This is a genomic window from Pseudomonas sp. PA-1-6B, assembly GCF_021609545.1.
Classification (GTDB): Bacteria; Pseudomonadota; Gammaproteobacteria; order Pseudomonadales; family Pseudomonadaceae; genus Aquipseudomonas; species Aquipseudomonas fluorescens_BV.
The window spans coordinates 1-55,135 of record NZ_WJZM01000039.1 but is presented as its reverse complement, the minus strand read 5'-3'; the positions used below and the strand labels follow the sequence as shown (position 1 = coordinate 55,135).

The window sequence follows — 55,135 nt, the reverse complement described above, 5'->3', positions numbered from 1 at the left end:
AGTATAAAATCAAAGCAACGCTCAGCCCTTCGACTATATTGACTTTCAAACTCAAACTAAATACACGCAATGCAAGCAACATCGTACCACTCACAAGAGCAATAGCTTTCAACGGCAGCGTTAATGCCAGCACAAACATATAGATGGCTGCCTGTTTGTAAACACCTCCCACAAGCAAAAACCATACAAGGGAAATCACTATCAACAACAACGCAACCGACGAGGATATCTTCAACATACTTCTGAAGAACGCATGATGCCTTTCACGCAACATCTCTTTATCGTTGACTACTTCCACCAAATCTGGGATAGCCCTTTGCGCGATGATTGTCAATGGAAGCAAACCAAGACTAAGACTCAACAAAGCTATACCAAAAAAACCGATCTCATCAATTTTAACATGATAAGCAGTCAACATAAGTACGGGCAAACTATCGACCATCAAACGCACAAATAGACTTGCATTGACAGTCACCCCGGACTTCGCGGTCATCATCAACTCACGCCTGTTTACCAAGCGAAAATCCAGCGCGCTAAAAATATACGACCGCAGCTTCCACCACACAGCAACAAGACAGAGCAACTCTCCAATATAACGAGCCGTCATCCAGCCTTCGATACCAAAAAACTTGGTCAACACAACATGCAGAACAATGCTGACACCCGTAACCAACATCAGTGCGAAGTAAATCTCACGTATCACCTTCGCACCCTGCGCAAACCCCGTAGTTACACGGAGCAAGTTAGTTAACAGCACTAAGCCACAGGTGGTAAACACGTAGGAGCTCATTACAGAGTTCCACACGAACTTATTTGCAACATATATACAGGCAATGACACCGATTGATGCTATAACTACTAGCAGAAAAACCTGTCGAAGCACTTCATTTTTATCAGTAGTGCCATTACTTGCCGCGGTATCACGAATGGCGATACTCTGCATACCCAAGCTACCTGCAAGGATAACAAGAGCAATAATTGTTTCCAGCGAGCGCACCATGCCAACAACTGATGGGTCAACCCAAGGCGTGATTAAAAACTGACTTATTATTACCCCACCTTGAATGCAGGCGGTGATAACAACAAGCTGTAATAGCTTCGAGTTTTCAAACATGCCGATCAGACGACTCAACACGCGGTACCACCATCGACTTTTATGTGTACTCTCACTGGAACTCTCCTTATTTCGCCAGCGACAAGGAATCCAGAACACTTTTCAGCGCCGAACGACGAGCTGCGATGGAATAGTTCGAGGAAATCCATTGGTGTCTGGCTTTGGCGTCTTCAGCACAAACCGGCGTTGCGACAACAGCCTCCATGGCGGATGCAATTTCCTCTGGGCTGTCTGGCTGGACCCAGTAAGCGAAGTCACCCGCAACTTCTGGCACCGCCCCCCGTGGAGAAGTTATAACTCGCGACCCACACGCCAGTGCTTCACCGATTGCATGCCCGAAACCTTCGTAAAGCGTTGGCTGAACATAGGCCAGGCAATTTCGATAATGGTGCAGTTTCTCTTCATCAGAAATCATTCCGACAAACTCTACCTTCTCTTCTATGCCCAAGCGCTGTGTCAGGGCCTTTAGCTCCTGCAGATAATCACCATGCTTACCAGCAACAACCAGTCGAAGATGGCTGGCACTAGCCGAAACCCGCGCGAACGCCTCTATCGTCGGAATGAGCCCTTTGCGAATGGCATTGGTACGGCTCGTCCAAGTTACCGTGAAAAAATAATCCGACTCAACAGTTGGAGCCTCGCCAGGAGAATAGTAATCGGTGTCAATCGCTAGTGTTGCATACACTGGATTTCTGACACGCAGGTTAGCGGTAACCTCTTCACACTCTGATCTTGAGATAAACAGGTTTCGATCAGCTAACAACAAAGAGGTACGCAGTACCGCCTTCTGCCACAAAGGCCGATCTAGGTAACATAGACCCGGAATTTCCTTCCGGCAGGTAGAATAATCAAAAGCTCCAGTCACTATCACCGGCCGACGGCGTAGCTTCCCGGCGAGCAATGGAAGCGGCGAGTGCCCCCACCACCAACAAAAATAAAGATCCGCCTTCCAGTCTAATGTGCCTGGCGTCCCGGACAAAACAACTTCATGCCCAAGCTCCTTGAGAATTCGGATATCCACCCGATAAAACTCAACTTTATCAAACATCTCGCGCCAATTAGCATGAGCAGACATATTAGCAAAAAAACATATGCGCACTAGAGCACCGACCCGTTACCAGCCACGATATTAAACAAATGCCTTCTGCTGATACATTGATAGCAATGTATCGTGCAAGCTAGGCACATCAATTTTACCTACCGTATCAAAGAGTTTGGCTGGACTGCCGTAAAGTTCTTTAACTTCATCCTCTCTGACAAAGGCAGGATCAACTACAACCGCTGGCCGATAACCTGCGATCTGCTCCATCTCATCAATCACGCTTAACAAGGAAATGCTACGACCCGAGCATATATTTATAAATTCGCTGCGCTGATTAGTCGTCAACAATCTTGTATATGCCTCAACCACGAAACCCACATCAGATAGATCACGAGAAACATCCAGGTTACCTAATCTGAGCTCTTTTTCCCCTCGAGCAAACGCGCCCACGATCTTGGAGAAAACGAACGACTCCGATTGGCCGGGGCCAGTGTAGTTGAAAGGCCGCACTACCAGTATCGGCATACGAGAAAACCACTTGCGAACAAGCGCCTCCATCGTTAGTTTGCTCAACGCATAGTGATTAACAGGCTGCGGCTCACTGCTTTCAGAAACAGGCGACGAAATTGCATTTCCGTAAATATTTGCACTGCTCGCAATTATAATTTTTTCTACAACTATCTCCGCCTCCTTAATCGCATTAAGAAGGCTTTCCGTACCCAATACATTGACGCGATAGTATGATAAGGCATCGCTGCCAGTAACATGGGCCAACGCGGCTAAATGAATAATATGAGTAGGTTGAACCTGCTTTATCCAATCACTTAGTCGCTTCGTATCATTAAGATCCGCGTCTAGGTGATCAAACTCACAGGCGAGCCGCACTCCTCCCAGGCCAGCAACGCGCCAGCCGGCCTTGGTGAGATTTTCCGCCAAGTGCTTTCCAGTGAAACCCGAGAGCCCCGTAATCAGCACCGTCCGCTCTTTACTTTGAAGTGCCATTGCGAACCCTTCTTAGATCAGCGTCAACCATCAACTGGCACAGTTGCTCTAGGGTGGTTTCTGGTTTCCAACCCAATCGCTCTTTTGCAAATGACGCATCGCCAATCAACAATTCTACTTCTGCAGGTCGATAGAAGCGCGGGTTGACTTTTACCCTAGTGATACCGGTTCGACGGTCCACACCAAACTCGTTCTCAGCGCTTCCAGACCACTCGATATCAACACCCACAGCTTTAAAACTCATCGAAACAAAATCACGAACGGTTTCAGTGCGATTTGTAGCGAGTACAAAAGTTTCCGGCGTGTCGACTTGCAACATTCGATGCATGCCATCTACATACTCTTTAGCGAACCCCCAATCCCGCTTGGCGTCCATATTTCCAAGTTCCAGGACTTGCTGCTTGCCAATTTCGATACTGGCAACAGCATCAGTAATCTTGCGAGTAACAAACTCTTTCCCCCGCAGAGGAGACTCGTGATTGAATAGAATGCCGCTGGTAGCAAAGATATCGTACGACTCACGATAGTTAATCGTTGTCCAATGCGCAAACAGCTTCGCAACACCGTAAGGACTACGCGGATAGAAGGGTGTACTCTCAGATTGAGGAACCGCCTGGACCAATCCAAACATCTCAGATGTCGAAGCTTGATAGAAACGAATCTTGGGATTTACTATACGGATTGCTTCGAGCAAATTGAGCGCACCGACACCAGTAATCTGTGCCGTTGTGATTGGCTGATCGAACGAAACACCTACAAAACTTTGAGCCGCGAGATTATAAACCTCGTCCGGTACGCAATTCTGAATTAAACGAATAGCCCCGGACAGATCAGTCAAATCAAATTCTACGAGGTGGAGATCGTCATGCTCAAGAACTCCCAGCTCCTCTAACCGCCAGAAACTTACAGAACTTGTCCGGCGATAAGCGCCATAGACTTTATAACCCTTGGACAACAGTAGTTCGACAAGGTACGCCCCGTCTTGACCTGTAACCCCCGTAACCAGCGCGTGCTTCTGCATCGATACAACTCCTAAAAATTTAAACCCTAAACACGTCCATAAGTATCGTCAAATCGAACGATATCATCTTCGCCCAAATACGTTCCTGACTGCACTTCTATGATCTCAAGAGGAATAGTGCCGGGATTGGAAAGGCGATGAACATGGCCAATAGGGATATAAGTACTCTGATTTTCATTCAACTGAAAAACACGATCTTCACAGGTCACCTCTGCGGTGCCAGACACAACAATCCAATGCTCCGCCCGATGGTAATGCTTCTGCAAACTTAGCGTTGCTTTCGGCTTCACCAATATACGCTTCACCTGAAAGCGCGAGCCGGAATCTATGCTGTCGTACCAGCCCCAGGGTCGATGAACGCGGCGATGGAGCTTTGACTCTGGCCTGACCTTGGCATTCAACGCTTCGACAATGGCCTTCACGCCCTGACTGCGGTCTTTATCCGCGACTAACACAGCATCAGGCGTTTCGACGATAACGATATTTTCAAGCCCCACGGCCGTTACTAAACGGTGAGAGGCGTAAACCAATGTATTAGAACTGGAATCTAATATTACATCCCCATGGGTAGCGTTCTGTTTTTCGTCCTTCTCACTCGAACGCCAAACAGCATCCCATGCCCCAAGGTCGGACCAACCGGCGTCCATCGTCAGCATTTTCAACGTCAAGCCGGCTGACGGCGTTTTCGCACAATGCTCGATCACAGCATAGTCAATCGACTCTGGCGGTATCAGGGAAAACGCGTCCAGTTGTGGTCGTATAAACCCGTTATCCTGGGCCCGGCCCTTCCAGGCGGCCTCAGTGGCATCGAAGATGTCTCTTCTGAACGCGCTCAGTGCTTTCAACCAGATTGACGCACGCAGCACGAAAATACCGCTATTCCAGAAATAGCTTCCATCTTCCAAGTATTTTTCTGCAGTTGACCGCCCAGGCTTTTCAACAAACGAATCCACCCTCTTGACGGCAGAGGGGTCTGCAGAATGGATATAACCATAACCCGTTTCAGGGCGATCAGGCTTGATGCCCAAGATTACAATGCTGCCGTCTTTTGCAACGTCTACAGCTTTACTGACCGTATCAGTAAAGGCTTGAATATCAAGAATCATTTGGTCGGCCGGGACCACAACCAGGACGGGGTCAACCTCCATCCCAACTTCATCGCGTGCATAGAGCGCCGCCAACGTAAGCGCAGGGGCTGTATTGCGTCCTACCGGCTCAAGAATGACAACAGCTTTAGAAACATTCATTTCCCGGATCTGATCTAGGCAAAGGAAGCGGTGCTCATCATTCGCAACGATGCAAGGCTGCAGTACCTCGACACCTTGCCCACCTACCTTCAAAACTCGATCAACAGCCTGCTGAAACAAAGTTTCCCGACCTGAAATAGCCAGAAACTGCTTTGGGTAGAGAGTTCGACTAAGAGGCCAAAGTCGGGTTCCCGCCCCCCCTGACATAATAACGGGTAGTATCTTCATACCAGCCAAATTCCGCGTGTATCAACAATCTGGCGGCCTTGAAGAGCCGATGCCGGAATAGATTTAAATGGTTTGTGATCTACTAGTAACAATAGAACATCAGCACGAGAAATTGCTTCTTCTGCTGTGCAGAGTTCAGCATTTTTGAGCGAGCCAGGTAAAGAAAGAATATTAGGCTCCACGACTAAAATTTCCCCCGCGTGACGACTTGAAATATTGCGAGTAATTTCCAGAGCCGGGCTTTCGCGCAGGTCATCAATATCGGGCTTGAATGCAAGACCGAAGCAAGCAATGACGACGTCTTTCTCAGACTTCTCTGAATGAGTCGAAAGATGATCAGCCACCGCAGCATCGACCTTGTTCATAACCCACTGAGGTTTCGAATCATTAACCTCCCGCGCAGTCTTGATCAACCTGGCCTGGCCTTCTGCCTGACTTACAATGAACCAAGGATCAACAGCGATACAGTGCCCACCGACACCAGGCCCCGGCTGCAAGATATTGACACGAGGATGTCGATTGGCAAGCTTTATAAGCTCCCATACATCAACATCAAACTTATCGCATATCATAGACAATTCATTGGCAAACGCGATATTAACGTCGCGAAAGCTATTCTCAGTCAACTTGCACATCTCTGCAGTTCGAGCGTTTGTTATGATACATTCGCCCTCCACGAACAACTTATATAATCGTGCTGCGGCATCAGAGCACTTGGGAGTCATTCCACCAATGACACGATCATTTTGTACCAACTCACGTAACACATGACCAGGAAGCACCCGCTCCGGACAGTGCGCGATACGAATATCGGATGCTTCACCATGAGTTTGAGGAAACGTCAAATCGGGACGAGCTTCCGCCAACCATAAAGCCATCTTTTCAGTTGCACCGACAGGCGAAGTGGACTCGAGAATGACCAAATCCCCGCTTTTAAGAACAGGTGCAATAGACTTACTTGCGGACTCAATATAGGAAAGATCCGGAGCGTGATCATCCTTGAAAGGAGTAGGCACAGCTATTAAAAAAGCATCGGCCGGCTCAGGGCTAGTACTAGCGCGGAGATAACCTTCAGTCACGGCGGCATGTACAACTATATCTAAGTCAGGTTCAACAATATGAATTTTTCCGTCATTAATAGTATCGACAGCCTTCTGATTAACATCCACACCAACAACTTTCACCTTACGCGCAGCAAAAACGGCGGCGGTTGGCAGACCAATATAACCCAAACCAATGACAGAAACTGTGGAAAAACCCATATTTAAACCTTAATATCAAAATTGGCAAGAGCCGTGATAATACGCGCGCAAGCGTTACCATCACCATAAGGATTATGAGCAAAACTCATTTCCTGATAGGCGTTTTTATTCAAGAGAAGTTCACGCAGATGATGAGTTATTTCCTCTCTATTGGTCCCAACCAACCTGACTGTGCCCGCTTCAACTGCCTCGGGGCGCTCAGTCGTATCGCGCATGACCAAGACAGGCTTACCCAAGGATGGCGCTTCCTCTTGCACGCCACCAGAATCCGTCAAAATCAAGTACGAACGATTCATAAGATAGACGAACGGAAGGTAATCTAACGGCTCTATAAGGTGAACATTATCGATACCGGCCAATAAACGATTGACAGGCTCACGAACGTTTGGATTCAGATGAACAGGATATACGATTTCAACATCATCAAATTCATGCGCAATCGAAGCAAGCGAACTGCATATTCTTTCAAACCCATCACCAAAACTTTCACGGCGATGGCCAGTAACAAGAATAATGCGGCGCTGGTCGCGCAAAAATGAAAATTGCTCTGAGAATTTCTGTTTAAGCTGATCATCAGATTCCAGCTTCTGCACGACCTCAAGTAGTGCATCAATAACGGTATTGCCTGTCACGTACACGGAACTAGATGCTATCCCTTCACGGAGGAGATTCTGCTGCGATCTTTCGGTCGGAGCAAAATGGAGACATGCCAAGGCTCCCGTCAGCTTTCGGTTGGCTTCTTCTGGCCAAGGAGAATAAAGATTACCTGTCCGCAGACCGGCCTCAATATGACCCACAGGAATCTGCTTATAGTAAGCCGCCAAAGTAGTTGCAAATGTGGTTGCAGTATCACCATGCACCAGTACAATATCAGGCTTATAATTATGAAATACTTCCTTCATCCCTTGAAGAATGCAAGTAGTCACATCAGTAAGATCCTGACCACTCTTCATAATAGCGAGATCAAAATCAGGTTCGAGTTTAAACAACTCTAACACTTGATCCAGCATTTCACGGTGCTGCCCCGTGACGCAGATCTTAGCGTCAAAACGCTCATCTGCGCGCAACGCCAGAGCTAAGGGAGCCATTTTTATAGCTTCCGGTCGCGTACCGAAAACACTCAAAATCTTTAAAGTCATTACCGATGATTCCATATCATAATTTAGTCAGAGAATAAGCTCGAAACTGGCGATCTGAGCATGTTCCTGCCAAACCTACCGGTTATACTGTTCAGGCCATGGCCGCTTCTGCTCGGCAGCATAACATTAACAAGCGTACTGACGACATAACGTCTCTCTTCGAGCAAGCCCATTTCGCACGCCCTCGCAATTCCAGTCATCGGAAACTGGCCGCCGCCTTACCCTCAAAGCTCAAACAAACCCGCGCTCAACCAGTTATATCGATCGCCGCAAGTGCTTTCTGTGAGCAACCAAGCCTCTGACCTACACCATAACGACCTTGGTTACCCCCATGAGATCATTCGCCCATTGGCGATAGTGCCCTCCAGCCAGGCCCAAACCTACGTAGAGAACACACACATTACCCCGAGCCCCAGCCAACGCCTCCCAGTCCGACGTGGTCAGCTAGCCAGCGTTCCCTAACACATAAAAAAGTGAGGCCAAACGCCTCACGAATAGCGGATCATTTCGCCAGCAAACTATTACCGCTCCGTGAACGCCGACCGGATAAATCCCCTTCTGTACGAGGGTCAGAACTAGCAATAGAGATAGAATCAACCTTTCCGTTATGCGCGAAAATTTTGCCTCCCTGTATTGCCTGCCTGGCGAGCGCAATACATATCGCAAGCACCCCGCCCAGGAGCAAGCCAAGCAGAAGCACCAGCGGCCGATTCGGGCTCGCTGGCGCCAACGGCTCAAGTGCCTGCTGATCGACACTCACCAACTTCAGCTTGGTCATGTCAATATTTAGACTGCTTAGTCGAGACATCTCAGCTCGCAGCGGCTGAACCCCAGCAAGAAAAATTTCTTCATTTTTCCGAGCTTTCAGCACCTCAACTTCTCGATTGGATGCCAATAGCTGAATTTCTTTGGCAATCTGAGCGATACGCGGCTCAGTAAATTCATCCGACACCCGACTTCTCAACTGAGCGAGCTCTGCCTTTAGCGCATCCACCCCCATAAAATATAGAGGCGTTTGCTGGTTATTGATCTCTGTTCGCATTACGCTACCAGCTACAGCACTCCCCGACTCACCCAATGAAGAGGGTGTAGTAGGTTTTTGGATGCCTAAGGATTTGGCTATACCAATTGCCTCATTCAACTGAGCGATTCGATCATTACGAAGCGTTTTCAACTGGGCACGAAGCGCCCTTAACTCATCCTGAAGCTGCGCAAGCCTCAATGAGTCGGCCTCCTGCAACGAGGCTATTTTGGCAGTTTTTTCAATATCATAACCCGAGCGAGCGGCTTCAAGCTTACCCTTCAACTCGCTAAGACGGTTATTGACAATTACCTTCAAGTCGGCAGCAACTTTTTCACGCTCACTGGCGATGGCATAATCGACAAAACCATTAAGAATAGCGACCCCATCAACGCCTTCAGGATAGGTCATTTCAAGTTTTACATAAGCGCTCAGCAAATTCTTCTTTTCAGGCTCTGGAAGAATCAATCGAATAGAGTTTCGGTTGAAATCTTCAAAACTTTGCTCAAGCGTTTGACCCGGACGCACAAATTTTTCGAACAACTTGGGGTTGGCCCTAAAGAAAGCCAATCGAGCATCGTAAGAATCCAGCGCTGCGCCGACCCGGAGTAGAGCATCGGAGGGTGGCAACTGATAAATCTCAGAGCGATTGAGCGCATCCAACTCATTGATGGCAGCCGGCCGCAGCACAGAACTGACCTTATATTCAGGAGTCGCGAGGAAAGCATAAGAAGCTGCTATTAGCACACAGCTTAAGGTTACCAGAGCCAGCAGCTTTTTTTGCTGCCAAACAGATTGAAACATCGCGACAAGGTCGATCCCGTCGGATATAGGTGCTGGGGGAATACGGAGGCTACTACTCACAACAAAAACCTGCCTTCAAAGAGAAACTGCGGGCTCGTTATGCAGACAAAATTGCGTTTTTTATTCTAATTGGGTGACCGTCAAAACCCAGCGTCTCTGCCAAATTTTGAGCGCACAAAATGCCTGTTATCGAGAACAGATTCCATTCTGCCATCTCTTTGGCATATTACAAGTCTTGACATGTCTGTAGGGCGATTCTGAATTTCCCAAGAGAACTGTCGCAACCAACGGGGCTAGGTCGCTACGCAGCTCAAAGCGCTCGACATGATAAGGTTTCTGACAAACGGTCGCCAACACCGCTGATCCGCATCACAACTGCCAACCAAGACTTAAACCTTAAGCCACCGCCTTACCCCTACGCCTACGCACAACCACCCCCAACATCGGCCCAATCAACATCCCCACAATCAAAGCCACCACCACAAACACCGCCACCGGCATCTGCGCAGTACTCCACCCCAGGAACGACAGTGCCACGCCCTGCTGGTTCTCCAGCACAAACGCCAGAACCACCAAAGCCGCAAGCACCGCAATCAACACCGCAACAACGCGCTTAACCCCACGCATACCCTTCTCCTTCCCCAAAAACACTCAGACGCCTTCTTCCTCTTCTTCGTTCACCCGATCGCGCAATTCCTTGCCCGGTTTGAAGTGGGGAACGAATTTGCCATCTAGGCTGACGGATTGGCCGGTTTTTGGGTTGCGGCCTACGCGCGGTGCGCGGTAGTGCAGGGAGAAGCTGCCGAAGCCGCGGATTTCGATGCGATCTCCGGTGGCGAGGCATTGGGACATTTGCTCAAGCATGGTCTTGATAGCCAGCTCCACATCCTTGGATGAGAGCAGCCCTTGATGGGTGACAATTCGTTCGATCAACTCCGACTTCGTCATATTTTTCCCTTCTTTTTCAAGCAGCTAGGAAAAGCGCTCCGAAGGTTTTAGCATGAGTTGATGAATTTGAACAGCCCATGTGTCAACTTATGTGGGGCTGAATAAACACGCTCAGCGAGCGGTCAACCCCTTACTTACAGATTACCAACATGGTCCGCGTCACCGCGCCAGCAGGGTTCCAGCCGAACAGGTAGTCGCCCTCTTCGTCCTCCGCATCACTGGAGCGGGTAATGACCTTGTAGCCCTGCATCTTGCACTCACGGGCGGCGCGTTTTTCGCACTTTTCCCACTTGTTGCCCAGGCCAGAGCAGTCGATCTCGATGCCGCTGACGCCGCGCTTGGCGTGGGTCTTGGCGCTGGTAGAGGAGCAGCCTGCAAGCGCCAGCAAAGCGAGTACTACGATAATTCTGTTCATTCAAACCCTTATTGAGTCAGCAACGCGAAATAGCCGTTTTTAAAACTATAGTCAGTTCTGACATTGGGCTGAACACCTTCGTTCGGTGCAGTTGCTTCATCAAATTTCAGGCACAAAAAAGGGCGACCGAGGTCGCCCTTTTTCTACAGCTTTACAGAACTTAGTTCTGCTTAGCCATTGCCTGGCGCAGCAGTGCCGCCATGGTGGTGTCAGCAGCAGCTTCCGGAGCAGCTTCTTTCAGGCTCTGGATAGCTTCTTTCTCTTCCACTTCGTCTTTCGACTTGATGGAGAGCTGAATCACGCGGCTCTTGCGGTCAACGCTGATGATCTTGGCTTCTACTTCCTGGCCTTCTTTCAGAACGTTGCGCGCGTCTTCAACGCGGTCACGGCTGATTTCGGAGGCTTTCAGAGTCGCTTCGATATCGTCGGCCAGAACGATGATGGCGCCTTTGGCGTCAACTTCTTTCACAGTGCCTTTAACGATGGCGCCTTTGTCGTTCTCTTGAACGTACTCGGAGAACGGATCGCTTTCCAGTTGCTTGATACCCAGGGAGATGCGCTCGCGCTCTGGGTCAACCGACAGGATAACGGTGTCCAGCTCGTCGCCCTTCTTGAAACGACGAACAGCTTCTTCGCCAACTTCGTTCCAGGAGATGTCGGACAGGTGAACCAGGCCGTCGATGCCGCCGTCCAGACCAATGAAGATACCGAAATCGGTGATCGACTTGATGGTGCCGGAGATTTTATCGCCCTTGTTGAACTGGCCAGAGAAATCTTCCCATGGGTTAGATTTGCACTGCTTGATGCCCAGGGAGATACGACGACGCTCTTCGTCGATGTCCAGAACCATAACTTCCACTTCGTCGCCGACTTGTACGACTTTCGAAGGGTGGATGTTCTTGTTGGTCCAGTCCATTTCGGAAACGTGTACCAGGCCTTCCACGCCTTCTTCCAGCTCTGCGAAGCAGCCGTAGTCGGTCAGGTTGGTAACACGCGCGGTTACGCGAGTGCTTTCTGGGTAACGAGCCTTGATAGCAACCCATGGATCTTCGCCCAGCTGCTTCAAGCCCAGGGAAACGCGGTTACGCTCACGATCGTACTTCAGAACCTTGACATCGATCTCGTCGCCAACGTTGACGATTTCGGAAGGATGCTTGATACGCTTCCAAGCCATGTCGGTAATGTGCAGCAGGCCATCGACGCCACCCAGATCGACGAATGCGCCGTAATCGGTGAGGTTCTTGACGATACCTTTGACTTGTTGGCCTTCCTGCAGGGATTCCAGCAGAGCTTCACGCTCGGCGGAGTTCTCTGCTTCCAGCACGCTGCGACGGGAAACGACAACGTTGTTGCGCTTCTGGTCGAGCTTGATGACTTTGAATTCGAGTTCTTTGCCTTCCAGGTGCGTGGTGTCGCGCACTGGACGAACGTCGACCAAAGAACCTGGCAGGAACGCACGGATGCCGTTAACGTCGACAGTGAAGCCGCCTTTAACCTTACCGTTGATAACGCCCTTGACCACTTCTTCAGCTGCGAAGGCTGCTTCGAGAACAATCCAGCATTCAGCGCGCTTGGCTTTTTCACGGGACAGCTTGGTTTCACCGAAACCGTCTTCAACCGAGTCCAGAGCAACGTGAACTTCGTCACCGACATTGATAGTCAGGTCACCAGCATCGTTGTAGAACTGTTCCAGCGGGATCAGAGCTTCAGACTTCAGACCAGCGTGAACGGTTACCCAGCGAGCTTGGTAATCGATATCAACGATAACACCGGTGATGATGGAGCCTGCCTGAAGGTTCAGGGTTTTTAGGCTTTCTTCAAAGAGTTCCGCAAAGCTTTCGCTCATTTTAATTCCTGTTGATAAGGGCGAAGAATACGCCCATCTCCACACCCCAGACGGTGTGGGTCAGTTTCAGTTAAAAGAAGCCACCGCAGGACTATGACTGGTCCCCTGCGGCCTTCTTGATCACCCGGCGATATCGCGAATGGCGATTTCACTCATGATGCGTTCCAGCACCTGCTCGATGGACAGCTCCGTGGAATCCAGCTGTATGGCGTCAGCCGCCGGTTTGAGCGGGGCTACCGCACGCTGGGTATCACGCTCATCGCGTGCACGGATCTCATCTAGCAGACTCGACAGACTAACACCATCGACTTTGCCCTTCAACTGCAAGTAACGGCGGCGTGCCCGCTCTTCGGCGCTGGCGGTCAGGAAAATCTTCAGCGGCGCCTCGGGAAACACCACCGTGCCCATGTCGCGGCCATCGGCCACCAGGCCCGGCGCCTCCTGGAATGCGCGCTGGCGCTGCAGCAGCGCCTCGCGCACGGCGGGCAGCGCGGCCACTTGGGAGGCACCCGCACCGATACTCTCGGTGCGAATCACATCGCTGACTTCATCACCTTCCAGAATGATGCGCTGCAACTGCCCCTCGGTCGCCGCGATGAACTGCACATCCAGATGGGCGGCAAGCTTCGTCAGCAATTCTTCGTTGGTCAGGTCAACACCATGGTTGTGCGCAGCAAACGCCAGCAGGCGGTACAGCGCGCCAGAATCCAGCAGGCACCAACCCAGGCGCTTGGCCAGAATGCCAGCGATTGTGCCTTTGCCCGAGCCGCTTGGCCCGTCGATGGTAATCACCGGTGCTTTGATATTCACAATTGAGCCTCTTGGGCAACACGGATGCCGACTTGGGCACACAGTGTCAGAAAGTTCGGAAAAGACGTAGCAACATTGGCGCAGTCAAGAATACGAATAGGCGCCTTCGCCCGCAGGGAAGCCACACTGAACGCCATGGCAATCCGATGATCGCCATGGGCATGCACTTCACCGCCACCCATCGGGCCGCCGTCAATGATAAGCCCATCAGGCGTGGGTTCACACTTCACGCCCAGGGCCAACAGACCGTCGGCCATCACCTGGATACGATCGGACTCCTTGAGCCGCAGCTCCTCGGCACCGCGCAAAACGGTGCGACCTTGAGCGCAGGCTGCGGCAATAAACAGCACAGGGAACTCATCAATCGCCAACGGCACCAGGGCCTCTGGAATTTCGATGCCCTTGAGCGCGGCGGCACGCACACGTAGATCCGCAACCGGCTCGCCGCCCACCTCGCGCTGATTTTCAAGGGTGATATCAGCCCCCATCAGCCGCAGGATATCGATTACCCCGGTGCGGGTCGGGTTGATACCGACATGCTCCAGCAACAGCTCGGAGCCCTCGGCAATCGAGGCCGCCACCAGGAAGAACGCCGAAGACGAAATATCCCCCGGCACTTCAATACGCGTAGCGGTCAACCCATGCCCCGACGCCAGCGACACCGTCGCGCCCTGCACCGCCACCGGGTAACCAAAGCCGCGCAGCATGCGCTCGGTGTGGTCGCGGGTCGGTGCGGGCTCGGTCACCGAGGTTTTACCCTCAGCGTACAACCCCGCCAACAACAGGCAGGATTTCACCTGGGCACTGGCCATGGGCAGTACATAGTTCAAGCCTTTGAGCGATTGCCCGCCACGAATGCTCAGTGGCGGACGCCCGTCCGGCCCGGTTTCGATGATTGCGCCCATTTCCCGCAGCGGCTTGGCTACGCGGTTCATCGGGCGCTGGGACAGCGAGGCATCGCCGGTCAGCACGCTGTCAAAGCTCTGCGCCGCCAATACACCGGCCAACAGGCGCATCGATGTGCCGGAATTGCCCACATAGATCGGCCCCGGCGCAGCCTTCAGGCCCTGCAGGCCGACACCGTGAATAGTCACTCGTCCATGGTGTGGCCCCTCGATCACCACGCCCATGTCACGAAAAGCCTGCAAGGTCGCCAGGGCGTCTTCACCCTCAAGGAAGCCTTCCACCTCGGTCACACCCTCGGCCAACGACCCCAACATGATCGAACGATGAGAGATCGACTTGTCACCCGGCACGCGGATGCGCCCGCTCAAGCGGCCACCCGGGCTGGCGATGAAGGTCAGGTCATCGGTGTTCACTGCGGCTTCCATGTAGGCCCGGCGCGCGAGGATCTTGCTGAAATGTTCGCGCGCCACCCGCGCACGGGTGAACACGCCCAGCAGTTGATGGCCGTCTCCCGCATCCACGGCCTCGCGCAAGGCGTCGAGATCAGTGCGGAAGGTGTCCAGGGTACGCAACACCGCTTCGCGATTGGCGAGAAAGATGTCGTGCCACATCACCGGATCGCTGCCGGCAATCCGCGTGAAATCGCGAAAACCACCCGCCGCGTAACGGAAAATCTCGAGGTTCTCGTTGCGCTTGGCCAGCGAATCCACCAAGCCAAATGCCAACAGATGCGGCAAGTGACTGGTCGCTGCCAACACTTCGTCGTGACGCTCGACCTGCATATGCTCCACATCCGCGCCCAGCTCGCGCCAGAGACGATCCACCACTGCCAACGCCGCTGGGTCGGTTTGCGCAAGCGGCGTCAGGATGACCTTATGCCGACGGAACAACTGCGCATTGGATGCCTCCACCCCGCTCTGCTCGGAGCCAGCAATGGGATGGCCCGGCACAAAGCGCGGCGGCATGCCACCAAACGCCAATCGTGCCGCACGCACCACGTTGCCTTTGGCGCTGCCCACATCGGTAAGGATCGCTTGCCCGAGGTCCATACCAGCCAGTACCGCCAGCAATTTCTCCATGGCCAGGATCGGCACAGCGAGCTGGATCACATCCGCGCCCTGGCACGCAACGGCCAGGTCCGCTTCACAGCGGTCCACCACGCCCAACTCCACCGCCAACTTGCGCGACTGCGGGTCGAGGTCCACGCCCACCACTTCGCCACACAGCCCGCTTTCACGCAGGCCCTTGGCGAAGGAGCCACCGATCAACCCCAGGCCGACCACCACCAGGCGACCGATCATAGGCACAGCAGGTTGCAATGCAGTGACATCAACCACGGGCCAGAACCTTGGCCAGCGCCTCAAGGAAGCGGCTGTTCTCAGCCGGCAGACCGATGGTGATACGCAGATGGTTCGGCATGCCGTAGTTCGCCACGGGGCGCACGATCACGCCCTCGCGCAGCAAGCCCTGGAACACCGGCGCAGCCACCTGGCCGAGGTCGACGCAGATGAAGTTGCCCTTGGACGGAATCCAGCCCAGGCCCAGCTCACGAAAGCCTTCCTGCAATTGCAGCATGCCGCTTTCGTTGAGACGACGGCCTTCTTCCAGGTATTCGGCATCCTTCACCGCCGCACAGGCCGCCGCCAGGGCCAGGCTGTTAACGTTGAACGGCTGGCGCACGCGGTTCAGCACATCGGCTACCACGGGCGTGGACAAGCCATAACCGACCCGCAACGACGCCAGGCCATAAGCCTTGGAGAACGTACGCGACACCAGCAGGTTCGGGTAGGCCGCGAGGAAATCCAGGCCATCGGGCAGGTCGCTGCCTTCGGCGTACTCGATGTAGGCTTCGTCCAGCACGACCAGCACATGCCCCGGCACGTCCTGCAGGAATTCGTTCAGTGCCTGCTCGTCAAACCAGGTGCCGGTCGGGTTGTTCGGGTTGGCGATAAACACCACGCGAGTCTGGGCATCGATGGCTGCCAGCATCGCCGGCAGGTCATGGCCCCAGTCCTTGGCAGGAATCACCCGAGCATCCGCCCCCACCGCCTGGGTCACGATCGGGTAGACCGCAAACGCGTGCTCGCTGAACACCGCATTCAAGCCTGGCGCCAGGTAAGCACGGCCGACCAGTTCAAGGATGTCGTTGGAGCCATTGCCCAGGGTCACCTGGTTCAGCTCGACCCGGCACTTGTCCGCCAGCAAAGACTTGAGCGCAAAACCGTTGCCATCGGGATAACGGGTCAGTTCGGCCAGCTCTTCACGGATCGCCGCCAACACTTTGGGGCTCGGGCCCAGCGGGTTTTCGTTACTCGCCAGCTTGACGATTTTAGACGGGTCCAGATTCAACTCGCGGGCCAGTTCGTCCACAGGCTTGCCTGGAACGTAAGGCGAGAGTTGTTGCACGCCCGGCTGCGCCAGGGCGAGGAAGTTGCCACTCATGTCAAAGCCTCACAAAACCGCTTTCGGGTAAGAGCCCAGCACCTTGAGTGCCACGGCTTCCTGACTGATCTTCTCCAGCACGCCCTTGACCAGCGGGTCGCGGTGATGGCCGATGAAGTCAATAAAGAACACGTAGGTCCACTTACCGCTACGCGAAGGACGGGTCTCAATGCGCGTCAGGTCAATCCCGTTATCGTGGAACGGCACCAGCAGCTCATGCAGCGCGCCGGGTTTGTTGCTCATGGAAACGATGATCGAGGTCTTGTCGTCGCCGGTGGGCGGCACTTCCTGGCTGCCGATCATCAAAAAGCGCGTGGAGTTATCCGGGCGATCTTCGATCTTTTCGGCCAGGCGCGTCAGGCCGTACAGGCCGGCAGCCATATCGCCGGCAATCGCCGCCGAGTTCCACTCACCCTTGACCCGCTTTGCCGCCTCGGCGTTGCTGGACACCGCCACGCGCTCGACATTCGGGTAATGGGCGTCCAGCCACTTGCGGCACTGGGCCAGGGACTGGGCGTGGGAATAGATACGGCTGATGCTGTCGGTCTTGGTGTTTTCACCCACCAGCAGGTGGTGATGGATACGCAACTCCACCTCACCACAGATCACCATGTCGTGTTCGAGGAAGCTGTCCAGCGTGTGGTTGACCGCGCCTTCGGTGGAGTTTTCCACCGGCACCACGCCAAAATTCACCGCACCGGCCGCGACTTCACGGAAGACTTCGTCGATAGCCGCCATCGGCTTGCTGATCACCGCATGGCCGAAGTGCTTCATGGCTGCCGCCTGGGTGAAGGTGCCTTCAGGGCCGAGGTAAGCCACTTTCAGCGGCTGCTCCAGCGCCAGGCACGAAGACATGATTTCACGGAACAACCGCGCCATCTCTTCGTTGCCCAACGGGCCCTTGTTGCGTTCCATCACACGCTTGAGCACCTGGGCTTCACGCTCGGGCCGGTAGAACACCGGCACTTCGCCTTCCGCCAGGGACGCCATTTTCACCCGGGCCACTTCCTGGGCACAGCGCGCACGCTCACTGATCAGTTCCAGGACCTTCTCGTCCAGGCTGTCAATGCGTACGCGCAGGGCCTTGAGTTCTTGCTCAGACATTAGCCGTGTTCCTTCTCGAACTCTGCCATGTAGGCAACCAGCGCATTGATGGCGTGGATGTCGACGGCGTTATAAATGGAGGCGCGCATGCCACCCACCGAGCGGTGGCCCTTGAGGTTCAGCAGGCCGCGCGCGTCGGCGCCGGCCAGGAACGGCTTGTCCAGACGATCATCAGCCAGGCGGAACGGCACGTTCATCCACGAGCGGTCGCTGAGGTTGATCGGGTTGCTGTACAGGCCGCTGGCGTCGATGAAGTCGTACAGGACGCGCTTCTTCTCTTCGTTGAGCTTGCCCATCGCAGCCACACCGCCCTGCTCCTTGAGCCACTCGAAGACCAGGCCGGAGAGGTACCAGGCAAACGCCGGCGGGGTGTTGTACATCGAGCCGTTATCGGCCGCGACCTTGTAGTTGAGCATGGTCGGGCACAGCGAGCGGGCGCGACCCAGCAGGTCTTCGCGGATGATATTGACTAGGATGCCGCTCGGGCCGATGTTCTTCTGCGCGCCGGCGTAGATCATGCCGTAGCGGGACACGTCGATCGGGCGCGAGAGGATGTCCGAGGACATGTCGCACACCAGTGGCACGTCACCTACTTGTGGCACCCAATCAAATTCCAGGCCACCGATGGTTTCGTTGGCGACGTAGTGAACGTAGGCCGCGTCCTTGGTCAGCTTCCACTCGTTCTGACCGGGAATGGCGAAGTAGTCGTAGGGCTTGGCGGTGCCTGCCACGTTGACATGGCCGTAGCGCGAGGCCTCTTCAATGGCCTTCTGCCCCCAGATACCGGTGTCGATATAGTCGGCAGTGCCGCCTTCGGGCAGCAGGTTCAGCGGTAACTGGGCGAACTGCTGGCTCGCACCACCTTGCAGGAACAGCACCTTGTAATTGGATGGGATGTCCAGCAAGTCGCGCAGGTCCTGCTCGGCCTTGTTGGCGATGGACACGAACTCATCGCTGCGATGGCTCATTTCCATCACGGAGAGGCCTTTTCCATGCCAGTCGAGGAGTTCACCCTGCGCACGCTGCAGGACTGCTTCAGGAAGCGCCGCGGGACCGGCACAGAAGTTATAGGCTCTCTTGCTCACATCCAATCTCACTCTGATCTGGTGGGGCTGCAATCATGTCAGCAACGCCCTCGTTCTGGAGCGGACATCTGTGGGAGCTGGCTTGCCTGCGATAGCAGCGCCGCGGTATCACTGAATGACCGAGGCGCCTGTATCGCAGGCAAGCCAGCTCCCACATGGACCGCGTCCAGGCAAAGGGCGCTGTATTTCATACGGGACAAACAACAAGGGGGCGAATCTTCATCCGCCCCCTGTGTGTCCGCTTATTCCTGCGGTTCTTCTTCGTCTGCGGCAGCGTCGAGGGTTGGCTCGTCAACGTTGTCATCGCCAGCTGCGATCACCTCGCCTTCAAATTCCTCACCTTCGAGCTCTTCACCTTCGACTTCCGAAGGCTCCTGCACACGCTCCAGGCCGACCAGTTTTTCGTCCTTGGCCAGCTTGATCAGGGTCACGCCCTGGGTGTTACGGCCCAGGCTCGACACTTCCGCCACACGGGTACGCACCAGGGTGCCTTGGTCGGAAATCAGCATGATCTCCTCGCCATCGAGCACCTGCACCGCGCCGACCAGACGGCCGTTGCGGTCGTTGCTGACCATGGCGATCACGCCCTGGCCGCCGCGCTTGTACTCCGGGAACTCGCTGATGGCGGTGCGCTTGCCATAACCACGCTCGGAAGCGGTGAGGATCTGGCTGCCTTCTTCCGGGATCAACATCGAAATCAGCTTCTGCCCTTCTGGCAGGCGCATGCCGCGTACACCGCGGGCGGTACGGCCCATGGCACGTACGTCGGATTCCTTGAAGCGTGTGACCTTGCCGCCATCGGAGAACAGCATGACTTCGCGTTCGCCGTCAGTGATGGCTGCGGAAATCAGCACGTCGCCTTCATCCAGCTCCAGGGCGATCAGGCCCACGCTGCGTTGACGGCTGAAGGATTCCAGCGGGGTCTTCTTCACGGTGCCTTTGGCGGTAGCCATGAAGATGAAGTGGCCTTCGGTGTATTCCTCGACCGGCAGCATGGTGGTGATGTATTCATCACTGTCCAGCGGCAGCAGGTTGACCAACGGACGGCCACGGGCAGCGCGGGAGGCTTCCGGGATTTCGTAAGTCTTGAGCCAGTACACCTTGCCCTTGCTGGAGAACAGCAGCAGCGTGGTGTGGCTGTTGGCGACCAGCAGGTGAGCGATGTAGTCCTCATCCTTCACGCCGGTAGCCGATTTACCCTTACCACCACGACGCTGGGCCTGGTAGGCCGCCAGCGGCTGGGTCTTGGCATAGCCGCCGTGGGAGATGGTCACCACGCGCTCTTCTTCCGGGATCATGTCACCCAGGGTCAGGTCCAGGCGCGCATCAAGGATTTCGGTGCGGCGCACGTCGCCGTATTCGGCGCGGATCACTTCCAGTTCTTCGCGGATCACTTCCATCAGGCGCACGGCGCTGCTGAGGATGCGGATCAACTCGCCGATCTGGTTGAGGATCTCCTGGTACTCGGCCAGCAGCTTCTCGTGCTCCAGGCCAGTCAGGCGGTGCAGGCGCAGTTCCAGGATGGCCTGGGCCTGCTCTGGCGACAGGAAGTACTTGCCTTCACGCAGACCGTATTGCGGGTCCAGGGTCTCGGGGCGGCACGAGTCGGCGCCAGCGCGCTCAACCATCGCGACCACGGCGCTGGATTCCCAAGGCGTGCTGATGAGCGCTTCCTTGGCTTCCGACGGGGTTGGCGAGGCCTTGATGAGGGCGATCACCGGGTCGATGTTCGACAACGCAACCGCCTGGCCTTCCAGGATATGGCCGCGCTCGCGGGCCTTGCGCAGTTCGAACACGGTGCGGCGGGTGACCACTTCGCGACGGTGACGCACGAAGGCTTCCAGCAGGTCCTTGAGGTTAAGGATGCGTGGGCGGCCATCGATCAGTGCAACCACGTTGATACCAAACACGCTTTGCAGCTGGGTTTGGGCGTAGAGGTTGTTGAGGATCACCTCTGGCACTTCACCACGGCGCAGCTCGATTACTACGCGCATACCGTCTTTGTCGGACTCGTCGCGCAGCTCGGTGATGCCTTCCAGCTTCTTCTCTTTAACCAGCTCGGCGATCTTCTCGATCAGGCGTGCCTTGTTCAGCTGGTAAGGGAGTTCGGTGATGACGATCTGCTGGCGGCCACCGACCTTGTCGATGTCTTCGATGATCGAGCGGGCACGCATGTAAATGCGCCCGCGGCCAGTGCGGTAGGCTTCGATGATGCCGGCGCGACCGTTGATGATCGCGGCGGTCGGGAAGTCCGGGCCCGGGATGTATTGCATCAGCTCATCGACGGTCAGCTCAGGGTTGTCGATAAGGGCCAGGCAACCGTCGATGACTTCACCGAGGTTGTGCGGCGGGATGTTGGTGGCCATGCCCACGGCGATACCGCTGGAACCGTTGACCAGCAGGTTGGGAATCTTGGTGGGCATGACAGCCGGGATCATTTCGGTGCCGTCGTAGTTCGGCACCCAGTCCACGGTTTCTTTATGCAGGTCGGCCAGCAGCTCGTGCGCCAGCTTGGTCATGCGCACTTCGGTGTATCGCATGGCTGCGGCGTTGTCGCCGTCCACCGAACCGAAGTTGCCCTGGCCGTCTACCAGCAGGTAGCGCAGGGAAAACGGCTGCGCCATCCGAACGATGGTGTCGTACACCGCAGTGTCGCCGTGAGGGTGATACTTACCGATCACGTCACCGACAACACGGGCAGATTTCTTGTACGGCTTGTTCCAGTCGTTACCCAGCTCGCTCATCGCGAACAGCACACGCCGGTGCACGGGCTTCAAGCCATCGCGCGCATCAGGCAGTGCCCGACCGACAATTACGCTCATCGCGTAGTCGAGGTAGGACTGTTTCAGCTCGTCTTCGATATTGACCGGGAGGATTTCTTTGGCCAGTTCGCCCATGAGAAGCCTGATTCCTTTTTCGGGTGAAACCTCGTCACATCCATTCGGGACGAACGAAGCTCGCCGCTGCCGGCACGGTGCCTGACAACGACTTACGACAAATCAACGAGTTATGACACGGATCTGCACGTTATAGGCAACCCCTCGGGGCAGCCCTGGAAACCGCCGGATGTTATCACAATCGCCGCCACGCACCTATCCCCCTGATGCGCATGGAGGCTAGTAATTTGACGGATGACAGGCTTGAAGGGGACGAGAGGGGCTCAGAGGCGCGGTGGTGGTATTTTTTGAGGATGGATCCAGCAGTTTTATTGACCTTAACGGCCAATCGCAGGCAAGCCAGCTCCCACCTTTGATTTGTGAATACAGTTAAAGGTGGGAGCTGGCTTGCCTGCGATGGCGCCCCCACAGGCACCCACACACTCAATGCAGCCGCTTACGACACATCAACTTGGCCAGTTTTGCGGTGTCTGGCCGCTCGACAATGCCTTTTTCGGTGACGATCACGTCAATCAGGTCCGCAGGCGTCACATCAAACACAGGGTTAAACGCCGCAATATCCAACCGCTGCCCATCAACCTCAAGCAACTCGCCACTATCGCGCTGCTCCAGCGCAACATCATCGCCAGTAGCCATCATCAAATCCAGGGTCGAACTCGACGCCACCACCATAAAACGCACGCCATGGTGCATGGCACAGACGGCCAGTTGATAAGTGCCGATCTTGCTGATCACATCGCCATTGGCGGCAATACAGTCAGCACCCACCACCACCCAGGTCACGCCTTTGGTCTTGAGGATATGCGCCCCGGCGGAGTCGGCATTCACCGCCACCGGGATGCCCTGGCCCGCCAACTCCCACGCCGTCAGACGCGAGCCTTGCAGCCATGGACGGGTTTCATTGACATAGACCTGCTCGACCAACCCCTCCAGATACGCCGCGTGAATCACCCCGAGGGCTGTGCCAACGCCACCGCAAGCCAGCGCGCCGGCATTGCCATGGGTAAGGATCGCCTGGGCATTGCCCTGGTGCTTGCGAATCCGCTCCATACCCAGCTGGGCCATGACCACATTGGCTTCCCGATCACTCTCATGGATCGCGACGGCTTCGGCTTCCAGCACCACCAGCGGGTCGGCGTGCTGCTTGAGGCGGTCCAGACGGTCGCGCATGCGCTGCAAGGCCCAGAACAAATTCGATGCGGTCGGCCGGGTGTGGGCCAGCAAGGCGTAGTCTTCTTCCCACGCGGCCTGCCAGTCACCGCCCTCGGCGATGCGCTCGCGGGCGGCGAGCACCAAGCCATAGGCGGCGCAGATGCCGATGGCCGGTGCGCCCCGCACCACCATGGTGCGAATGGCGTCGGCCACCGCTTCAACGGTACCGCAGGCCACCCAGCGCTCCCGGGACGGCAAAACACGCTGGTCGAGCAGGTGCAGCGCGCCATCACGCCATTCGATGGCCTTCACTTTCTCTGCAGCCAACAGTCGGTCGCGCATCCCTTACCCCGCACTCATGAACAAAAGCCGCCGATTATAGCGATCCGCCAGCCGGGACGCTCGGGTATACTTCGCCCTTCTTTTATAGCTGCCTGGGAAGAAGCCTGCGATGACCTCCACTGCCGCCCCGCTCGACTTGTTGCTGCTGCCGACCTGGCTGGTACCCGTCGAGCCCGCTGGCGTGGTGCTCAAGGAGCACGGCCTGGGCATCCGCGATGGCTGCATTGCCTTCATCGGGCCACGGGACGCGGCGTTGAAGCTCGCGGCGCAAGAGGTGCGTGAACTGCCCGGCATGCTGCTCAGCCCCGGCCTGGTCAATGCACACGGCCATGCAGCCATGACCCTGTTCCGCGGCCTGGCCGACGATTTGCCGCTGATGACCTGGCTGGAAAAGCACATCTGGCCCGCCGAAGCCAAGTGGGTCGATGAAGCGTTCGTGCGCGACGGTACCAACCTGGCCATTGCCGAGCAGATCAAGGGCGGCATCACCTACTTCTCGGACATGTATTTCTACCCAAAGGTCGCCAGTGACTGCGTGCACAACAGCGGTATGCGTGCGCAGATCGCGCTGCCGATCCTCGACTTTCCGATTCCCGGCGCCAGCAGTGCCGACGAGGCGATTCGCCAGGGTATCGAGCTGTTCGGCGACCTCAAGCACCACCCGCGCATCAAAATCACCTTCGGCCCCCACGCGCCCTACACCGTGTGCGATGCCAACCTGGAAAAGATCCGGGTGATCGCCGAAGAGCTGGACGCCGCGATCCATATGCACGTTCACGAAACCGCCTTTGAAGTGCAGCAAGCCGTCGAGCAGACCGGCGAGCGGCCATTGGCGCGCCTGGCTCGCCTTGGCCTGCTGGGCCCGCGCTTTCAGGCCGTGCACATGACCCAAATCAGCGAAGACGACCTGGCTTTACTGGTAGAAAGCAACACCAGCGTCATTCACTGCCCGGAATCGAACCTGAAACTGGCCAGCGGCTTTTGCCCGGTGGAGCGCTTGTGGCAGGCTGGCGTCAACGTGGCCATCGGCACCGACGGCGCTGCCAGCAACAATGACCTGGATTTGCTCGGCGAAACCCGCACGGCGGCGATGCTGGCCAAGGCCGTGGCCGGCTCGGCTACTGCGCTGGATGCCCACCGCGCCCTGCGCATGGCCACACTCAACGGCGCCAGGGCGATGGGCCTGGACAGCCAGATTGGCTCCCTGGAAGTCGGCAAGGCGGCAGACATCGTCGCTTTTGATCTTTCCGGGCTGGCGCAACAACCGATCTACGATCCGGTCTCACAGCTTATATATGCCACCGGGCGTGATTGCGTGAAACACCTTTGGGTTGCCGGCAAGCCATTGCTCGACGACCGGCAATTGACCCGCATGGATGAACAACAGTTGACCGCCACGGCCATTGCCTGGGGCCAACGCATCAGCGGGCACAGCGAATAACGACGCGGCTGAAGCCTCGGGTTCAGCCACGACACACCGACTTATCAGATTCAGAGGATTCACCATGAGCAACGTCGATCACGCCGAAATCGCCAAGTTTGAAGCCCTGGCTCACCGCTGGTGGGACCGCGAGAGCGAATTCAAACCCCTGCACGATATCAACCCACTGCGGGTCAACTGGATTGACGAGCGCGTCAACCTGGCCGGCAAGAAGGTGCTGGACGTCGGTTGCGGCGGCGGCATCCTCAGCGAAGCCATGGCCCAGCGCGGCGCCACCGTCATGGGCATCGACATGGGTGAAGCGCCGCTGGCCGTAGCGCAGTTGCACCAGCTCGAATCCGGCGTGAGCGTGGAGTACCGCCAGATCACCGCCGAAGCCCTGGCCGAAGAAATGCCCGAGCAGTTCGACGTGGTCACCTGCCTGGAAATGCTCGAACACGTGCCAGACCCGTCCTCGGTGATCCGTGCGTGTTTCCGTATGGTCAAGCCCGGCGGCCAGGTGTTCTTCTCCACCATCAACCGCAACCCCAAGGCTTACCTGTTCGCGATCATCGGCGCCGAATACATCATGAAGCTGCTGCCGCGCGGCACCCATGATTTCAAGAAATTCATCCGCCCTTCCGAGCTGGGTGCATGGAGCCGCCAGGCCGGGCTGACCGTCAAGGACATCATCGGCCTGACCTACAACCCGCTGACCAAGCACTACAAGCTGGCCAACGACGTTGACGTCAACTACATGATCCAGACCCTGCGCGAGGAGTAAGCCTGTGAAGTTGCGAGCGGTTCTCTTCGACATGGACGGTACCCTGCTGGATACCGCGCCGGACTTTATCGCCATCTGCCAGGCCATGCGCGCCGACCGCGGCCTGGAACCGATCAACCCGCAGCACATCCGCGATGAAATCTCCGGCGGTGCCCGGGCGATGGTTGCCGTGACCTTCTCGATGGATCCTGAATCCCCAGGCTTTGAAGAGCTGCGCCAGGAATTCCTGGAGCGCTACCTCAAGGACTGCGCGGTGCACAGCAAACTGTTCGACGGCATGGCCGAACTGCTGGAAGACATCGAGAAAGCCAAGCTGATCTGGGGCGTGGTCACCAACAAGCCGGTGCGCTTTGCCGAACCGATCATGCAGCGCCTGGGCCTGGCCGAACGCTCGGCCGTGCTGATCTGCCCGGACCATGTGAAAAACAGCAAGCCGGACCCGGAGCCGATGGTACTGGCGTGCAAGATGCTCGACCTGGACCCGGCCAGCGTGCTGTTCGTGGGCGATGACCTGCGCGACATCGAATCCGGCCGCGACGCCGGTACGCGCACGGCGGCGGTAACTTATGGCTATATCCACCCGGATGACAACCCACGCCACTGGGGCGCGGATGTGGTGGTGGATCACCCGTTGGAATTGCGCAAGGTGCTGGATAACGCGCTGTGCAGTTGCTGATTGTTCGAAGATCTCAACAACACTGAGATCAATGTGGGAGCTGGCTTGCCTGCGATAGCGGTCTGCCAGCCAGCACATCTGCCGACAGGTACACCGCCATCGCAGGCAAGCCAGCTCCCACAGGAAATGGATTCCACTTTGAGTGGTGTATCACCTTGAATTTTGTCGAGGCTATTTATGTTTGATTATTCTGCCCCTCCAGAACTGCTCAAAGGCCGGATCATCCTGGTAACCGGCGCCGGTCGCGGGATTGGCGCGGCAGCGGCGAAGACCTATGCCGCCCATGGCGCCACCGTGCTGTTGCTGGGCAAGACCGAAGCCAACCTGGCCCAGGTGTATGACGAGATCGAAGCCGCCGGCCACCCGCAGCCCGTCGTGATCCCGTTCAACCTGGAGACCGCCCTGCCCCATCAATACGATGAGCTGGCAGCGATGATCGAAAAGGCATTCGGCCACCTCGACGGCCTGTTGCACAACGCCTCGATCATCGGCCCACGCACGCCCATCGAGCAGTTGTCCGGCGAGAATTTCATGCGGGTGATGCACGTCAACGTCAACGCGATGTTCATGCTGACCAGCACTTTACTGCCGTTGCTCAAGCTGTCCCAGGATGCGTCGGTGGTGTTCACCTCCAGCAGCGTCGGGCGCAAGGGCCGTGCTTATTGGGGTGCCTATGGCGTGTCCAAGTTCGCCACCGAGGGGCTGATGCAAACCCTGGCCGATGAGCTGGAAGATGTGGCCGCAGTGCGCGCCAACAGCATCAACCCGGGCGGCACCCGCACCAGCATGCGCGCCCAGGCGTACCCAGGGGAAAACCCGATGGAAAGGCCAGCACCGGAAGAGATCATGCCGGTGTACCTGTACCTGATGGGGCCGGACAGTGCGGGCATCAATGGCCAGGCCTTCGATGCGCAATAAACCCTGACACACCGCAAAACAAAGGTGGGAGCTGGCTTGCCTGCGATGCAGACACCTCGGTGATTCAGTTACACCGCAGTGATGCTATCGCAGGCAAGCCAGCTCCCACATTGCTTTGTGGTGTACTCAAATACTCAGTTTTTGACCACTTCCTCCAAGGTGAAACGTCCCAACGGGTTCTGCAGGAAGTTGCTTACGTTCTTGCGTGAGATGTTGATGTACGGGCTGTAGTACAGGTCAATCCAGTTCACATCCTGTTTGGCCAGCTTCTGCAACTCCACATACATTTGCTCACGCTTGGCCGGGTCCGCCTCGATCCGCGCGGCCGCCACCAATGCCTTGACCTGGTCGTTCTTGTAGCGGGTCATGTAGTTCTGGTTGGTGTCGTGGCCCAGCACGAAGGTGGTTTTCTGGTCGGGGTCGAGGATGTCGTTGGTCCAGTACATCACCGAAATATCGTATTCACCGTCCACCAGCATCTGCCAGCTTTGGGTGGGGTCGACTTTCTGCAGGTTGGCGGTCACGCCGACCTTGGCTAGCTGGTCCTTGATGATCACCGCGATCTGCTCGTCGGCCTCGTTGCCGGCGTTGACCACGTAGTTGAGCTTCAAGTCCTGGGCACCCGCAGCGGCCAGCAGCTTCTTGGCTTCGGCCGGGTCGTACGGGCGTTGCAGGTTGTTGGCGTAGTGGTACAGCGAGCCCTTTGGAATGTAGGAATAAGCCACGGTGCCTTGACCGTAAGTGACGGCTTTGACCAACGATTGCTTGTCGATGGCCATGTCCAGGGCCTGGCGCACTTGCGGCTTGGCCAACAACCCGTGCTCGTGGTTGATCAACAGGTGATCTTCACGGGTGGACGGGTCGGCGTGGATCACCACGTTCTGGTCTTTTTTCAGCTCTTGCACACGGGAGAACGGCACGAAGATCGCCGTGTCCAGTTCGTTGTTCTGCACCATGCGCATGCGCGTGTTGTCATCGGTCACCGACACCCATTCCACGCCGTCCAGGCTCACGCTGCCGGCCTGCCAGAAATTCGGGTTTTTCTTCAGGATCACGCGGTCGCCCTTGCGCCACTCGTCCACGGTAAACGCGCCGGAAGTCACCGGGTTTTCCGAGTAGGCGTCTTCGCCCATCTTGGTCATGGCTTTTTCCGACAGGATCGACACCGTTGGTGACGCCAGTTGCGAGAGGAAGGCCACCGCCGGGGTTTTCAGGGTGACCACCAAGGTCTTGGCATCGCTGGCCGTGGCGGTGTTGATCAGGCTGAACGGGTCGCTCCACAACGAGGCCTTGTTGTCGCGGATGCGCAGCAGGCTGAACGCGGCGTCGGCGGCAGTGATCGGCGAGCCGTCAGAGAACTTCGCCTCGCGCAGCTTGAAGGTGTAGGTCAGGCCATCCTTGGAAATGTCCCAGCTTTCGGCCAGGCCCGGTTCCATCTTGGTGCCCAGGTTATCCACGCGCACCAGGGTGTCGTAGACGTTGGCAAATACCCAGGTGTCGCGGTTTTGCGCGCTTTTGATCGGGTCGAAAGTGGTGCTGTCTTCACGGCAGCCGATGGTGAGCACACCGGCGGCCTGGGCCAGGCCGGCGGTCAGCGACCAGGCCGTGAGGGTAGCGGCGGCGAGCAATTTCAAGTGGCGCGAGTGCATATCACAACTCCTTGTTAATGAATGGCAGAGGGTCAAAGCAAAGGGTCTTCAAGCACGCAACTGTACCGATGCTCGTGCAGGAAATGGGTGGGAGGCAATACCGAGGAACACATGGCTCGCGCATACCGGCAACGCGGGTGAAAGGCACAGCCTGTCGGCAGATTCAGCGGGCTCGGCGGCTCGCCGGGCAATGGCTGCGCAGGCAATGGTCGGTGCGGATCGATCTCCGGGATGGCCTGGATCAGCGCCGCCGTATACGGGTGACGCGGCGTGGTAAACACCGCTTCCACCGGACCTTCCTCGACGATCTTGCCCAGGTACATCACGGCCACGCGGTCGCATAGGCGCCTTACGATGGCCAGGTCATGGGCGATAAACAGGATCGCCAGATTCATACGCTGTTGCAGTTCCAGCAGCAGGTTGATGATCTGGCCCTGGATCGACACATCCAGCGCGGCCACGCATTCATCGGCAATGATCAGGCGCGGCTCCACCGCCAGCGCCCGGGCGATACCCACGCGCTGGCACTGGCCGCCACTGAGGGAGCCGGGCTTGCGTGAAGCCAGCTCAGGACGCAAGCCGACCAGTTCGAGCAACTCATTCACACGATCAGGAATCTGCTGCGCCGCCACTTTACGTTGCACACGCAGTACCTCGGCGATGATTTCGCCAATGCTGTGCCGTGGATTGAGCGCGGCGTAGGGGTCCTGGAAAATCATCGCGGTTTCATGCCGCAGTCGGGCGATGTCGATGGCACTGCCATGGGCCATGTCGATACCGTCGAACAACACCTGCCCGGCGCTGATCGGGTTGAGGTGCAGAATGGCCCGGCCCAGGGTGCTCTTGCCACTGCCGGACTCGCCCACCAAACCCAGGGTTTCACCGGCGGCGAGGTTCAGCGACACCCCGTTCACCGCCCTCACCCACTGGCGGTTGAGGCCAAACAGGCCGCTGCCGGACGCCGTAAAGCGCACTTCCAGATCCTTGACCTGTAACAAGCTCATGGACGCGCTCCCAACGGGTAGTGACAGGCCACGCGTGCGCCCTGGGGCAGCAACACGGTGCACAGGGCGCCGGCCTGTGGGCAGCGTGGGTGGAAGCGGCAGCCGTCGGGCAATGCATCGAGCAACGGCGGCTGGCCAGCAATGGTGCGCAACAACGCATGCCCGCTGCTGTGGGCCGGCTGGCAGTCGATCAGGCCTGCGGTATACGGATGTTGCGGTTGGGCCAGCAGTTCGTATTTGCTGCCGTGCTCGCACAGGCGCCCGGCATACATCACGGCGATGGCATCGCAGGTTTGCGCCACCACGCCCAGGTCATGGGTGATCATGATGATCGACAGGCCACGCTGGTCGCGCAGGTCGAGCAACAGCCGCAGGATTTGCGCCTGCACCGTCACATCCAGGGCCGTGGTCGGTTCGTCGGCGATCAATACCTTCGGATTGCAGCCCAGAGCTACGGCGATCATTGCGCGCTGACGCATGCCGCCGGAAAACTCATGGGGGTAGTTGTCGACCCGCGCCTGTGGGTCGGGAATCCCGACCTGACGCAATACCTCGATCGCCTGCAAGCGCGCGTCTTTTTTCGACGCGCCTTGGTGCAGGCGGATGCCCTCGGCGATCTGCTCACCGATGCGCATCAACGGGTCCAGGTGGCTGCTAGGGTTCTGGAAGACCATGCCCAACTGCCCGCCGCGCACGGCGCGCATACCGGCATCATCCAGTGCCAACAGGTCCTGGCCGGCCAACTGCACAGCGCCGCCCTGTACGCGCAGATTGGGCGATGGCAACAGACGCATCAGGCCGCGACAGGCCATGGTCTTGCCGGAACCGCTCTCGCCCACCAGGCCAAGGATTTCACCTTCGGCCAGGTCGAAGGACACCCGATCCACCAAGGTGACCTCACGCCCAACGTTGTTGGCGATCACACTGAGGTCACGCACCTGCAACAGGCTCATGAGCGCTCTCCCAATACCTGCGCAACACCATCGGCCAACAGGCTGAAGCCCATGGCCAAGGTCACGATGGCCAGGCCCGGAAAGGTGCAGATCCACCAGGCGGTGGTGATAAAGGCTTGCCCCTCGGCCACCATCGTCCCCCATTCGGCGGTCGGTGGTTGTACCCCCAGGCCCAGGTAACTGACGGCGGCGCCGTTGAGCAGCACCAGCACCGCGTCAGACATGGAAAACACAATGGAGCCAAACAGCGCATTAGGCAGCAAATGCCGGAACAGAATGCGCCCATGGCCAAAGCCCAGGCTCTTGGCGGCCAGGGCGAACTCGCTTTCCTTGAGCACCAGGATCTGCGAGCGAATCAGGCGCGCGTACGACACCCAGCCCACCAGCGCCATGGCGATGTAAAAACTCTGCAAGCCCGGCCCGAGGATGGCCATGATCGCCAACATCAGCACCAGGAACGGGAACGCCAGCACCACGTCGATCACACGCATGCAGACACTGTCGAAACGCCCGCCGATATAACCCGAGACCGCACCGATAAAGGTGCCAATGATGAACGGGAAGATCACCCCGATAACCGCCAACTGCAGGTCGATGCGCGCACCCCAGATCACCCTCGACAGGATGTCCCTGCCGTAATTGTCCGTACCCAACGGATGGGCAAGGCTGGGGGCCAGCAAACTCATGCCGGTGTCCTGCGCGATGGGGTCGTAGGGCGCGACCCACGGCGCAAACAGCGCCAGGGCCAACCACGCGAACAGGATCAACAACCCCCATGCGGCGGTCAGTCGGCCATTGCGAAAACCAAAGCGCAGGCGCAAGCGCCATGGGGCGATCAGGGGGCGGCTGCTCATTGCATCTTTACCCGTGGGTCGAGGGCCACGGTTACCAGGTCGGCCAGGAAGTTGACCACCACCGTGGCACAGGCCAGCACCATCGCCACGCCCTGCACCACCATGTAGTCACGGGTGAAAATGCCGCGCACCAGCAATTGGCCGATACCTGGAATCGCGAACAGGCTTTCGATGACCACCGTGCCGCTGATCAGCCAACCGATGTTGACCGCCAGCAGGTTGACCGCCGGCACCAGGGCGTTGGGCAGTACATGCTGGCGAAACACCGCGCCTTCCGCCAGCCCACGTGCACGTGCGGCGGTGACGTGGTCCGCCTGCAACTCCATCAACATGCTCGCCCGCAGGTTGCGCACCAGCACCGCCGACAGCGCCAGAGCGATGGTCAGGCATGGCAAAAGCATGTGGTGCGCCTTATCCAGCCAGGTGCGCCCGTAACCGGATACCGGGAACAAGCCCCATTTCACGCTGAGCAGCAGGATCAGCATCAACCCCAGCCAGAACGCCGGCATGCCCAGGCCGACCGTGGTGAACACGCGGATCAGCTTGTCCGCCCAACGGCCTTGCTGGCGCGCCGCAATCGTTGCCAGTGGCACCGCTATCAACAAAGCGAGTACCACGCTGCCCAGCACCAGCACCAGCGTCGGCTCGATCCGGGTGACGATCAGTTTCAGGGCGTCGACCTTGTACAGCAGCGATTGGCCGAGGTCGCCCTTGAGCAGGTTTTTCAGGAAGTAAAAGTATTGCAGCCACAAGGGCTGGTCGAGGCCGAACTGGGCGCGGATCTTCAGCAGCGCATCCGGCGTGCTGCGCGAACCCAACAAGGCACGCGCCGGGTCGCCGGGAATCGAGCGCACCAATACGAAGGTGATCAGGCTGATGCCCAGCAGCACCGGCAGCAATTGCAGGGGCCGGGACAACACAAAACGGTAGCGCGCCAGGTTCATGCGTCAGCCTCGGTGGCGAGCGAGAAAGTCCAGCAGCACCGGGAAGTACGCCTGCGGCTCCTCGTAAAAAGGCATATGACTGCTGTTGGGGAACACATGCAACTCGGCGTGGGGGGCCGCAAGTTTCATGCGCATCGCACAGGCGGGGGTGAGTTCATCATGCTGGCCGGTGGTGATCAGGATCGGCATCTTGAACTCGGCCATTTCCTTGAGGCGGTTCCAGTCCTTGAGGTTACCGATATAGAGGAACTCGTTGGGACCTTGCATGGTTTCGTAAGGCCCCATGTTCCAGTCACCCAGGGACCGCTTGACCGGCTCTGGCCATTCGTCGAGCCGGCACACGTGGCGGTAGTTGAGCAAGGTGATGGCGGCCTGGTACTGCGGGTGGTCGAGGGTGCCCATGGCTTCGTGGCGTTGCATCATGGCCACGGTTTCGCTGCCCAGGGCGCCGCGCAGACGCTCCAGTTCCTGGGACAGGTGGGGAATGTCGCCGACGGTGTTTTCCAGGATCAGGCTTTTGAGCGCACCGGGATAATGCACGGCATATTCGATCCCCAGCCAACCGCCCCAGGAATGCCCGAGCAGATGCACGCGGCCCAGGCCCAGCGCCTGGCGCACGGTCTCGACTTCTTCGACATAACGGCGGATTTCCCACAGTGAGGCATCGGTCGGTCTGGCTGATGCGCCCGTGCCAAGCTGGTCGAATGCAACCACTCGCAGGTTATGTGCTTTGAGCCAGCCATGGGCGTCGCGCAGATAGTCACACGGCAGGCCCGGCCCGCCGTTGAGACACAGCAGCACCTCATCGCCTTCGCCAAAGCTGTAGACCACGAGGTTATGGCCGTCGACTTGCACGTTGTACTGCTGGTCGGGGGCAATTTCACGCCACATGCATACATTCCTTGTGTTGTATCGGCCTGGCGGGTAGCGGCCGTTTATCAGGTCAACACTACCGAGGATGCCGTGCGTCCATAACCTAGTATTTCTTATAGGTTTGGCCTGGCAGTCCTTCGCCGGGGCGTGGCATTCTACTTGCAGCAAGTCGAGATTCAAATGAATTCGGGAGCAGAACGGATGCTGGCCAAGCTGACCGCCTTCAATAATCGCCTCATACCGGGCAGGAGCCTGGATGAACAGATGGACAATACGTTTATCCTTGCCCAACAACTGGGCTTCGATGCCCTGGTGTATGACTACACCCCGGTGCCCATCGACCTCAACGGCGCACTGATCACGCCCTCGCTGTTGCAACTGCGCAACACACCGGCCGATTGGCACGCCTTATGGTGCAGCGAAGGGTTTTACCAGATCGACCCGGTGCAACACCTGGCGCTGAGCACAGTGTCGCCGTTTGTCTGGTCCTATGAGGCCAAGACTGAGACGGCCCTGCAAAAGATCATCGACCCCTGCCACGCCCCCGTTTCTTCTTATCTGCATGAGCGTCAGCTGACCTGCGGCGTCAGCGTGCCGATTCATCTGCCCCGGGGCGGCTTCGCCTCGCTGACCGGGTTGCGCACCGGCAAGGCGCGCACAGTATTGAAGGACGCCCAACATACGCTGGCCGATTTCAGCCTGATTACCCATGCCCTCCAGGAAGCGGCGTACCCGCTGTTCAGCAAGGAGGTGCGGGCTTATCCGCACATACGCCTGACCAAGCGCGAGCGCGAATGCCTGAAATGGGCGGCTGAAGGCCTGACCGCCGCCGAAATCGCCACGCAATTGAGCCGCTCCCTGGCGGTGGTCACCCTGCACCTGGCCTCGGCCATGCACAAACTGGGCGCCAAGAACCGTGTTCAGGCCGTGGTTCGCGCCACCCATTACCGCTTGCTGGAAGGTTGAGCTTTCGGCAAAAACCTATCTGTTTTGCTAGTTACCTAAACTTTTTGTTCAGACTATCGTAACCCTGATCCTTTTTTTCAGAGCAGGGTACGAAATGGAATTCATCGAAAAAGTTCGCGAAGGCTACGCGCCCTTTGGCGCCTATCAGACCTGGTATCGCGTCACGGGCGACCTGACCACAGGCCGCACGCCCTTGGTGATCATCCATGGCGGCCCGGGCTGCACCCACGATTACGTCGACGCCTTCAAGGACGTCGCCGCCAGCGGCCACGCGGTCATCCACTACGACCAATTGGGCAACGGCCGCTCCACGCACTTGCCGGAGAAAGACCCGTCGTTCTGGACCATCGGCCTGTTCCTCGACGAGTTGAACAACCTGCTGGACCACCTGCAAATCAGTGAGAACTACGCGATCCTCGGTCAGTCCTGGGGCGGCATGCTCGGCAGCGAACACGCGATCTTGCAACCCAAGGGCCTGCGCGCGTTTATCCCTGCCAACTCTCCCACCTGCATGCGCACCTGGGTCAGCGAAGCCAACCGCCTGCGCAAGCTGTTGCCTGAAGGCGTGCATGAAACCCTGCTCAAGCACGAGCAGGCCGGCACCTACCAAGACCCGCAATACCTGGCGGCCTCACGGATTTTCTATGACCAGCATGTGTGCCGGGTCAACCCGTGGCCCGAAGAAGTGGCGCGCACCTTCGCCCAGGTGGATGCCGACCCGACGGTGTACCACGCCATGAGCGGCCCGACCGAATTTCACGTGATTGGCAGCTTGAAGGACTGGAATGTGATCGGCCGCCTGTCAGCCATCAAGGTGCCCACCCTGGTGATTTCCGGTCGACATGACGAAGCCACACCGTTGGTGGTCAAGCCGTTCCTGGATGAGATAGCGGATGTGCGCTGGGCACTGTTTGAAGACTCCAGCCACATGCCCCATGTGGAAGAACGCCAGGCGTGCATGGGGACGGTGGTGAAGTTTCTGGATGAGGCGTGTTCGTTGCCGCACAAAGCCCTCAAGGCCGGCTGAATCCCTGTGGGAGCTGGCTTGCCTGCGATAGCGCCGGTGAAATCACCATCGCTATCGCAGGCAAGCCAGCTCCCACAGGGTACACGGGGTCGCTCGTTAAACCTCGCTGGTCTCAGGCTTGGATGTTTTCCTCAGGGCATCGGCCACCAACGGAATCTCCTTACCTTCGGCATCAAACAACTTCCCACCCCGGTAGTAATCCCCATCACGCAACGCGGCCACGTCGCGAAAGCACAAGCTGCGCTCAGTCCCCGCCACAAACACTGACTGCTGGTCCGAGTTGCCGGCGGTGAAGTGGTTGAACGCCAGGTTCAGCAATATTGCCATGATTGCCGACGAGCTGATGCCCGAGTGGAAGATGGTCGCGAACCAGCTTGGAAACTGATCGTAGAAGCTCGGCGCGGCGATGGGGATCATGCCGAAGCCGATAGAGGTGGCAACGATGATCAGGTTCATGTTGTTGCGGTAATCCACCTTGGACAGCGTGCGAATCCCACTGGCCGCCACTGTGCCGAACAACACAATCCCGGCGCCGCCCAACACGGAGGTGGGCACGGCCGCGATCACCCGCCCCATGAATGGCAGCAGGCCGAGCACCACCAGGAACACCCCGCCAGTGGCCACCACAAACCGACTCTTGACCCCTGTCACCGCCACCAGGCCGACGTTCTGGGCGAACGCGCTCTGGGTAAACGAACCGAAGATCGGCGCGAACATGCTCGACAACATGTCGGCACGCAAGCCGTTGCCCAGGCGCTTGGAGTCCACCTTGGTGTCGATGATCTCGCCCACTGCCAGGATATCCGCCGACGTTTCCACCAGCGTCACCATTACCACGATGCACATGGAAATGATCGCCGCCACATGGAAGGTGGGCATGCCGAAGTGAAAGGGTGTGGGGAAACCGAACATCGGCCCCTGCACCACACCGGAGAAGTCCGCCATGCCGAGCAGCACCGCGATCACCGTGCCGATCACCATGGCCAGCAGGATCGACAAGCGAGAGATGGTTGCGCTGCCGATCTTGCTCAGCAGCAGCACCAGCACCAGGGTCAGCGCGGCCAGGCCGATGTTGGACATGCTGCCAAAATCTGCCGCCCGGCTGTTGCCACCCATGGCCCAGCGCGCCGCTACGGGCATCAGGGTCAGGCCGATGGTGGTAATCACAATGCCCGTCACCAGCGGTGGAAAAAACTTGGTGATCCTTGAGAACACCGGGGTAATCAATAAACCGATAAAGGACGCGGCCATCACCGCGCCGAGAATCGCTGGCACACCACCAGCACCGTCGCTGCCGACAATCGCCACCATGGTCGCCACACCCGCGAACGACACGCCCTGCACCAGCGGCAACTGACAGCCGAAGAACGGCAGGCCCAGGGTTTGCAACAGCGTGGCCAGGCCACCGGCAAACAGCGACGCAGCAATCAGCAAGCCGATATCCGCCGGCGACAACCCGGCGGCCTGGCCGACGATCAACGGCACGGCGACGATGCCGCCATACATGGTGAGCACATGCTGCAGGCCGTAAGCCATGTTGGCGGCGACGCCCAGATTTTCATCTTCGGGCCGCTGCGGTGACGCCTTCGGGATAGTCATGGTGAGGGGTTCTCTGTTTTTGTTGTGCGCTCACTGTATGCAATGTCCAGACTGTATGTCCATAGAGTTGTATACAATCAATCGAACAAGATACCCTCCAACGGCGTTACAAAAACAATCCGGCCGTCACGAGCCAGAACGCCAAAGGACAAAAATAATGAAAAAGGCACTACAGGGCGCCACCGTCGCATTGACCCTTCTCGGCGGCGGGGAGGCTGTTGCGGTGGAGTGGATGAACAACAGCGTCGGGTTTCGCTACGGGCAGCACTTCACCAACCCGCACAACCCCGACGACTTCAGCAAGCGCATCTACAGTTTTACCCACGCCAGCGGCTACCGTTACGGCAGCAATTTCCTCAACCTCGACGTATTCCTGTCCGACAGCAGCGACCCGCGCAAGGGCACCGACCACGGTGGCAGCGAGGTGTACGCCGTGTACCGGCATCAGCTATATGCCTCACGCGTGTTCGACTTGCCGCCGGGCACGGGGCTGATCAAGGATTACGCGCTGACCCTGGGCTTCGACGCCAACCGTAACAACAACTTCGCCTCCGCCAAGAAGCGCGCCCTGGTGATTGGCCCCACGTTGAAGTTCAACACTGTCGGCGTGCTGGACCTGAGCCTGATGTACTACAAGGAAAAGAACCACACCGGCATTCCCGGCGCGCAAGAGTCGAACCACACCTTCGACGCTACCTACATGCTCAACCTGAGCTGGATGCGACCGTTCGAGGTGGGCAACCATGCGGCGAAATTCCAGGGATTTATCAATTACGTCGGGGAGAAAGGCGAGGATTACCATGGCCGCGATACGGCAGCGGAGGCCTTGATGCGTACAGCGCTGATGGTGGCGGTGCGACCGGGTAAAAGCGTCAAGCCGAACCTGTACCTGGGGGTGGGGTATGAGTACTGGCATAACAAGTTCGGGGTGGACGGCGGCCGTGGTAGCCGCACCTCGACGCCTACGCTGAACATGGAAGTAACGTTCTGACTGAAGAACCTCACTTCAAATGTGGGAGCTGGCTTGCCTGCGATAGCGGCCTGTCTGTTGGCCCATCTGGCGCTGATACACCGCTATCGCAGGCAAGCCAGCTCCTACATTTTGATCGTATTGTCAGCTCAGGCGTTGGCCAGTTCGGAAGAGTTGCCCTTCGGCCGTGCCAGCCAATACCCCAACACCGCCAGCGGCGCGGTCGCCAGCATCACAATCACCGTAATCAACAGCGGCTGCTCGATCATCGACGACACCAACAGGCTGGCCAGGAAGCACAAGCCCAATTGCAGGGTATTTTGCAGGGCCGCCGCCTTGCCGGAATTTTCCGCAAAGGGCATCAGCGCATTCGCCACCACAATCGGGTAGCTGGCGCCGTTGCACAGCGCCATCAGGCAGAACGGGATCAACAAGGTGGTCAGGGTCGGCACACTCAAGGTAGCCACCAGGTACAACGCCACCATGCTCAAGCAATAGGCGACCAGCAACCACGGCAGCAGGGTTTTACCCGGCAGGCGCTGCAAGGCACTGCGGCAACTGTAGCCGCCAACGAGAAACGCCAGGGTCGGCAGTACGTAGCTGAGGCCAATGTCATTCGGGCTGTAGCCCATGCCACCGAGGATGAACGGCGAGGCGGTCAGCCAAGCGAAGAAGCTGGCCGAACAGGCGGCGAAGATCATCACATTGCCGGTAAACACCCGCGAGGTGAGCAATTGCCCATACCCCAGGCGCACCGGGCTGCCCTTGTGCTCCGAACGCTTGGGCACATTGCGCAGAAACAAGGTCGGCACCAGCAGCAACAACGACACCACCAGCAACACGCCGAAGATTGCCTGCCAGCCAAAGTGATTCAGCACCATGGCGCCCAACAGCGGAGCCAGGGCCGGCGATAGCGACATCAACGGCATGATGCTGGCGAAGACGCGGTGGGCCTTGTCGGCCGGGTAGCGGTCGATCACCAAGGCCTGCCAGCTGACGGCGGCGGCACACACCCCAATCGCCTGCATAAAGCGCAGGGCCAGCAGTTGCGGCGCTGTCTCGCCCCAGAACATGCCCAGGCAACCGAGCACAAACAGGCTCAGGCCGGCGAGCAGGATGGGCTTGCGCCCCAGGCGGTCCGAGAGCGGCCCCCACAGCAACTGCCCCACCGCAAACCCGGCAAGGAAAATACTCAAGCTGGCGCCCACCGCGCCAGCACCAATGTTCAACTGCTCGCCCATGGCGCCAAACGCCGGCAAGTACATGTCCATGGCGAGATAACCGAGCATGCTCAGCCCCGCCAGATACCAGGTAAAACCAAAAGAATTTTTCATCGAAGCCTTGTAGATACTGCCATCAAACTATTTGCTGACTGGCGCCCATTATGAAGCTGATAATATCTGTGTGAAGCGATAATAATTGGACATTCTCATCAATAATTTTGAAGGCAGCACCTATGTGGTCGGAATATTCCCTGGATGTGGTCGACGCCGTCGCCCGTCACGGCAGCTTCAGCGCCGCCGCCCAGGAACTGCACCGCGTACCGTCGGCCATCAGCTACACCGTGCGTCAGCTCGAAGAATGGTTGGCCGTGCCGCTGTTTGTGCGTCGGCATCGCGACGTGGAACTGACCCCTGCCGGCCGCCTGTTTATCGACGAAGCCCGCGGCGTGATGAAAAAAATGCTCGGCACACGGCGCCTGTGCCAACAGGTGGCCAATGGTTGGAGCGGCCAGTTGAAGGTGGCCGTGGACTCCATCGTCAAACCCCAGCGCTGCCGGCAGTTGGTGCTCGACTTCTATCGGCAGTTTCCCGAAGTGGAATTGCTGCTCGAATACGAGGTGTACAACGGCGTGTGGGATGCGTTGGCCGATGAACGCACCGACATCGTGATCGGCGCCACCAGCGCGGTGCCGGTGGCCAGCCACTTCAGCTTCCGCGACATGGGCCTGTTGAACTGGCTGTGCGTGGTCAGCGCCCGGCACCCGCTGGCGGCGGTGGAAGGTTTGCTCAGTGATGACCAACTGCGCCCCTTTGCCTCGCTGTGCATGACCGACACCTCCCGCAACCTGCCCAAGCGCGACACCTGGACCCTGGATAACCAGCGCCGCCTGGTGGTGCCCAACTGGGCGTCGGCCCTGGATTGCCTGCGCGATGGCCTGTGTGTAGGGATGGCGCCGGCCCATCAGGTGTTGCCATGGATCGAGCGCGGGGAATTGGTGGCGCTGCAATTGAGCCGGCCATTTCCGGCCAGCCCGTCGTGTGTGGCGTGGGCGCAGAACAAACTGTCGCCGGCCATGGCGTGGTTGTTGGAGTACTTGGGCGATACGGAGACCATGAACCAGGAATGGCTGAATGGTGGTGATCTCTAAAGGCATACAGGCTCCCAAATTTTCTGATCGTATTTCAATCCAGTAGGCGGGTGATGGCCCGTACGATCATCTCCACTTCCTTGCGCTCCAGCGTCAGCGGCGGCAACAGGCGAATGACCTTGCCCCGCGTGACGTTGATCAACAGCCCATGCTCCTGCGCTGCCCGTTGGGCCAGGTCGCGGTAAGGGCTGGCCAGTTCAATGCCGATCATCAAGCCCTTGCCACGAATCGCCCGCACCTGCGGATGTTCCTCCAACTCCATCCGCAACCGCGCCAGTAAGTGTTCTCCCTGGCACGCAGCGTTCTCGAGCAAGCCTTGCTCCTGGATAATCTCCAGCACCGTACACCCGACGCGACACGCCAGCGGGTTGCCGCCAAAGGTGCTGCCATGGCTGCCTGGGGTGAACAGCTCAGCGACGGCAGCGCGGGCCAGGCAGGCGCCGATGGGCACGCCATTGCCCAGGCCTTTGGCCAGGGTCATCACGTCCGGCACGATGCCTTCGTGCTGGAAGGCAAACCAGGTGCCGGTGCGCCCGATGCCGGTCTGGATTTCGTCGAGCATCATCAGCCAGCCGTGGCGCGTGCAGTGATCGCGCATGGCTTTCAGGTAGCCTGGTGGCGCCACCAACACACCACTTTCACCTTGGATTGGTTCAAGCAGTACCGCCGCGATGCGTGTACCGAACTGCGCGGTGACCGCCTCCAGAGCCGCCATGTCGCCAAACCCAATCTTGATGAAATCGCCGGGCAGACGCTGGAACCCCAGGCGCACCGAAGGCCCGTCGCTGGCGGCCATGGTGCCCAGCGTGCGGCCGTGAAAGGCGTTCTCCATCACGACCACCAACGGCTGTTCGATGCCTTTTTTCCAGCCATGCAAACGCGCCAACTTCAGCGCTGTCTCGTTGGCCTCGGCGCCGGAATTGTTGAAGAACGCGCGGTCCAGCCCGGACAGTTGGGCCAGGCGCCGGGCCAATTGTTGTTGCCAGTCGATGCTGTAGAGGTTGGAGGTGTGCAGCAGCAAGCCGGCCTGTTCGCTGATGGCGGCCACTAACCTGGGGTGGGAATGGCCAACATTGGTCACCGCCACTCCGGCCACGGCGTCCAGGTATTCGCGGCCCTGTTGGTCCCACAGGCGCGTGCCCAGCCCGCGGGTGAAGCTCAGGGCCAGGGGTTGATAAGTGCTCATCAGGCAGGCGGCGGTCATGGTCGCGGCTCCAGTGCATCGTTGGGGTGGATCAAGTATGGTTAACCACCCTCGCTGGATAAACGCAGAATTACTGCAATAACTTTAAACCAGGGCTTGATAATGGATCTGTTCCAGGCAATGTCGGTGTACGTGAAAGTCGTCGAGACCGGCAGCATGACCGCCGCCGCGCAGGAATGCGGGATTTCTACCACCATGGTGGGCAACCATCTGCGAGCGCTGGAACAACGGCTTGGCGTCAGCTTGCTCAAACGCACCACGCGCAAACAAAACCTCACCGAATTTGGCGGGCAGTATTATCAGCGCTGCCTGGAAGTGCTGGGGCTGGTGGCCGACTCCGAGCTACTGGCCGAGCAGGTCCACAGCGAAACCCCCAAAGGCAGCCTGCGCATCACCGCGCCCCCGGTGTTCGGCACCGAACGCCTAGTGCCGGCCTTGAGTGAGTTTTCCCAGCGCTACCCACTTATCGACCTGTACGTGGTGATGAGCAATGAGCGCATGGACCTGGTCGACAGCGGTTTTGACGTGGCGATCCGTCTCGGCGAACTGGAAAGCTCCAGCCTGATCGCCCGGCCTCTGCAGGCCTATACCCTCACCCTTTGCGCCTCCCCTGCCTACCTGGCGCGACGCGGCACACCGCAAACCCCGGATGACCTGCAGCAGCATGACTGCCTGGCATTCGCCTACCCCGCGAACGACAACTGGCGCGATACCGATAAACTCTGGCGCATGACCGGCGATGAAGGTGAAGTGGAGGTGCCGGTGTCTGGCTCATTGACCATCAACAGCTCCCAAGGCTTGCGCCAGGCCGCCATCAACGGCATGGGCATCAGCATGTTGGCCGATGCCCTGGTGCAACCAGACCTGGAGAGCGGCAAGCTGGTGGCCTTGCTGACCACCTATAAACTGCCCAGCCGCCCCATGCACCTGATGTATCGCCAGGACCGCTATCGCCTGCCCAAGCTGCGGGCGTTCGTCGACTTTGTGATGGAGAAATGGACGCGCTAGAACGCCACGCCCAACTCACGCAAACGCGCGGCGGTGCGCTCGGCCGATACGTGGTGAATGCCCTGCCAGCCCACCGCGATGGCGGCCTCGATATTGCCGGCGACGTCGTCGATAAACACCACTTCACTGGCCTGTATGTCTGGCAAGTGTTCACGCACCTGAATGAGGCTGGCGTGGTAGATCGCCGGGTCAGGCTTGATCAACTTCACCTCGCCAGACACCAGAATATTGCGAAAACGCTTCAGAAATGGATAGTTGGCCCGGGCGTAAGGGAAGGTTTCAGATGACCAGTTGGTGAGCCCGAACAGCGGCATCTCAACCTGATGCAACGCTTCGAGAATCGCCACGCCCTCGGGTAATTCAGCCCGCAGCATTTCGGGCCAGCGCTCGTAATAAGCCTGGATCAGGGTCTTGTGTTCGGGGTATTGGGCAACCAGGGTGCGGGTGGCTTCGGCCAGGGAGCGACCGGCATCTTGCTCGGTGTTCCAGTCCTGGGTACAGATGGTGTCGAGGAACCACTGGCGCTCAACGTCGTCGGCAATCAGCTTGCGGTACAGGTGTTGCGGGCTCCAGTCGAACAGGACACCGCCGAAATCAAAAACTACTGCACGAATCGTCATCAGATCCTCCGTTAGCGTGGCTTGATAGCTGCTGGAGTCTGACAGATCTGAAAGAAGGAGGCGCCCGCCGAGGTGTAAGAAGTGTCTGAAAAGACAGGTGGGAGGAGGCATGGCCTCATTGAGCGAACGCAATGCTCTAAACAACGAAGATCAAATGTGGGAGCTGGCTTGCCTGCGAAAGCGGTCGTACAGCCTCAGATGCTGCGACTGACACACCGCCTTCGCGGGCAAGCCCGCTCCCACAGGGGATTTGCGTTAACTGACTGGCATCAGGGCAAGCCAGTTCCCACCTTATTGACCGCGTTTTAAGCTTGAATCAGGCCGTTGATTTTGACGGTCGGGTTCACATCCGCGTCGTAATCCACGCCGTCGACCTCAAAGCCAAACAAGCGCAGGAACTCGGCCTTGTAACCGGCAAAATCGCTGATCTCGTTGACGTTGTCGTCGGTCACCTGGTTCCACAGCGCGGCCACGGCGTCCTGGACCTTCGGCTCCAGCTCGGCCAGGTCGGCACGCAGGCGGCCATCGGCGTCGAGTTTCGGCTCGCTGCCGTACAGGCTGTCCTTGAACAGGCCGTAGACCTGCTCGATGCAGCCTTCATGGGTGCCCTGCTCTTTCATCACCTTGAACAGCAGCGACAGGTACAGCGGCATGATCGGGATCGCCGAGCTGGCCTGGGTGACCACGGCCTTGAGCACCGACACACGGGCGTCGCCCTTGAGCGCAGCGAGGTTTTCGCGCAGGGTCAAAACTTTCTTGTCCAGGTCTTTCTTGGCTTCGCCGATGGAGCCGTTCCAGTAGATGTCCTGGGTCAGCTTCTCACCGAGGTACGTGAACGCGGTGGTCTTGGCGCCTTCGGCCAATACATCGGCGTCACGCAGGGCGTCGATCCACAGCTGCCAGTCTTCGCCGCCCATGACCTTCACGGTACCGTCGATTTCTTCCTGGGTCGCAGGCTCAAGCGTGGTGTCGACTACCACGCCCTTGTCGGTGTTGATCCCGCGCAGGGTCACGGCCTTGCCGATTGGCTTGAGAGTGGAGTTGTGCACCACGCCTTGCGGGTCGGTACGGCGTGGGGCGGCCAGGCTGTAGACCACCAGATCGATCTTGCCCAGGTCTTTCTTGATGGTCTCGATGGTCAGGCGCTTGATCTCGTCGGAGAACGCGTCGCCGTTGATGCTCTTGGCGTACAGGCCTTTTTCCACGGCAAACTTCTCGAACGCCGCGCTGTTGTACCAGCCGGCGGAGCTCAGTTTGCCTTCTTCGCCTTCTTTCTCAAAAAACACGCCCAAGGTGTCGGCGCCGCAGCCAAACGCAGCACTGATGCGCGCGGCCAGGCCGTAGCCGGTGGAGGCACCGAGGACCAGGACCTTTTTAGGGCCGCCCTCGATGACGCCGTTTTTGGTTACGTAGTCGATCTGCTCTTTGACGTTCGCTTCACAGCCAACAGGGTGAGCGGTCACACAGATAAAGCCACGAACCCGCGGTTTGATGATCATAAAAATGTCTGCCTCTTCCAAGGTGCCGAAGGCCAATAGTGGCCATTCAACTTCAATCGTACCGGTCTATGACGCCTGAAAAACCGAAGCGTCACGATAGTCGCAAATCTTCTGTTCTCAAAATTCAATCCACAAAACGTCGGAGCCTGCACGGCAACGGTTACAAATTGTGCAGCAGCTTCACAATTTCACCCTATTTAAAAACGCCTGCCGGCGGCAGAAACCCCTATGATGACGATATTGTTTCAATATGTTTCGGCTTTGGAGCCTCGTTTCATGAGCAAAAATGCTGTCGGCAAGAAGCTGGTGTCCCTGGCGTGGGTACTCGGCGTTCTGCTGTTGATCTATTGTTTCCCGCGCAGTTGCCTGGTGTTTCTGCTGTTGGTGGTGTGCTGCGGCGTTTATGACTTCCTGCGTAACGGCCTATACGACCGCGACACCATCAAAAAGTATTTTATCGGCAACGGTCGTAATACCTGGGTGCTGGCACCGTTCAACACCCTGCTCGACCTGCTCAGCAGCCGCAACCGGCATGTCTACACCATGAACGACCTGCCACCGGCCTGGCGCGAAGACCTGCAACAGGTGATCGACGACGCCATGGCCCGCAAGGATGAAATCATCAGCTATCTGGACGAGCGCATGGCCGAGAAGAAACGCGGCATGTTGTTCTTCCAGTGGTACGGTCGCCCGATCGAAACCACCCTGGATATCCCGCAACTGCGCAAAAAACTGCCATTTGTGAAAACCATCGGTGTCTCGGTGTTCAACGAAAACCGCTCGACGTCCTTCCACTTCGGCCCCCTGCGCATGATGTTCCGTGTGCTCTACAACATGGCGCCGGCACCGCACCATGAAGGTGTGTACATCCAGGTGGGCAAGCACAAGCACTACTGGCACGACGACCCGCTGTTTATCTTCGATGACACGCTGATGCATGCGTCCTTCAACAAAAACGACGCCAAGCGCTACTGCCTGTTCATCGACATCGTGCGCCCGACCTTGCTGCCCTCGGTGCTCAACGCCGTGATCGCAGGGTTTGCCGGCCTGGTCTTTACCCTGCGTCGGGTTTTCTACAAAAACTGGAAGCTGATTCAGTAAGTTCTGCGGCATGATGGTGTTGGACGGCATTTGCGCTGGGCCTTGCGCCTGAGGTAAATAACCGTCTCGTGCGACCTTAATTGGCGCTCACCATTCTCAAGCCATCGCCCCCAAACGGGCGCGGTGGCTGTGCTTTCAAGGAATCAGAATGCCCCAACGTCAAGTCATCAACGCCTCCGTCAGCCCCAAGGGCAGCCTCGAAACCCTGTCCCAGCGTGAAGTGCAGCAACTGAGCGAAGCCGGTACCGGCAGCATCTACACCCTGTTCCGCCAATGTGCCCTGGCGATTCTCAACACCGGCGCGCATATCGACAACGCCAAGACCATCCTCGACGCCTACAAAGACTTTGAAGTGCGGATTCACCAGCAGGACCGCGGCGTACGCCTGGAACTGCTCAATGCCCCGGCCGATGCCTTCGTCGATGGCGAAATGATTGCCAGCACCCGCGAAATGCTGTTCAGCGCCCTTCGCGACATCGTCTACACCGAGAACGAGCTGGATAGCCAGCGTATCGACCTGAGCAACTCCCAAGGCATCACCGATTACGTGTTCCACCTGCTGCGCAACGCCCGTACGCTGCGCCCGGGTGTGGAGCCGAAGATCGTGGTGTGCTGGGGCGGCCATTCGATCAACACCGAAGAATACAAATACACCAAGAAAGTCGGGCACGAACTGGGCCTGCGCAGCCTCGACGTGTGCACCGGTTGCGGCCCCGGCGTAATGAAAGGCCCGATGAAGGGCGCAACCATTTCCCACGCCAAGCAGCGCATCACCAATGGCCGTTACCTGGGCTTGACCGAACCAGGCATCATCGCTGCCGAAGCGCCGAACCCCATCGTTAACGAGCTGGTGATTTTGCCGGACATCGAAAAGCGCCTGGAAGCCTTCGTGCGTGTGGGCCACGGCATCATCATCTTCCCCGGCGGCGCCGGCACTGCAGAGGAATTCCTGTACCTGCTCGGCATCCTCATGCACCCGGACAACCGCGACCTACCGTTCCCGGTGGTGCTCACCGGGCCGAAACATGCCGCGCCTTACCTGGAACAATTGCACGCGTTCGTCGGCGCCACCCTGGGCGAAGCGGCGCAGAAGCATTACCAGATCATCATCGACGACCCGGCTGAAGTGGCCCGCCAGATGACCACCGGCCTCAAGGCGGTGAAGCAATTCCGCCGCGAGCGTAACGACGCGTTCCACTTCAACTGGCTGCTGAAGATCGACGAAGGCTTCCAGCGCCCGTTCGACCCCACCCACGAAAACATGGCCAGCCTGCAACTCAACCACGCGCTGCCGGCCCATGAACTGGCGGCCAACCTGCGCCGGGCGTTCTCGGGGATCGTGGCGGGTAACGTCAAAGACAAGGGTATTCGCCTGATCGAAGAAAACGGCCCGTATGAGATTCACGGCGACCCGGCCATCATGAAACCGCTGGATGAGCTGCTGAAGGCCTTCGTGGCCCAGCACCGCATGAAGTTGCCAGGCGGCGCGGCCTATGTGCCGTGCTATCGCGTGGTGCAATAAGGCCGCGGCGGTCAGTCATAGTTTGTATCCGTTTGGGGCATGGCCCGGCGTGTGAGGCTCGAGAGTTCGGACTAGGGTTTTACTATTCCCAACTCACCTACCTCAACGAGCGACCTATGGACCAACGGATATTGTCCTCTGTCATTCCTTACCCTATGGTAAGGAATATCACGATGGAGATCTTCACTATGGCCACCGCCACACTCACTTCAAAAGGGCAAATCACCATCCCTGTCCAGGTCAGGACGGCCCTGGGCCTGGAAACAGGCGACCGGGTGGAATTCGTCGAAATGGAAGACGGCAAGTTTTCCATGATTGCCGCCAGCAAAACCGTCAAGGACCTCAAGGGTTTGATCCGCAAGCCTGCCCATGCCGTGTCTATCGAAGACATGAACCGCGCCATCGCGGCCCAGGGAGCAAGCGCTGGATGATCGGCCTGGATACCAACGTATTGGTGCGTTATGTAACCCAGGATGACCCGGTCCAATCCGCAAAGGCGTCCCAACTCATCGAATCACTTACCGCCGCCTCGCCAGGCTTTGTCAGCCTGGTGACGCTTACGGAGCTGGTGTGGGTGCTGCAGTCCTGCTACCAGTCGGCCAAAAGCGAGGTGGTGATGGTGTTGGAAACCTTATTGCACACGCGGGAACTGACCGTCGAGCACGCCGATATCATCTGGCAGGCATTGCGCAAGTTCACCGCAGGCAAAGCCGACTTTGCCGACTGCCTGGTTGAACGCTGCGGCCATGCGGCGGGCTGCGAGTACACCGCCACCTTTGATCTGAACGCGGCCAAGGCAGCGGGGATGAAACGGCTCGGCTAGCCCGTATTTTTTGTAGGAGCAAGCTTGCTCCTACAGAAGAGAGAGGAGGTTTGGTCAGCGTATCCAGCCACCGACCTGCCAATGGTAGCCATCACTACGCTGCACCCAGTGCGGATGCACGTAGCGATAGCCCTGGCGCACCGGCTCCCAATGGCCATGCACTGCCACATAACGCCCGCCTTCCCAACGCCAGTAACCGCGTGACCAGATATAACCTTCGCGCACCGCAGGCTCTACTTCGATCACCTGCACCGGCGGCGGTTGCGGCGCCACCACATCAACGTACTCGTGTTGTACCGGCCTGCGCTCATGCACAACACGCTCTTGCACACACCCGGAAGCGGCGACCACCATGGCGGCCAATGCTGCATAACGTAGCAACATACAAAACCCTCGGGCGCGAACGCCCCCCACCTGCATCAGAAAGAAATCCTTCCTTTGTTGCAGCCGGGCCCTGCTTGGGCCTGGGTTATTTCTAACAGGATATGTCTGTCAAATTGCTGAACTGTTCTCGTAGCCACAAAAAAGCCCGCTGACCGTCACCGGTTCAGCGGGCTTTTTCGTGGGTGTGGCTTACAGCGCCAGGTCAGAAACCGGCTTGCTTGGCTCAGCCGCAGGCTTGGCAGCCTCGGTGGCCTGTGGAGCAGCCAGCTGCGGGATCGCAGGTGGCGGGGTCAGTTGCAGGATACCGGCGGTGTAGGCCCATTCCTTGGCAACCGCTTCAGGGCTGTCGTTCAGCTTGGTGCCGTAGCTTGGCACGATCTGGTGCAGCTTTTCCTGCCAGGCCGGGCTGGCTACTTTGTCCTTGAACACCTTTTGCAGCACGGTCAGCATGATCGGAGCCGCGGTGGACGCGCCTGGCGATGCACCCAACAGGCCGGCAATGGTGTTGTCGGCAGAGCTGACCACTTCGGTACCGAGCTTCAGCACACCGCCTTGCTCTTCGTCACGCTTGATGATCTGCACGCGCTGGCCGGCTTGCCACAGGCGCCAGTCCGATTGCTTGGCGTTCGGGAAGTACTCTTGCAGCGCCTTGAAGCGGTCGTCATCGGACAGCATCAGTTGGCCGGCGAGGTACTCGACCAGTGGGTATTCACGAATACCGACTTTGGTCATGGGCCAGATGTTGTGGGTGGTGGTGCTGGTCAGCAGGTCCAGGTACGAGCCTTCCTTCAGGAACTTGGTCGAGAAGGTTGCGAATGGGCCAAACAGAATCACGCGCTTGCCATCCAGCACGCGGGTGTCCAGGTGCGGAACCGACATCGGAGGCGAACCTACCGAAGCCTTACCGTAGGCCTTGGCCAGGTGCTGCTCGGCGATGGTCGGGTTCTCAGTCACCAGGAACGAACCACCAACTGGGAAGCCTGCGTATTCCTTGCCCTCAGGAATGCCCGACTTCTGCAGCAAGTGCAGGGCACCGCCGCCCGCGCCAATGAACACGAACTTGGCGTCGGTTTCAGTCTTGGTGCCGTCTTTGAGGTTTTTGTAGCTCACGCGCCACGAACCGTCGGCGTTCTTGGTGATGTCCTGCACTTCGCTCGACAGCTTCAAGTCAAACTTCGGCGTAGTTTGCAGGTGAGCGACGAACTGGCGGGTGATCTCGCCGAAGTTTACGTCGGTACCGATCGGGCTCCAGGTGGCCGCGATTTTCTGGTTGGGGTCACGCCCTTCCATCATCAACGGAACCCACTTGGCGATTTGCGCCGGGTCTTCGGAGTACTGCATGCCAGCGAACAGAGGGCTGGCTTTCAGGGCTTCGTAGCGCTTTTTCAGGAACTTGATGTTGTCATCGCCCCACACAAAGCTCATGTGCGGAGTGGAGTTGATGAACGAACGCGGGTTCTTCAACACGCCCTGCTGAACCTGCCAGGACCAGAACTGACGGGAGATCTGGAACGCTTCGTTGATCTCGACCGCTTTCGGGATCTCAACGTTGCCGTTCTTGTCTTCCGGAGTGTAGTTCAGCTCAGCCAGGGCCGAGTGACCGGTACCGGCGTTGTTCCAGCCGTTGGAGCTTTCTTCGGCCACGCCATCGAGGCGCTCGACCATCTCCATCGACCAATCCGGTTCCAGCTCATTGAGCCAGACACCCAGGGTTGCACTCATGATGCCGCCGCCGATCAGCAGCACATCGACTTTCTTCGCCTCTTCCGCGTGAACGGACGTGATCCCCATCGACAAAGCCAGCCCCAGCAGGGCAGTGTTTACTTTTTTAAACATCAGTAGCACCTATGATAAAACGCCATCCGCCCTACCGCCCCTGATCATGAGTAACCCTCGTTCACGCTACGTCAGGCAACGTACCGCGGGGTCTGCACAGTCACATAAAGGCTGCAGGGTGGGCACACAAGGCCGATGGATCGACCTCACTGTTATGTCCCTTCTGCGCTGACTTCTTATCATTATTGGCTTCAGCTACCTGGGCGACAGCCAACCGCTGGGACGTATACGGGTGTACGCACCAGGGAAAGACTAGCCCAAGACGGCGCGCAGAATATCACGCTAAACAGCGTTTATGCGCCGTTTGGCCAATTGACAGGCCTAAATCGCGGCTTTTAATGCGCCCCTGTCAAGCCTGGCAGCCGCGACCTGCGGTCACAGGCGTGGAACTCTGCCGAAAATGGCGGTTCTAGACACCTTCGTCGCGGCTTGCGTAGCATCGGCGACTGTCCTTCGTGCACACCTTTCACACAGAGTTACCCATGACTATCCAGCAAACACCCGGGCAGGTACTGCCCGCGCGCAGCGCCGCCAAAATGGAAGCGGCCATGGCCGTGGGCGCCTTCGCGATCGGCACCGGCGAATTCGCCATCATGGGCCTGATGCCCGACATCGCCCAGAACCTGGGCCTGAGCGAACCGCAAGTCGGCCACGCCATCAGCGCCTACGCCCTCGGCGTAATGGTCGGCGCCCCACTGCTGGCCATCCTCGGCGCCAAGCTGCTGCGCAAACACATGCTGCTGTTGCTGATGGGCCTGTACGCCCTGGGCAACTTCGCCACCGCGTTCACCCCCACCTTCGGCTCGCTGGTGGCCTTCCGCTTTATCAGCGGCCTGCCCCACGGCGCCTACTTCGGCATCGCCGCCGTGGTTGCCTCCAGCATGGTGCCCACCGACAAACGCGCCGGCGCCGTAGCCCGCGTGATGATGGGCCTGACCCTGGCCATGCTGCTCGGCAACCCCATCGCCACCTTCCTCGGCCAACACCTGGGCTGGCGCTCGGCGTTCGCCCTGGTCAGCGTGATCGCCCTGCTCACCATCGCCCTGGTCTGGCAATTCGTGCCCCACCGCCACGACGAACAACGCAGCGACCCACGCAAAGAACTGCGCGCCTTCACCAAACCCCAGGTGTGGATGGCCCTGTCCATCGGCGCGATTGGCTTTGCCGGGATGTTCTGCGTATTCAGCTATCTGGCGCCGACCATGCTCGAAGTGACCAAGGTCTCGCCTCAGTGGATCCCCTTCGGCCTCGCCGCGTTTGGCGTCGGCGGCATCATCGGCAACATTGCCGGCGGCAAGCTGTTTGATCGCCTGCAGTTTCGGGCGGTGGGCTTGATATTGGTGTGGTCGATGGGCGTGTTGCTGTTCTTCCCCTTCGCCGCCTCGTCGCTGTGGGGCGTGCTGCTGAGCATGGGGTTGGTGGGCACCATGGTCGCATTGGCGGCGCCGTTGCAGATTCGCTTGATGGACATCGCCCACGAAGCGCCGAGCCTGGCGGCAGCGTCCAACCATGCGGCGTTTAACCTGGCGAATGCGCTGGGACCGTGGTTTGGGGGGATGGCGATTACGGCAGGGTTGGGTTGGACCAGTACCGGCTACATCGGTGCAGCTACAGCGCTGGTGGGCCTGGGCCTTTACCTGATTGCGCGCCGGATGAAAGGCGGTCAATAACGGCTCACCTAATAGCGATCAGCTAAGCGAACACACTACTCAAAACAACGAATATCCAATGTGTGGAGCTTGCCTACGAAAGCAGTGGGTCAGTTATAGATTCAGTGACTGACATGCCGCCTTCGCGAGCAAGCCCGCTCCCACAGGGATCTGGGCCGGGCGCTGATTTTGTGGGCGATACATGACTAATGTGGGAGCTGGCTTGCCTGCGATAGCGGTGTATCAGTGACAGATGAGTTAACTGACCCACCGCCATCGCAGCATAAATATCTACACAACTTCGGCGCGACGCTGCACCTGTGGCGAGGGAGCTTGCTCCCGTGAAGCCCTGACAGCCGACGCGTATATCCCTGACTCCCACGCTCCAACTGTGGGAGCGGGCTTGCTCGCGAAGACGGCCCGACAGCCGACGAAAATGTGGGATCAGACCGCGTACCTACCCGTCATTCAAGCAACGGCAACTTAGGACTCCGCCCCAACGGCTGATCACTTTGCAAAGCGGCAAAGCAAGCAAAACGCTCTTGCCCCACCACCCCATCAATCATCATGCAACAACCCCGAACCATACTCCCCATAACTACTCCCCAACCCACTGCCACCAAAATTCATCTTGGCGGCTTTGCTGGGGCTGTGGTCCCCAAATGCCTGGCATCCACCTGAAAAGCACGGGTCACTGTTCACGCTCGGTGAAGACGAACAAGCACTCACCAGCACAGCGCCGGCGATCATCACAACTTTGACGAGGTTTGAGATCATGGTTTCAGTTCCCTATGGGCTGGAGGCGCTGGGGTCCTCTCTCGCAGGGAATCGTAGACCTCAACGGCGCAGGGAATTATGAAACTTTGCTGGGTGACAGCATGAGTTCAGGTTGCCGCCTTAGGGCAAGGCGGCAGGGTTGGTTGTCAGGCTTTGACTGAGGCGGTTACAGGCGCAACCTGCTCCTGGGCTCGGTCAACCAGCAGCGAGCTCAACTCGATTAACTGCTGAATGCCTAGGGCGATGGCGCGCTGGGAGTCGTCGAGATCGAACGCCAAGGTGGCGGCCATTTCGTTGGCGGATCCTAGGTTTTCGGCGGCGTTGGACAGAAGGTTTTCGGGGTCGAGGGTTGGGTTGACGAGGAATAGATTGTCGATTGGGCGTTCGACGGCGGCATCGACGGATGATGCGCTTTGATCAATTGAAGAACTGCGTGTGTTGTTGTGCATGGGCGAAGCTCCAAATATGTACGGGAGTTAAAAACGCCTTGCAATACCGATTTCCTCCTCCGCCCGCTGAATTTGCGGCGGCTTGAGGAGGTTAGCCATGGGCGGTCTCAGGGGCAAACCGAGAAAAGCGTAAGAAATCGCCCAGGATTTTCTTGATCTGCACCCGGTACTTTTGGCCAGAAAGCCACTACATTGCCATTATCAATACTGATAATTCGCCGAAAACGACGACAAGGACAGCAATGAGCTATATCACCCGCATTTGCCAAAATAACTCTAATTGGCAGTACCCCACCAGAAGCGCAACCGAAGCATCGAATACATTTTTCTCACAGCATGGTTACGGCCATGAGGAATGGCTTTTTCGATTCGAATGGCAAATTGGCGGCTGGCAATATAGCTTTCTTCAAGGAGTAAACAAGGGCCGGGAGTCACGACTCTTACGTGGGGAACGTGCAGGTGACGTAGTGCTCTACACCCTTACGCCTGCTGGGCGTCGTTATGTGGCTCGTATTCGCCATATCGAGTTCTTAGATGACACTCAAGGCACCGCGGCTTTAAATCACTACAAGCGCCTCGGCTGGTATGACCGCATGCTGGAGGAAATAGACACTGTACGTGGTGAGAGAACTGGTTTGGGGAACGGTGAATGGGCTCCTTACGTGTTGAACGTTCGTTTTCGCCCAGAAGATATTGAGTGGTATCCACCAAACACATTTGCCGAAGCTGCGGACCCGGTGCTGCACTACAACCGCTATCAGTTGATCGAACTTAATAACGAAGCAGTATTACCAGCGACGATTAATACGCGCCGCCCAGTTCGGAAAGGGCAGAATCTTCCGCCCATCCACGACAGTTATTTCAGGAGCGGCGCCTCGGGTCGGGAGTGCTCGCCAGAGCACGGTATAATGCAGGCGGCCTTGCATGAGGAACTGAAGGTTGAATACCCCGACGCGAACATCATCTTCGAAGATAATTTTGTAGACGTCACCGTCACGACGCAAACGGAGACCATCCTCTTCGAGGTTAAGTCAGATCTCTGTACTCGCAGAGTTTTGCGTTTGGCAATTGGCCAACTACTCGAGTACGCGTACTACTGGAATGAAGCTCCAGAAAAAACGGTTAGGCTTGTTGCAGTGGGCCGGACTGCGCTGAGCCCTGAGGACGAGAGATATCTCCAATACCTTACGGAGAAACTGAATATTCCACTCGAGTATCGCCAGGTCAAACTTCCATCGGAGACGTAAGGGCATCTCAGTAGATATCGGGATCACATTAAGTCGGGGGAAGACGCCAATCCTCCGCGTGCCCCAGACGGTAAGAGGTAATGCGGAGCGCGGAGCACACCTCCCCGACACCCAAGATCCATCCCTGATAAACTACGCCCCATTCGCCTCGCTAACTCAGATCCCCCATGCCCCTACAAAC

General features: G+C 57.9%; 49 protein-coding genes. 15 read left to right on the top strand and 34 right to left on the bottom strand.

Annotated elements, in window-relative coordinates; all coding sequences use genetic code 11:
* The 19 genes from GIV35_RS18510 to mtnA form a co-directional block, all read right to left on the bottom strand.
* Nucleotides 1-1,135: hypothetical protein (locus tag GIV35_RS18510; RefSeq protein WP_236491427.1), on the bottom strand; the 1,135-nt coding region annotated here is incomplete at its 3' end.
* Nucleotides 1,136-1,181: 46 nt separating this feature from the next.
* Nucleotides 1,182-2,162, bottom strand: coding sequence for a glycosyltransferase family 4 protein (locus GIV35_RS18505; protein WP_233475326.1), 981 nt, complete (start codon nucleotides 2,160-2,162; stop codon nucleotides 1,182-1,184).
* A gap of 81 nt (nucleotides 2,163-2,243) precedes the next feature.
* The gene (locus tag GIV35_RS18500) at nucleotides 2,244-3,158 is read right to left on the bottom strand and encodes a GDP-mannose 4,6-dehydratase (protein ID WP_047710366.1); all 915 of its coding nucleotides are present in this window, start codon (nucleotides 3,156-3,158) and stop codon (nucleotides 2,244-2,246) included.
* Nucleotides 3,142-4,179, bottom strand: a complete 1,038-nt coding sequence (gene gmd, locus GIV35_RS18495; protein ID WP_223024199.1) for a GDP-mannose 4,6-dehydratase — start codon at nucleotides 4,177-4,179, stop codon at nucleotides 3,142-3,144. The genes GIV35_RS18500 and gmd overlap by 17 nt, the downstream gene beginning before the upstream one ends.
* Nucleotides 4,180-4,205: 26 nt before the next feature.
* The gene (locus GIV35_RS18490; protein ID WP_223024200.1) at nucleotides 4,206-5,654 is read right to left on the bottom strand and encodes a mannose-1-phosphate guanylyltransferase/mannose-6-phosphate isomerase; all 1,449 of its coding nucleotides are present in this window, start codon (nucleotides 5,652-5,654) and stop codon (nucleotides 4,206-4,208) included.
* The gene (wecC, locus tag GIV35_RS18485; RefSeq protein ID WP_223024201.1) at nucleotides 5,651-6,916 is read right to left on the bottom strand and encodes a UDP-N-acetyl-D-mannosamine dehydrogenase; all 1,266 of its coding nucleotides are present in this window, start codon (nucleotides 6,914-6,916) and stop codon (nucleotides 5,651-5,653) included. Before wecC ends, GIV35_RS18490 begins: the two co-directional genes overlap by 4 nt.
* 2 nt (nucleotides 6,917-6,918) lie before the next feature.
* Nucleotides 6,919-8,055, bottom strand: coding sequence for a non-hydrolyzing UDP-N-acetylglucosamine 2-epimerase (gene wecB, locus GIV35_RS18480; RefSeq protein ID WP_034126692.1), 1,137 nt, complete (start codon nucleotides 8,053-8,055; stop codon nucleotides 6,919-6,921).
* 502 nt (nucleotides 8,056-8,557) lie between these two features.
* On the bottom strand, nucleotides 8,558-9,940 hold the full coding sequence (locus GIV35_RS18475) for a Wzz/FepE/Etk N-terminal domain-containing protein (protein ID WP_223024202.1): 1,383 nt from the start codon (nucleotides 9,938-9,940) through the stop codon (nucleotides 8,558-8,560).
* Between the two features lie 336 nt (nucleotides 9,941-10,276).
* Complete coding sequence (locus GIV35_RS18470) at nucleotides 10,277-10,507, bottom strand: LapA family protein (RefSeq protein ID WP_213153491.1); 231 nt, start codon at nucleotides 10,505-10,507, stop codon at nucleotides 10,277-10,279.
* A gap of 24 nt (nucleotides 10,508-10,531) precedes the next feature.
* Nucleotides 10,532-10,828, bottom strand: a complete 297-nt coding sequence (gene ihfB / locus GIV35_RS18465; RefSeq protein ID WP_003189779.1) for an integration host factor subunit beta — start codon at nucleotides 10,826-10,828, stop codon at nucleotides 10,532-10,534.
* A gap of 130 nt (nucleotides 10,829-10,958) precedes the next feature.
* Nucleotides 10,959-11,243 carry a hypothetical protein gene (locus GIV35_RS18460; RefSeq protein ID WP_197882956.1) on the bottom strand — a complete coding sequence of 95 codons (285 nt, stop codon included), beginning with the start codon at nucleotides 11,241-11,243 and terminating at the stop codon, nucleotides 10,959-10,961.
* A 160-nt stretch (nucleotides 11,244-11,403) separates the two neighbouring features.
* Nucleotides 11,404-13,089: a 30S ribosomal protein S1 gene (gene rpsA, locus GIV35_RS18455; protein WP_003189774.1), complete on the bottom strand. Its 1,686-nt coding sequence runs from the start codon at nucleotides 13,087-13,089 to the stop codon at nucleotides 11,404-11,406.
* A 120-nt stretch (nucleotides 13,090-13,209) separates the two neighbouring features.
* Complete coding sequence (cmk, locus tag GIV35_RS18450; protein ID WP_003189772.1) at nucleotides 13,210-13,899, bottom strand: (d)CMP kinase; 690 nt, start codon at nucleotides 13,897-13,899, stop codon at nucleotides 13,210-13,212.
* Nucleotides 13,896-16,106 (bottom strand): bifunctional prephenate dehydrogenase/3-phosphoshikimate 1-carboxyvinyltransferase, encoded by a 2,211-nt coding sequence (locus tag GIV35_RS18445; RefSeq protein ID WP_233475332.1) that lies wholly within the window; start codon nucleotides 16,104-16,106, stop codon nucleotides 13,896-13,898. Before GIV35_RS18445 ends, cmk begins: the two co-directional genes overlap by 4 nt.
* Before the next feature lie 28 nt (nucleotides 16,107-16,134).
* Nucleotides 16,135-17,247, bottom strand: a complete 1,113-nt coding sequence (hisC, locus tag GIV35_RS18440) for a histidinol-phosphate transaminase (protein ID WP_223024204.1) — start codon at nucleotides 17,245-17,247, stop codon at nucleotides 16,135-16,137.
* Nucleotides 17,248-17,256: 9 nt separating this feature from the next.
* Nucleotides 17,257-18,351 carry a prephenate dehydratase gene (gene pheA, locus GIV35_RS18435; protein ID WP_003172650.1) on the bottom strand — a complete coding sequence of 365 codons (1,095 nt, stop codon included), beginning with the start codon at nucleotides 18,349-18,351 and terminating at the stop codon, nucleotides 17,257-17,259.
* Complete coding sequence (gene serC, locus GIV35_RS18430; RefSeq protein WP_105226206.1) at nucleotides 18,351-19,436, bottom strand: 3-phosphoserine/phosphohydroxythreonine transaminase; 1,086 nt, start codon at nucleotides 19,434-19,436, stop codon at nucleotides 18,351-18,353. Before serC ends, pheA begins: the two co-directional genes overlap by 1 nt.
* A gap of 242 nt (nucleotides 19,437-19,678) precedes the next feature.
* Nucleotides 19,679-22,333 carry a DNA gyrase subunit A gene (gene gyrA, locus GIV35_RS18425; protein ID WP_010211963.1) on the bottom strand — a complete coding sequence of 885 codons (2,655 nt, stop codon included), beginning with the start codon at nucleotides 22,331-22,333 and terminating at the stop codon, nucleotides 19,679-19,681.
* A gap of 423 nt (nucleotides 22,334-22,756) precedes the next feature.
* Entirely contained in the window at nucleotides 22,757-23,827 is a 1,071-nt protein-coding gene (mtnA, locus tag GIV35_RS18420) for an S-methyl-5-thioribose-1-phosphate isomerase (RefSeq protein ID WP_236264231.1), read from the bottom strand.
* Nucleotides 23,828-23,936: 109 nt separating this feature from the next.
* Here mtnA and GIV35_RS18415 point away from each other — a divergent pair, with 109 nt between their 5' ends.
* The 4 genes from GIV35_RS18415 to GIV35_RS18400 all read left to right on the top strand — a co-directional run bounded on the left by GIV35_RS18415 (nucleotide 23,937) and on the right by GIV35_RS18400 (nucleotide 27,625).
* Entirely contained in the window at nucleotides 23,937-25,268 is a 1,332-nt protein-coding gene (locus tag GIV35_RS18415) for a TRZ/ATZ family hydrolase (RefSeq protein WP_236264229.1), read from the top strand.
* Nucleotides 25,269-25,332: 64 nt separating this feature from the next.
* Nucleotides 25,333-26,031 carry a bifunctional 2-polyprenyl-6-hydroxyphenol methylase/3-demethylubiquinol 3-O-methyltransferase UbiG gene (gene ubiG, locus GIV35_RS18410; RefSeq protein WP_003189760.1) on the top strand — a complete coding sequence of 233 codons (699 nt, stop codon included), beginning with the start codon at nucleotides 25,333-25,335 and terminating at the stop codon, nucleotides 26,029-26,031.
* Between the two features lie 4 nt (nucleotides 26,032-26,035).
* Entirely contained in the window at nucleotides 26,036-26,707 is a 672-nt protein-coding gene (mupP, locus tag GIV35_RS18405) for an N-acetylmuramic acid 6-phosphate phosphatase MupP (protein WP_223024208.1), read from the top strand.
* A gap of 177 nt (nucleotides 26,708-26,884) precedes the next feature.
* Nucleotides 26,885-27,625 (top strand): YciK family oxidoreductase, encoded by a 741-nt coding sequence (locus GIV35_RS18400; RefSeq protein WP_014717613.1) that lies wholly within the window; start codon nucleotides 26,885-26,887, stop codon nucleotides 27,623-27,625.
* A gap of 134 nt (nucleotides 27,626-27,759) precedes the next feature.
* Here GIV35_RS18400 and GIV35_RS18395 read toward each other — a convergent pair whose 3' ends face one another.
* Genes GIV35_RS18395 through GIV35_RS18370 form a run of 6 tightly spaced genes read right to left on the bottom strand, consistent with a single transcriptional unit; the run spans nucleotide 27,760 to nucleotide 33,920 of the window.
* Entirely contained in the window at nucleotides 27,760-29,274 is a 1,515-nt protein-coding gene (locus GIV35_RS18395) for an ABC transporter substrate-binding protein (protein WP_213153817.1), read from the bottom strand.
* 32 nt (nucleotides 29,275-29,306) lie between these two features.
* A complete protein-coding gene (locus tag GIV35_RS18390) occupies nucleotides 29,307-30,278 on the bottom strand; it encodes an ABC transporter ATP-binding protein (RefSeq protein WP_213153818.1) in 972 nt (323 codons plus the stop codon).
* Complete coding sequence (locus tag GIV35_RS18385; RefSeq protein ID WP_236264228.1) at nucleotides 30,275-31,231, bottom strand: ABC transporter ATP-binding protein; 957 nt, start codon at nucleotides 31,229-31,231, stop codon at nucleotides 30,275-30,277. Before GIV35_RS18385 ends, GIV35_RS18390 begins: the two co-directional genes overlap by 4 nt.
* Nucleotides 31,228-32,085 carry an ABC transporter permease gene (locus GIV35_RS18380; RefSeq protein WP_032902665.1) on the bottom strand — a complete coding sequence of 286 codons (858 nt, stop codon included), beginning with the start codon at nucleotides 32,083-32,085 and terminating at the stop codon, nucleotides 31,228-31,230. Before GIV35_RS18380 ends, GIV35_RS18385 begins: the two co-directional genes overlap by 4 nt.
* Nucleotides 32,082-33,029, bottom strand: a complete 948-nt coding sequence (locus tag GIV35_RS18375) for an ABC transporter permease (protein WP_236264226.1) — start codon at nucleotides 33,027-33,029, stop codon at nucleotides 32,082-32,084. The genes GIV35_RS18380 and GIV35_RS18375 overlap by 4 nt, the downstream gene beginning before the upstream one ends.
* A 3-nt stretch (nucleotides 33,030-33,032) precedes the next feature.
* The gene (locus GIV35_RS18370) at nucleotides 33,033-33,920 is read right to left on the bottom strand and encodes a proline iminopeptidase-family hydrolase (RefSeq protein WP_073523353.1); all 888 of its coding nucleotides are present in this window, start codon (nucleotides 33,918-33,920) and stop codon (nucleotides 33,033-33,035) included.
* A gap of 183 nt (nucleotides 33,921-34,103) precedes the next feature.
* Here GIV35_RS18370 and GIV35_RS18365 point away from each other — a divergent pair, with 183 nt between their 5' ends.
* Together GIV35_RS18365 and GIV35_RS18360 are read left to right on the top strand one after the other, a co-directional pair.
* Nucleotides 34,104-34,868, top strand: a complete 765-nt coding sequence (locus GIV35_RS18365) for a LuxR family transcriptional regulator (RefSeq protein WP_105226199.1) — start codon at nucleotides 34,104-34,106, stop codon at nucleotides 34,866-34,868.
* A 94-nt stretch (nucleotides 34,869-34,962) separates the two neighbouring features.
* Nucleotides 34,963-35,895, top strand: a complete 933-nt coding sequence (locus GIV35_RS18360) for a proline iminopeptidase-family hydrolase (RefSeq protein ID WP_096144383.1) — start codon at nucleotides 34,963-34,965, stop codon at nucleotides 35,893-35,895.
* Between the two features lie 96 nt (nucleotides 35,896-35,991).
* Here the strand turns inward: GIV35_RS18360 and GIV35_RS18355 are convergent, their stop codons facing one another.
* Nucleotides 35,992-37,494, bottom strand: a complete 1,503-nt coding sequence (locus GIV35_RS18355) for a nucleobase:cation symporter-2 family protein (protein ID WP_236264225.1) — start codon at nucleotides 37,492-37,494, stop codon at nucleotides 35,992-35,994.
* A 157-nt stretch (nucleotides 37,495-37,651) separates the two neighbouring features.
* On the opposite strand from GIV35_RS18355, the gene GIV35_RS18350 reads away from it, so the two are divergent.
* A complete protein-coding gene (locus GIV35_RS18350) occupies nucleotides 37,652-38,485 on the top strand; it encodes a nucleoside-binding protein (protein WP_236264224.1) in 834 nt (277 codons plus the stop codon).
* A gap of 128 nt (nucleotides 38,486-38,613) precedes the next feature.
* Here GIV35_RS18350 and punC read toward each other — a convergent pair whose 3' ends face one another.
* The gene (punC, locus tag GIV35_RS18345; protein WP_223024214.1) at nucleotides 38,614-39,798 is read right to left on the bottom strand and encodes a purine nucleoside transporter PunC; all 1,185 of its coding nucleotides are present in this window, start codon (nucleotides 39,796-39,798) and stop codon (nucleotides 38,614-38,616) included.
* Between the two features lie 122 nt (nucleotides 39,799-39,920).
* Here punC and punR point away from each other — a divergent pair, with 122 nt between their 5' ends.
* Entirely contained in the window at nucleotides 39,921-40,835 is a 915-nt protein-coding gene (punR, locus tag GIV35_RS18340) for a DNA-binding transcriptional activator PunR (RefSeq protein WP_073523344.1), read from the top strand.
* 34 nt (nucleotides 40,836-40,869) lie between these two features.
* On the opposite strand, the gene GIV35_RS18335 is transcribed toward punR, so the two are convergent.
* Nucleotides 40,870-42,039: an aspartate aminotransferase family protein gene (locus tag GIV35_RS18335; protein ID WP_054919797.1), complete on the bottom strand. Its 1,170-nt coding sequence runs from the start codon at nucleotides 42,037-42,039 to the stop codon at nucleotides 40,870-40,872.
* A gap of 102 nt (nucleotides 42,040-42,141) precedes the next feature.
* Here GIV35_RS18335 and GIV35_RS18330 point away from each other — a divergent pair, with 102 nt between their 5' ends.
* Nucleotides 42,142-43,047 carry a LysR family transcriptional regulator gene (locus tag GIV35_RS18330; protein WP_200648159.1) on the top strand — a complete coding sequence of 302 codons (906 nt, stop codon included), beginning with the start codon at nucleotides 42,142-42,144 and terminating at the stop codon, nucleotides 43,045-43,047.
* Here the strand turns inward: GIV35_RS18330 and GIV35_RS18325 are convergent.
* Nucleotides 43,044-43,667 (bottom strand): HAD family hydrolase, encoded by a 624-nt coding sequence (locus GIV35_RS18325; RefSeq protein WP_223024216.1) that lies wholly within the window; start codon nucleotides 43,665-43,667, stop codon nucleotides 43,044-43,046. The two genes, GIV35_RS18330 and GIV35_RS18325, sit on opposite strands and share 4 nt — an antisense overlap.
* Before the next feature lie 305 nt (nucleotides 43,668-43,972).
* Nucleotides 43,973-45,166 carry an enoyl-ACP reductase FabV gene (gene fabV, locus GIV35_RS18320; protein WP_032902674.1) on the bottom strand — a complete coding sequence of 398 codons (1,194 nt, stop codon included), beginning with the start codon at nucleotides 45,164-45,166 and terminating at the stop codon, nucleotides 43,973-43,975.
* A gap of 276 nt (nucleotides 45,167-45,442) precedes the next feature.
* Here fabV and GIV35_RS18315 point away from each other — a divergent pair, with 276 nt between their 5' ends.
* The 4 genes from GIV35_RS18315 (at nucleotide 45,443) to GIV35_RS18300 (ending at nucleotide 48,612) form a co-directional block, all read left to right on the top strand.
* Entirely contained in the window at nucleotides 45,443-46,267 is an 825-nt protein-coding gene (locus GIV35_RS18315; protein ID WP_032900476.1) for an aspartyl/asparaginyl beta-hydroxylase domain-containing protein, read from the top strand.
* Nucleotides 46,268-46,415: 148 nt separating this feature from the next.
* Nucleotides 46,416-47,789 carry a nucleotide 5'-monophosphate nucleosidase PpnN gene (gene ppnN, locus GIV35_RS18310; protein WP_032892811.1) on the top strand — a complete coding sequence of 458 codons (1,374 nt, stop codon included), beginning with the start codon at nucleotides 46,416-46,418 and terminating at the stop codon, nucleotides 47,787-47,789.
* Nucleotides 47,790-47,962: 173 nt separating this feature from the next.
* The gene (locus GIV35_RS18305) at nucleotides 47,963-48,220 is read left to right on the top strand and encodes an AbrB/MazE/SpoVT family DNA-binding domain-containing protein (protein WP_014717595.1); all 258 of its coding nucleotides are present in this window, start codon (nucleotides 47,963-47,965) and stop codon (nucleotides 48,218-48,220) included.
* Nucleotides 48,217-48,612, top strand: coding sequence for a PIN domain-containing protein (locus tag GIV35_RS18300; RefSeq protein WP_060764553.1), 396 nt, complete (start codon nucleotides 48,217-48,219; stop codon nucleotides 48,610-48,612). The genes GIV35_RS18305 and GIV35_RS18300 overlap by 4 nt, the downstream gene beginning before the upstream one ends.
* Before the next feature lie 54 nt (nucleotides 48,613-48,666).
* Here the strand turns inward: GIV35_RS18300 and GIV35_RS18295 are convergent, their stop codons facing one another.
* Together GIV35_RS18295 and mqo are read right to left on the bottom strand one after the other, a co-directional pair.
* Nucleotides 48,667-48,996 (bottom strand): YXWGXW repeat-containing protein, encoded by a 330-nt coding sequence (locus GIV35_RS18295; RefSeq protein WP_069557155.1) that lies wholly within the window; start codon nucleotides 48,994-48,996, stop codon nucleotides 48,667-48,669.
* Between the two features lie 189 nt (nucleotides 48,997-49,185).
* Nucleotides 49,186-50,832: a malate dehydrogenase (quinone) gene (gene mqo / locus GIV35_RS18290; RefSeq protein ID WP_034135222.1), complete on the bottom strand. Its 1,647-nt coding sequence runs from the start codon at nucleotides 50,830-50,832 to the stop codon at nucleotides 49,186-49,188.
* A gap of 482 nt (nucleotides 50,833-51,314) precedes the next feature.
* Here mqo and GIV35_RS18285 point away from each other — a divergent pair, with 482 nt between their 5' ends.
* Entirely contained in the window at nucleotides 51,315-52,502 is a 1,188-nt protein-coding gene (locus GIV35_RS18285; protein ID WP_105226191.1) for an MFS transporter, read from the top strand.
* A 537-nt stretch (nucleotides 52,503-53,039) separates the two neighbouring features.
* Here the strand turns inward: GIV35_RS18285 and GIV35_RS18280 are convergent.
* The gene (locus GIV35_RS18280; protein WP_105226190.1) at nucleotides 53,040-53,258 is read right to left on the bottom strand and encodes a hypothetical protein; all 219 of its coding nucleotides are present in this window, start codon (nucleotides 53,256-53,258) and stop codon (nucleotides 53,040-53,042) included.
* Between the two features lie 146 nt (nucleotides 53,259-53,404).
* Nucleotides 53,405-53,707 carry a DUF6124 family protein gene (locus GIV35_RS18275; RefSeq protein WP_236264223.1) on the bottom strand — a complete coding sequence of 101 codons (303 nt, stop codon included), beginning with the start codon at nucleotides 53,705-53,707 and terminating at the stop codon, nucleotides 53,405-53,407.
* A gap of 242 nt (nucleotides 53,708-53,949) precedes the next feature.
* Between GIV35_RS18275 and GIV35_RS18270 the strand changes: the two genes are divergently transcribed.
* Nucleotides 53,950-54,954 (top strand): hypothetical protein, encoded by a 1,005-nt coding sequence (locus GIV35_RS18270; protein ID WP_236264221.1) that lies wholly within the window; start codon nucleotides 53,950-53,952, stop codon nucleotides 54,952-54,954.
* The last annotated feature ends 181 nt before the right edge of the window (nucleotides 54,955-55,135 follow it).

Bases quoted from the DNA above. Each gene is read 5' to 3' on its own strand.
- GIV35_RS18280 (WP_105226190.1), bottom strand. From the start codon at position 53,258: ATGATCTCAAACCTCGTCAAAGTTGTGATGATCGCCGGCGCTGTGCTG.
- punR (WP_073523344.1), top strand. From the start codon at position 39,921: ATGTGGTCGGAATATTCCCTGGATGTGGTCGACGCCGTCGCCCGTCAC.
- punC (WP_223024214.1), bottom strand. From the start codon at position 39,798: ATGAAAAATTCTTTTGGTTTTACCTGGTATCTGGCGGGGCTGAGCATG.
- fabV (WP_032902674.1), bottom strand. From the start codon at position 45,166: ATGATCATCAAACCGCGGGTTCGTGGCTTTATCTGTGTGACCGCTCAC.
- GIV35_RS18300 (WP_060764553.1), top strand. From the start codon at position 48,217: ATGATCGGCCTGGATACCAACGTATTGGTGCGTTATGTAACCCAGGAT.
- GIV35_RS18500 (WP_047710366.1), bottom strand. From the start codon at position 3,158: ATGGCACTTCAAAGTAAAGAGCGGACGGTGCTGATTACGGGGCTCTCG.
- rpsA (WP_003189774.1), bottom strand. From the start codon at position 13,089: ATGAGCGAAAGCTTTGCGGAACTCTTTGAAGAAAGCCTAAAAACCCTG.
- ppnN (WP_032892811.1), top strand. From the start codon at position 46,416: ATGCCCCAACGTCAAGTCATCAACGCCTCCGTCAGCCCCAAGGGCAGC.
- gyrA (WP_010211963.1), bottom strand. From the start codon at position 22,333: ATGGGCGAACTGGCCAAAGAAATCCTCCCGGTCAATATCGAAGACGAG.
- GIV35_RS18395 (WP_213153817.1), bottom strand. From the start codon at position 29,274: ATGCACTCGCGCCACTTGAAATTGCTCGCCGCCGCTACCCTCACGGCC.
- GIV35_RS18360 (WP_096144383.1), top strand. From the start codon at position 34,963: ATGGAATTCATCGAAAAAGTTCGCGAAGGCTACGCGCCCTTTGGCGCC.
- GIV35_RS18415 (WP_236264229.1), top strand. From the start codon at position 23,937: ATGACCTCCACTGCCGCCCCGCTCGACTTGTTGCTGCTGCCGACCTGG.
- ihfB (WP_003189779.1), bottom strand. From the start codon at position 10,828: ATGACGAAGTCGGAGTTGATCGAACGAATTGTCACCCATCAAGGGCTG.
- GIV35_RS18505 (WP_233475326.1), bottom strand. From the start codon at position 2,162: ATGTTTGATAAAGTTGAGTTTTATCGGGTGGATATCCGAATTCTCAAG.
- GIV35_RS18365 (WP_105226199.1), top strand. From the start codon at position 34,104: ATGCTGGCCAAGCTGACCGCCTTCAATAATCGCCTCATACCGGGCAGG.
- GIV35_RS18285 (WP_105226191.1), top strand. From the start codon at position 51,315: ATGACTATCCAGCAAACACCCGGGCAGGTACTGCCCGCGCGCAGCGCC.
- GIV35_RS18270 (WP_236264221.1), top strand. From the start codon at position 53,950: ATGAGCTATATCACCCGCATTTGCCAAAATAACTCTAATTGGCAGTAC.
- mtnA (WP_236264231.1), bottom strand. From the start codon at position 23,827: ATGCGCGACCGACTGTTGGCTGCAGAGAAAGTGAAGGCCATCGAATGG.
- GIV35_RS18375 (WP_236264226.1), bottom strand. From the start codon at position 33,029: ATGAACCTGGCGCGCTACCGTTTTGTGTTGTCCCGGCCCCTGCAATTG.
- ubiG (WP_003189760.1), top strand. From the start codon at position 25,333: ATGAGCAACGTCGATCACGCCGAAATCGCCAAGTTTGAAGCCCTGGCT.
- GIV35_RS18355 (WP_236264225.1), bottom strand. From the start codon at position 37,494: ATGACTATCCCGAAGGCGTCACCGCAGCGGCCCGAAGATGAAAATCTG.
- wecC (WP_223024201.1), bottom strand. From the start codon at position 6,916: ATGGGTTTTTCCACAGTTTCTGTCATTGGTTTGGGTTATATTGGTCTG.
- GIV35_RS18305 (WP_014717595.1), top strand. From the start codon at position 47,963: ATGGAGATCTTCACTATGGCCACCGCCACACTCACTTCAAAAGGGCAA.
- GIV35_RS18350 (WP_236264224.1), top strand. From the start codon at position 37,652: ATGAAAAAGGCACTACAGGGCGCCACCGTCGCATTGACCCTTCTCGGC.
- GIV35_RS18335 (WP_054919797.1), bottom strand. From the start codon at position 42,039: ATGACCGCCGCCTGCCTGATGAGCACTTATCAACCCCTGGCCCTGAGC.
- GIV35_RS18325 (WP_223024216.1), bottom strand. From the start codon at position 43,667: ATGACGATTCGTGCAGTAGTTTTTGATTTCGGCGGTGTCCTGTTCGAC.
- GIV35_RS18460 (WP_197882956.1), bottom strand. From the start codon at position 11,243: ATGAACAGAATTATCGTAGTACTCGCTTTGCTGGCGCTTGCAGGCTGC.
- GIV35_RS18470 (WP_213153491.1), bottom strand. From the start codon at position 10,507: ATGCGTGGGGTTAAGCGCGTTGTTGCGGTGTTGATTGCGGTGCTTGCG.
- GIV35_RS18390 (WP_213153818.1), bottom strand. From the start codon at position 30,278: ATGAGCTTGTTACAGGTCAAGGATCTGGAAGTGCGCTTTACGGCGTCC.
- pheA (WP_003172650.1), bottom strand. From the start codon at position 18,351: ATGTCTGAGCAAGAACTCAAGGCCCTGCGCGTACGCATTGACAGCCTG.
- GIV35_RS18445 (WP_233475332.1), bottom strand. From the start codon at position 16,106: ATGATCGGTCGCCTGGTGGTGGTCGGCCTGGGGTTGATCGGTGGCTCC.
- GIV35_RS18370 (WP_073523353.1), bottom strand. From the start codon at position 33,920: ATGTGGCGTGAAATTGCCCCCGACCAGCAGTACAACGTGCAAGTCGAC.
- wecB (WP_034126692.1), bottom strand. From the start codon at position 8,055: ATGACTTTAAAGATTTTGAGTGTTTTCGGTACGCGACCGGAAGCTATA.
- GIV35_RS18380 (WP_032902665.1), bottom strand. From the start codon at position 32,085: ATGAGCAGCCGCCCCCTGATCGCCCCATGGCGCTTGCGCCTGCGCTTT.
- hisC (WP_223024204.1), bottom strand. From the start codon at position 17,247: ATGAGTGGCAACTTCCTCGCCCTGGCGCAGCCGGGCGTGCAACAACTC.
- GIV35_RS18490 (WP_223024200.1), bottom strand. From the start codon at position 5,654: ATGAAGATACTACCCGTTATTATGTCAGGGGGGGCGGGAACCCGACTT.
- GIV35_RS18330 (WP_200648159.1), top strand. From the start codon at position 42,142: ATGGATCTGTTCCAGGCAATGTCGGTGTACGTGAAAGTCGTCGAGACC.
- GIV35_RS18400 (WP_014717613.1), top strand. From the start codon at position 26,885: ATGTTTGATTATTCTGCCCCTCCAGAACTGCTCAAAGGCCGGATCATC.
- GIV35_RS18315 (WP_032900476.1), top strand. From the start codon at position 45,443: ATGAGCAAAAATGCTGTCGGCAAGAAGCTGGTGTCCCTGGCGTGGGTA.
- gmd (WP_223024199.1), bottom strand. From the start codon at position 4,179: ATGCAGAAGCACGCGCTGGTTACGGGGGTTACAGGTCAAGACGGGGCG.
- GIV35_RS18385 (WP_236264228.1), bottom strand. From the start codon at position 31,231: ATGAGCCTGTTGCAGGTGCGTGACCTCAGTGTGATCGCCAACAACGTT.
- GIV35_RS18275 (WP_236264223.1), bottom strand. From the start codon at position 53,707: ATGCACAACAACACACGCAGTTCTTCAATTGATCAAAGCGCATCATCC.
- mqo (WP_034135222.1), bottom strand. From the start codon at position 50,832: ATGTTTAAAAAAGTAAACACTGCCCTGCTGGGGCTGGCTTTGTCGATG.
- GIV35_RS18295 (WP_069557155.1), bottom strand. From the start codon at position 48,996: ATGTTGCTACGTTATGCAGCATTGGCCGCCATGGTGGTCGCCGCTTCC.